At 54.0% G+C, this 50,284-nt stretch carries 40 protein-coding genes and 1 pseudogene (1 of these 41 running past the window's edge); 21 read left to right on the forward strand and 20 right to left on the reverse strand.

Annotation, left to right across the window (positions count from 1 at the left end):
• From gyrB to LGT44_RS00275, 3 genes are all read left to right on the forward strand, one after another.
• On the forward strand, positions 1-296 hold the final stretch of the coding sequence (gene gyrB / locus LGT44_RS00265) for a DNA topoisomerase (ATP-hydrolyzing) subunit B (protein ID WP_230331740.1). It extends 2,122 nt beyond the left edge of the window; the window shows 296 of its 2,418 coding nt (coding positions 2,123-2,418); its start codon lies off the left edge, out of view; its stop codon occupies positions 294-296.
• 129 nt (positions 297-425) lie between these two features.
• Positions 426-1,928 (forward strand): KAP family P-loop NTPase fold protein, encoded by a 1,503-nt coding sequence (locus LGT44_RS00270; RefSeq protein WP_230331739.1) that lies wholly within the window; start codon positions 426-428, stop codon positions 1,926-1,928.
• 289 nt (positions 1,929-2,217) lie between these two features.
• On the forward strand, positions 2,218-3,540 hold the full coding sequence (locus tag LGT44_RS00275; protein WP_230331738.1) for a Na+/H+ antiporter family protein: 1,323 nt from the start codon (positions 2,218-2,220) through the stop codon (positions 3,538-3,540).
• An 82-nt stretch (positions 3,541-3,622) separates the two neighbouring features.
• Here the strand turns inward: LGT44_RS00275 and LGT44_RS00280 are convergent, their stop codons facing one another.
• The gene (locus LGT44_RS00280; RefSeq protein WP_230331737.1) at positions 3,623-4,453 is read right to left on the reverse strand and encodes a lysophospholipid acyltransferase family protein; all 831 of its coding nucleotides are present in this window, start codon (positions 4,451-4,453) and stop codon (positions 3,623-3,625) included.
• A gap of 254 nt (positions 4,454-4,707) precedes the next feature.
• Between LGT44_RS00280 and LGT44_RS00285 the strand changes: the two genes are divergently transcribed.
• Positions 4,708-5,760: a hypothetical protein gene (locus LGT44_RS00285; protein WP_230331736.1), complete on the forward strand. Its 1,053-nt coding sequence runs from the start codon at positions 4,708-4,710 to the stop codon at positions 5,758-5,760.
• A 40-nt stretch (positions 5,761-5,800) separates the two neighbouring features.
• Here LGT44_RS00285 and gmhB read toward each other — a convergent pair whose 3' ends face one another.
• Complete coding sequence (gmhB, locus tag LGT44_RS00290; RefSeq protein ID WP_225691285.1) at positions 5,801-6,346, reverse strand: D-glycero-beta-D-manno-heptose 1,7-bisphosphate 7-phosphatase; 546 nt, start codon at positions 6,344-6,346, stop codon at positions 5,801-5,803.
• Positions 6,347-6,588: 242 nt separating this feature from the next.
• Here gmhB and LGT44_RS00295 point away from each other — a divergent pair, with 242 nt between their 5' ends.
• Together LGT44_RS00295 and LGT44_RS00300 are read left to right on the forward strand one after the other, a co-directional pair.
• Positions 6,589-8,265, forward strand: a complete 1,677-nt coding sequence (locus LGT44_RS00295) for a hypothetical protein (protein WP_230331735.1) — start codon at positions 6,589-6,591, stop codon at positions 8,263-8,265.
• A 215-nt stretch (positions 8,266-8,480) separates the two neighbouring features.
• Positions 8,481-9,971 carry a hypothetical protein gene (locus LGT44_RS00300; protein WP_230331734.1) on the forward strand — a complete coding sequence of 497 codons (1,491 nt, stop codon included), beginning with the start codon at positions 8,481-8,483 and terminating at the stop codon, positions 9,969-9,971.
• A gap of 251 nt (positions 9,972-10,222) precedes the next feature.
• On the opposite strand, the gene glyS is transcribed toward LGT44_RS00300, so the two are convergent.
• Positions 10,223-12,283 (reverse strand): glycine--tRNA ligase subunit beta, encoded by a 2,061-nt coding sequence (gene glyS / locus LGT44_RS00305; protein ID WP_230331733.1) that lies wholly within the window; start codon positions 12,281-12,283, stop codon positions 10,223-10,225.
• The gene (gene glyQ / locus LGT44_RS00310; RefSeq protein WP_225691289.1) at positions 12,283-13,260 is read right to left on the reverse strand and encodes a glycine--tRNA ligase subunit alpha; all 978 of its coding nucleotides are present in this window, start codon (positions 13,258-13,260) and stop codon (positions 12,283-12,285) included. The genes glyS and glyQ overlap by 1 nt, the downstream gene beginning before the upstream one ends.
• Before the next feature lie 288 nt (positions 13,261-13,548).
• Here glyQ and LGT44_RS00315 point away from each other — a divergent pair, with 288 nt between their 5' ends.
• Entirely contained in the window at positions 13,549-15,618 is a 2,070-nt protein-coding gene (locus LGT44_RS00315) for a BCCT family transporter (RefSeq protein WP_230331732.1), read from the forward strand.
• Here LGT44_RS00315 and LGT44_RS00320 read toward each other — a convergent pair.
• Positions 15,610-16,242: a sensor histidine kinase gene (locus LGT44_RS00320; protein WP_145467303.1), complete on the reverse strand. Its 633-nt coding sequence runs from the start codon at positions 16,240-16,242 to the stop codon at positions 15,610-15,612. The genes LGT44_RS00315 and LGT44_RS00320 overlap by 9 nt on opposite strands.
• A gap of 16 nt (positions 16,243-16,258) precedes the next feature.
• Positions 16,259-17,899: a tetratricopeptide repeat-containing response regulator gene (locus tag LGT44_RS00325; RefSeq protein ID WP_225691291.1), complete on the reverse strand. Its 1,641-nt coding sequence runs from the start codon at positions 17,897-17,899 to the stop codon at positions 16,259-16,261.
• Positions 17,900-18,050: 151 nt separating this feature from the next.
• Here LGT44_RS00325 and LGT44_RS00330 point away from each other — a divergent pair, with 151 nt between their 5' ends.
• A complete protein-coding gene (locus LGT44_RS00330; RefSeq protein ID WP_230331731.1) occupies positions 18,051-18,959 on the forward strand; it encodes a lysophospholipid acyltransferase family protein in 909 nt (302 codons plus the stop codon).
• A gap of 128 nt (positions 18,960-19,087) precedes the next feature.
• Positions 19,088-19,993: a lysophospholipid acyltransferase family protein gene (locus LGT44_RS00335; RefSeq protein ID WP_186435815.1), complete on the forward strand. Its 906-nt coding sequence runs from the start codon at positions 19,088-19,090 to the stop codon at positions 19,991-19,993.
• Positions 19,994-20,038: 45 nt separating this feature from the next.
• Here LGT44_RS00335 and LGT44_RS00340 read toward each other — a convergent pair whose 3' ends face one another.
• From LGT44_RS00340 to def, 7 genes are all read right to left on the reverse strand, one after another.
• The gene (locus tag LGT44_RS00340; RefSeq protein ID WP_186435814.1) at positions 20,039-20,233 is read right to left on the reverse strand and encodes a zf-HC2 domain-containing protein; all 195 of its coding nucleotides are present in this window, start codon (positions 20,231-20,233) and stop codon (positions 20,039-20,041) included.
• Positions 20,230-20,820 carry a sigma-70 family RNA polymerase sigma factor gene (locus tag LGT44_RS00345; RefSeq protein WP_230331730.1) on the reverse strand — a complete coding sequence of 197 codons (591 nt, stop codon included), beginning with the start codon at positions 20,818-20,820 and terminating at the stop codon, positions 20,230-20,232. The genes LGT44_RS00340 and LGT44_RS00345 overlap by 4 nt, the downstream gene beginning before the upstream one ends.
• A 2-nt stretch (positions 20,821-20,822) precedes the next feature.
• Positions 20,823-22,271, reverse strand: coding sequence for a TrkH family potassium uptake protein (locus LGT44_RS00350; protein WP_230331729.1), 1,449 nt, complete (start codon positions 22,269-22,271; stop codon positions 20,823-20,825).
• Positions 22,272-22,283: 12 nt separating this feature from the next.
• Positions 22,284-23,657 carry a Trk system potassium transporter TrkA gene (trkA, locus tag LGT44_RS00355; protein WP_230331728.1) on the reverse strand — a complete coding sequence of 458 codons (1,374 nt, stop codon included), beginning with the start codon at positions 23,655-23,657 and terminating at the stop codon, positions 22,284-22,286.
• A gap of 62 nt (positions 23,658-23,719) precedes the next feature.
• The gene (gene rsmB, locus LGT44_RS00360) at positions 23,720-25,054 is read right to left on the reverse strand and encodes a 16S rRNA (cytosine(967)-C(5))-methyltransferase RsmB (protein ID WP_230331727.1); all 1,335 of its coding nucleotides are present in this window, start codon (positions 25,052-25,054) and stop codon (positions 23,720-23,722) included.
• Positions 25,051-26,001, reverse strand: coding sequence for a methionyl-tRNA formyltransferase (fmt, locus tag LGT44_RS00365; RefSeq protein WP_230331726.1), 951 nt, complete (start codon positions 25,999-26,001; stop codon positions 25,051-25,053). The genes rsmB and fmt overlap by 4 nt, the downstream gene beginning before the upstream one ends.
• Positions 26,001-26,525 (reverse strand): peptide deformylase, encoded by a 525-nt coding sequence (gene def / locus LGT44_RS00370; protein ID WP_225691297.1) that lies wholly within the window; start codon positions 26,523-26,525, stop codon positions 26,001-26,003. The genes fmt and def overlap by 1 nt, the downstream gene beginning before the upstream one ends.
• A 111-nt stretch (positions 26,526-26,636) precedes the next feature.
• On the opposite strand from def, the gene LGT44_RS00375 reads away from it, so the two are divergent.
• Together LGT44_RS00375 and dprA are read left to right on the forward strand one after the other, a co-directional pair.
• The gene (locus tag LGT44_RS00375) at positions 26,637-27,695 is read left to right on the forward strand and encodes a LysM peptidoglycan-binding domain-containing protein (RefSeq protein ID WP_230331725.1); all 1,059 of its coding nucleotides are present in this window, start codon (positions 26,637-26,639) and stop codon (positions 27,693-27,695) included.
• A gap of 12 nt (positions 27,696-27,707) precedes the next feature.
• Positions 27,708-28,796, forward strand: coding sequence for a DNA-processing protein DprA (gene dprA / locus LGT44_RS00380; protein WP_145467283.1), 1,089 nt, complete (start codon positions 27,708-27,710; stop codon positions 28,794-28,796).
• 15 nt (positions 28,797-28,811) lie between these two features.
• Here the strand turns inward: dprA and LGT44_RS00385 are convergent, their stop codons facing one another.
• From LGT44_RS00385 to LGT44_RS00405, 5 genes are all read right to left on the reverse strand, one after another.
• The gene (locus LGT44_RS00385) at positions 28,812-29,030 is read right to left on the reverse strand and encodes a hypothetical protein (protein WP_230331724.1); all 219 of its coding nucleotides are present in this window, start codon (positions 29,028-29,030) and stop codon (positions 28,812-28,814) included.
• Positions 29,031-29,209: 179 nt separating this feature from the next.
• Positions 29,210-29,695: a hypothetical protein gene (locus LGT44_RS00390; protein ID WP_230331723.1), complete on the reverse strand. Its 486-nt coding sequence runs from the start codon at positions 29,693-29,695 to the stop codon at positions 29,210-29,212.
• Complete coding sequence (locus LGT44_RS00395) at positions 29,692-32,733, reverse strand: transglutaminase-like domain-containing protein (RefSeq protein WP_230331722.1); 3,042 nt, start codon at positions 32,731-32,733, stop codon at positions 29,692-29,694. Before LGT44_RS00395 ends, LGT44_RS00390 begins: the two co-directional genes overlap by 4 nt.
• Positions 32,734-32,753: 20 nt before the next feature.
• Complete coding sequence (locus LGT44_RS00400) at positions 32,754-36,881, reverse strand: hypothetical protein (protein ID WP_230331721.1); 4,128 nt, start codon at positions 36,879-36,881, stop codon at positions 32,754-32,756.
• Entirely contained in the window at positions 36,878-39,628 is a 2,751-nt protein-coding gene (locus tag LGT44_RS00405) for a carboxypeptidase regulatory-like domain-containing protein (RefSeq protein WP_230331720.1), read from the reverse strand. Before LGT44_RS00405 ends, LGT44_RS00400 begins: the two co-directional genes overlap by 4 nt.
• Positions 39,629-39,873: 245 nt before the next feature.
• Between LGT44_RS00405 and LGT44_RS00410 the strand changes: the two genes are divergently transcribed.
• From LGT44_RS00410 to LGT44_RS00425, 4 genes are read left to right on the forward strand one after another with little or no spacing between them, the layout of a single operon-like run.
• The gene (locus tag LGT44_RS00410) at positions 39,874-40,419 is read left to right on the forward strand and encodes an L-threonylcarbamoyladenylate synthase (RefSeq protein ID WP_145467267.1); all 546 of its coding nucleotides are present in this window, start codon (positions 39,874-39,876) and stop codon (positions 40,417-40,419) included.
• A gap of 31 nt (positions 40,420-40,450) precedes the next feature.
• Complete coding sequence (gene hemF / locus LGT44_RS00415; RefSeq protein ID WP_230331719.1) at positions 40,451-41,404, forward strand: oxygen-dependent coproporphyrinogen oxidase; 954 nt, start codon at positions 40,451-40,453, stop codon at positions 41,402-41,404.
• A 10-nt stretch (positions 41,405-41,414) separates the two neighbouring features.
• Positions 41,415-42,245, forward strand: coding sequence for a shikimate dehydrogenase (gene aroE / locus LGT44_RS00420; RefSeq protein ID WP_230331718.1), 831 nt, complete (start codon positions 41,415-41,417; stop codon positions 42,243-42,245).
• A gap of 50 nt (positions 42,246-42,295) precedes the next feature.
• A complete protein-coding gene (locus LGT44_RS00425; protein ID WP_230331717.1) occupies positions 42,296-42,994 on the forward strand; it encodes a VC0807 family protein in 699 nt (232 codons plus the stop codon).
• A gap of 69 nt (positions 42,995-43,063) precedes the next feature.
• Here LGT44_RS00425 and LGT44_RS00430 read toward each other — a convergent pair whose 3' ends face one another.
• Positions 43,064-44,926, reverse strand: a complete 1,863-nt coding sequence (locus LGT44_RS00430; RefSeq protein ID WP_230331716.1) for a choice-of-anchor I family protein — start codon at positions 44,924-44,926, stop codon at positions 43,064-43,066.
• A gap of 220 nt (positions 44,927-45,146) precedes the next feature.
• On the opposite strand from LGT44_RS00430, the gene LGT44_RS00435 reads away from it, so the two are divergent.
• Genes LGT44_RS00435 through LGT44_RS00445 form a run of 3 tightly spaced genes read left to right on the forward strand, consistent with a single transcriptional unit; the run spans position 45,147 to position 47,164 of the window.
• Positions 45,147-45,611, forward strand: coding sequence for a hypothetical protein (locus tag LGT44_RS00435; protein ID WP_230331715.1), 465 nt, complete (start codon positions 45,147-45,149; stop codon positions 45,609-45,611).
• Positions 45,612-45,620: 9 nt separating this feature from the next.
• Positions 45,621-46,679, forward strand: coding sequence for a hypothetical protein (locus LGT44_RS00440; protein WP_230331714.1), 1,059 nt, complete (start codon positions 45,621-45,623; stop codon positions 46,677-46,679).
• Between the two features lie 2 nt (positions 46,680-46,681).
• Positions 46,682-47,164, forward strand: coding sequence for a hypothetical protein (locus tag LGT44_RS00445; RefSeq protein WP_230331713.1), 483 nt, complete (start codon positions 46,682-46,684; stop codon positions 47,162-47,164).
• A gap of 352 nt (positions 47,165-47,516) precedes the next feature.
• Here the strand turns inward: LGT44_RS00445 and LGT44_RS00450 are convergent, their stop codons facing one another.
• Complete coding sequence (locus LGT44_RS00450) at positions 47,517-48,239, reverse strand: YebC/PmpR family DNA-binding transcriptional regulator (RefSeq protein ID WP_145467257.1); 723 nt, start codon at positions 48,237-48,239, stop codon at positions 47,517-47,519.
• Between the two features lie 579 nt (positions 48,240-48,818).
• On the opposite strand from LGT44_RS00450, the gene LGT44_RS00455 reads away from it, so the two are divergent.
• From LGT44_RS00455 to LGT44_RS00465, 3 genes and pseudogenes are all read left to right on the forward strand, one after another.
• Positions 48,819-49,151, forward strand: coding sequence for a hypothetical protein (locus tag LGT44_RS00455; protein WP_230331712.1), 333 nt, complete (start codon positions 48,819-48,821; stop codon positions 49,149-49,151).
• 136 nt (positions 49,152-49,287) lie between these two features.
• Complete coding sequence (locus LGT44_RS00460) at positions 49,288-49,959, forward strand: hypothetical protein (protein ID WP_230331711.1); 672 nt, start codon at positions 49,288-49,290, stop codon at positions 49,957-49,959.
• A 122-nt stretch (positions 49,960-50,081) separates the two neighbouring features.
• Positions 50,082-50,189 (forward strand): annotated as a pseudogene (locus LGT44_RS00465) (helix-turn-helix domain-containing protein); the annotation flags it as partial.
• Positions 50,190-50,284: the final 95 nt, after the last annotated feature.

The following is a 50,284-nucleotide window of genomic DNA, read 5'->3' on the forward strand; positions in this document are numbered from 1 at the left end:
TCCAGCGTGGCGAGCGCGTGCATCTGATCGAAGACTTCTGGGATTCTGTGCAATGGCTGCTGGCCGAAGCGAAAAAAGGCTTCAATATCCAGCGCTATAAAGGTCTGGGCGAGATGAACCCGGAACAGCTGTGGGAAACCACCATGGACCCGAATACCCGCCGCATGCTGCGGGTGACCATCGAAGACGCCATCGGCGCCGACAAGATGTTCACCACCCTGATGGGCGACGACGTAGAACCGCGCCGCGCCTTTATCGAAGCCAACGCGCTGAACGTAGCGAACCTGGATTTCTGATCCGGGTTTGCCATAAAGCGCGTTAGCATCAGCGTTAAATAAAAAGCCCCGGCTGTGCAGACAGCCGGGGCTTTTTCATTCTGGCATTAGTGGTATCTTCATCAGTAATTATATGAAAGGGAATTGAGCATGACGGTGGAGCTGGACTTTGATTGGACGAAGCCTGATGAGGAAAATCAGGTTGATCGTCTGGATCGTGGTAGATATGCAAAGTTTCTGACCAATTATCTCAGCGGCTACGCCGAAAGCAGCTATGTGATGAATCTGAATGCCGAATGGGGCGCCGGTAAAACATGGTTTCTTAAGCGCTGGCAGCAAACGATTCAGAGCCATCATCCCACCGCCTATATCGATGCCTGGCAGAATGATTTTTCTGATGACCCGTTGCTGACGGTTATTTCCGGTGTATTTGATGCGTTGGAAGGACTTTGCGTAAATGCTAAAGCTACTGAATATAAAAAGAATGCTTTACGGAAATCAGGGCAATTTTTCAAAGCCTTTGCCAAGGGGGTTGTTCAGCACCAGATGGACAAGCATCTGGGCGATAGTGCCGATCTTATCCGCAACGGTGTGGATGCTGTCAGTGATTCCGCTGTGACTCTGGTATTGCAGGATCACAAACAAAAACTGAAACTAATTGAAGAATTTAAAGAAGAAATTCAGAGCTGGCTTAATCTGGTTAGTGATGAAAGCGATCATAAAAAACCGATGTTTGTCTTTATCGACGAACTGGATCGCTGTCGTCCCACCTATGCAATCGAACTATTGGAAACGGTAAAGCATCTGTTCGATATCCCCGGCTTAGTGTTTGTGATTGCCACGAATACCGATCAGCTACAGCACTCCATCAAAGCCGTTTATGGGCAGGAGTTTGATGCGCAGCGGTATTTGTATCGGTTTTTTAATCGTAGCTTTACGCTGAAAAAGCCTGACCTGTTGGAATTTATTCAGGTTCAGCCAGTGTTTGATGATTACTTCTCACAAGCACTTTTAAGCACTTGTGATGGCAATGTGACGGTAGAAAACAGAGATATATTGGCCAGTAACTTTGCGGCGATTTCCGAAAGCTTCGACTTTGATTTAAGAACGACTCTGCAATGGATGGATCAACTGCACGCCTGCTATTCCGACGAAAAAAATCTGAACAAGTACTTTTGGCTTGCCACTGCAATTCTGCTGGCAATGAAAATCAGCTCACCTGATCTTTTCACCCAATTCACCTCCAAAAACAGTAGATTTGAATACCACAAAAGACCTGATTTAATAGATTTTGACCATCAGTTTTTTGATAAACAGCCTAGTTCGAGAGAGATTCTATTAAAAGTGAAGCCAATCCATCTGCATGGTGTCCGTGTCACAGGAAGGGATATGCAACAGAAATTTTTCAGAGATCAGGTGAATGCAGGGGCATATACCGCCAGATCTGCGGCAACGATTTTCGAAGAGCTTCATGGTGCTTTCAGACATCGATCAGATGAGGATTTAGCCATATATCGAACCCGCTTGGCGCAGCGTGCTTACGATGGGAATCCGGCTGCTCTGGAGATTGCGATTCATTATTGCGAACAGACTCATGATGCAAGATACCAAGGTTATATCGACTTAGTTGAGTTGGCTTCGGATCTGACCTGATTAGTGGCAACTCTCAATCCCCTTTACCAGCAAATTCGCCAGATAGAGTCTCTGAACCACCTGATAACTCTATTCGGCTCATCATTGTAAAAAATATGAGCCGAATACCAGACCTTATTCGGCTCACTTCAGATTCCACTGTTGAAAGAAACCGTAAAAAGACGCAGCGCCAGCCTGCCATTCCTGCGCTCTGTCACCCTCAACCGGCCACTTTGTGGTACTTTGCGCGCCTTCTTTGAGTATCTGACTGCCCGGTCAGTTTTATACCGGGCCTGAATGAGGAAAAACCATGAATGCGGTGGTGATTGCGGTGGTACTGATGCTGGTGCTCAGTCTGGCGCGTATGCACGTAATGCTGGCGATGATTGTTGCGGCCTTTGTTGGCGGCTGGGTTGGCGGCCTGGATCTGAAGACCACGCTGGACGCCTTCAATGCCGGTATCGGCGGTGGCGCGGGTATTGCGCTCAGCTACGCCTTGCTGGGCGGTTTTGCGGTGGCGATTTCGCTGTCGGGTCTGCCGCATCTGCTGGCCGATGCGATCCTGCGTAAGCTGGGTGCGGAAACCGGTGGTCGCGAGTCACGCTGGCTGAAGAACGGCCTGCTCGGTCTGCTGCTGCTGGTCGCGGTGTCGTCGCAGAACCTGATTCCGATCCATATCGCCTTTATCCCGATTCTGATCCCGCCGCTACTGTTAGTGATTGCCCGCTTACGTCTCGACCGCCGTCTTGTAGCCTGTGTGCTGACCTTTGGTCTGGTAACGCCTTATATGTTCCTGCCGGTGGGCTTCGGCAATATCTATCTGAATGAGATTCTGCTCGGACGTGTGGCTGAGGCCGGCCTGAACGTGGAAGGGGTGTCGGTGGTGCAGGCGATGGTGATTCCGGCGCTGGGGATGCTGACCGGCCTGATCATTGCGGCGCTGTTTACCTACCGCAAGCCGCGTGAATATAACCTCACCCGCATTGCGATTGCTGAACATACCGAACGCCGTTATGAGCCGAAGGCGCTGATGGTTGCAGCGCTGGCGATTGTGCTGGCCTTTGTGGTGCAGCTGTATACCGATTCGATGGTACTGGGGGCGATGGCGGGTTTTATGCTGTTTTCGGTTACCGGGGTGGTGCGCTGGAATGAGTCCGAAGGCGTGCTGGTCGACGGCATCAAGATGATGGCCTCTATCGGCTTTATTATGATCGCCGCTTCGGGCTTCTCGGAGGTGCTGGAGCGTACCGGCCATATTGCTGAGCTGGTGAATGGCTCGGCAGCCTGGCTGGATCATAACAAGGCGCTGGCAGCATTGTTGCTGCTGGTTGTCGGCCTGTTGCTGACCATGGGTATCGGCTCGTCGTTCTCGACCATTCCGATCATCGCCGCGATCTATGTGCCGTTATGTCTGCAGATGGGCTTCAGCCCGCTGGCTATTGTGGCGCTGGTCGGTACCGCCGGGGCGCTGGGGGATGCGGGTTCACCGGCGTCGGATTCGACGCTAGGGCCGACCGCGGGTCTGAATGCCGATGGCCAGCACCATCATATGCGCGACACCGTGGTGCCGACCTTTCTGCATTTTAACCTGCCGCTGTTAGTGGCTGGCTGGGTTGCAGCGATGGTGCTGTAAGCTGCTGATGAGAAGGTAAATGGCAGGCTGATTGTGAGTGTTTACTACGGCGGGTACTTACAGCCAGTCTGCCTTTTATTGTTCAGAAACGTTTACCACTGCTGTCGGCATCGACCATTTCACCGTCAAACGGCCGGGCTGAAATTTCATCCACCCGGTTGTTAATCCAGCTTTCACTCAGCTCGCTCAGTTGCGCAGTACTGAGATCGGTCGTTTCCATCACCGGGCTGATCACCACATTAATGGTGCCCGGGCGTTTTACCCAGTTGTCATTTGGCCAGTGTTCGCCGGAGTTGTGGGCAATGGCAATTACGGGTGCCTGGCTCTTGGTGGCGAGCATGGCACCGCCTTTGGAAAAGGCTTTGCGCTTACCCGGCGACACCCTTGTGCCTTCGGGGAAAACCAATACATGAATGCCGCTGTTCAGACGGTCGGCCCCCTGGTTCAGTACCTGCTTCAGCGCATTGGTTTTATGAGTACGGTCGATAAATATCGGATGAATCATCTTCAGCGCCCAGCCAAAAAACGGCAGATAGAGCAGCTCGCGTTTGACCACCTGTACATGAGGGGCGATCAGGGTTGGGATAAAAAACGTTTCCCAGGTGCTTTGGTGTTTGCTCAGCAGCACATAGCCGCGGCCATCGATGGGAATATTTTCCCGTCCTTCCACCCGCCATTTAACCCCGCAGATCAGCCGTGCCGACCAGACCACAATGTGGCAGTAAAACACCATGATGAAATAGTTACGCGCCTTCAGCGGCAGGAAGATGCCAATGACAAAACTGGGAATAAACCAGGCCAGGGTCAGCAGTGCCAGCCAGCAGTAAAAAATGATGCTGCGCAGCTGTGCCAACCACAGGCGATAGGGCGTTACGCTGGCATCCGTGCCAGTTACGTCAGGATGTGCTGCCATAGAGATACCGTGCTCTGCGCTTATTATAGTGGGCGTTATTTATACCACTTTAGCCGGGGATCTCTTGTTACCTGAATTCCTCGGACTTTTTCCCGGCTGTAATTTAGCTCAGCTCTGTTGCGCGGACTCAGACTTTCTCATTAACGGGGTCAGATTACTGTTTGGTACGACCGTATTGTATTGTTAATCTGCCGGAACCTGTTTACTAACAGTGCTCGTAATAACAATAAAAACACGGCAACAAAGGACGTCGTATGCATTCTTCCCCGTTTAAGTCTCTGGTGCTTGCCTGCGCCATTGCCACTCTGACCGCCTGTGGTGGTGCAGAAAATACTTCTCAGCAAACCTCTGACTCCACCAACCCCGCACCGGAAAATCCGCAGCTGGCCACGAAAGATGTGTCTTTCCGCCTGGATGTGAGCAAAGCCCTGAATGCCGGGGTCAGTGCTACCCGTGCAGAGGTACGGGTGTTTAATGATTCACTGGAGCGCTCATCATCGGCGGATATCGCAGATCAGGCAGCGAGTATCAGTTTTACGGCTTTGCCATTGGGTAGCTACAGCATTGAGGTTAAGGTTTTTGATGGTACGACCCTGATAGCCACTGGCACAGGGTCTGCTCAGGTGAACGCCAATGACACCACAGCCGTTAACCTGCTCGTAAATCCGGTAACGGGTAATCTGGATGTTGCCATCTGCATGCCCGATATTGCCACGCAGTATTTTACCGGTGCCGGTGATACTGCGATAACAGAGCTGAGCAGCGCAAACCGGCATGATACAGAACAGCCTGCATATTTGGCCTATCAGGCCGCGATGGCAGGAGTTACAGATTTCAGTTTTGAGTATCGTGTAGGGGATACGAATCTGGTTATTCCTGAGGAAGGCAGTCTGAGTCCGGTATTTGTAACGGATCATGGCGCTTCTCTGACAATCAATGTTGATGGCCAGCAACGTCTGAATATTTCTGGCTGTAATACTCAAATTGCTGCTTATCGTTCAGGTAATACGCTTGCTCTTTGGTACAGCATGGCAGAGGCCTATAGCGGAATTCATGAAATCGCCACTGGTGCTGTGGCTCTGGGCACTGTTGAATCACAGGCTTTAGCGCTGGTTATGGTCTTTTCGGATAGTGACGGTGATGCATTCCCTGTTGGCACTACGTCTTTATCTGATATCAATTTCGGTAATTTTGAGCAGAGGACATTTATATTGGGTGTACCCGTGGTCACCAATGTAACAGGACTTGTTGAATTACTGCTCTCCGACCCGGACAGTGTACTGGCGAATTATTGGCTGGCACGTTGAGACAGGTGTAAGTAAAAAGCCGGCATTTGCCGGCTTTTTATTACGGGTTTGCCAATACAAAATCGGCAAAAGCGGCGAGGTTATCAAACACCTGCGCCTGGCTTAGTCCGGAGTCGGCGAGTCTGGCGATGCTTTTCTCACCTTTACCGGTGCGTACCAATGCCGGACGGCAACCGGCGGCAACACCGGCTTCTAAATCGCGGATAGAGTCGCCAACCATCCAGCAACCTTCGGCCGATGTGTCTAACGCTTTTTCAATCTGATGAATCAGGCCGGGCAAGGGTTTGCGGCAATCACAATGGTCATCCGGGCCATGCGGACAGAAGGCAATATGGGCAAACCGGCCATTATGTTCTGCGGCCAGCGCGTTCATTTTGGCGTGCATCGCTTCCAGGTCGGCAAGGCTGAAATGCCCCCGTGCCAGGCCACTTTGATTGGTCGCAACGGCGATGGTGTAACCGGCGTTGCACAAACGGCCAACCGCTTCAGCACTGCCAGTAATTGGTAGCCATTCGTCGACGGACTTTACAAAGTCGTCGGAGTCTTCGTTCAGTACGCCGTCGCGATCAAGAATGATGAGTTTCATTGGGCAGTCTCTTCTGTAAAGCCGGTTTGTGCCGGAGGGGTGCGGGCGGGATAACCGTCCACGGGCTTAACCAGGTGCAGCGATGAATTAAAAATATGTCAGTCAGTGCCAAGTCATGCATCTGGGCTGATACCTCTGCCTGAGTCTGGCGGGCAATGATGCCTGCCGTTAATCACAAATGATACGCTCGGTTGGCCTGATCCCTCAGCAAAAACTGACTTCTCAGCAAAAGGAATATCACTATGGAAAGTTCTCTTTGCCGGCGCATCGCCGGAACCTCACTGCTTAGTTTCGGATTGTTGCTCAGCGCCTGCGGTGAAAAAGCACAAAATGATATGGTTGCGGCGCAAGCTCCTGAGACCACATCCAGCAGCACCTGCAGCGGCACTTATCCCAGCTACTGGCAGGACCCGGCAGCTAAATTCAGCAATATGTGGAAAGGTCAGGAAATCAGCAACGTGCCGCCTGCTGACTGGCAGGGCCCGGTGTTCCGCATATCTGATAAGTATCCGCGTCAGCCGGTGGATGACCGTGCGGCACAGCCGTGGCGTGATGCACGTTTTGATGCCCTGTTCAGAACAGACACTCCGGCAGCGCAGAAAAAACAGCTGGCATATGACTACAGCTGGCTGGTGATGAAGTACATTCAGGACGGCAACGTTAACCGTCCCGGAGTCGAAGACTGGGATGTGTGTAACAACAACGTGCGTCCGTGGTACAGCATTCCTTTCCAGACTTACGATGCCATGAGCGGGCGTGAGTTTACCCACGGTCTGACCCGCGAAGCACCGGTCACATTCTCTACACCTCAGGGTGCGATCAACACTACCATGTGGGCGGTAGGCTTCTTTAATGCAACGGCCGCTTACACTCTGGGAACGGTTTGGCAGGCAGACGGCACGGCGAAAATTCCGGCTAAAGATGTGAGCTTTGATGAGGGCGCCGTTGTTGGTAAGCCGCTGTTTAATACCTCAACTCCGGAACAGCTGCCGGTGCTGGCGAATCAGCCCGCCTGGAATGCCAATATCTCCGATCCGTCATTCTGTAAATGCACACCTGCGAAGGGCAATGAGTGCACGCTGATTGAAGAAAGCCAGCAGTGTCCGCGCAGCACGACAGAGTGGAACGACGTGCGCCTGCTGCAGTTTGATTTTGCGGTAAAAGACAGCCGTGCGCCGGGAACTCAATGGGTATTCGGTACCTTTGTTGCTGATGGTCAGCGCAAAGCTAAAGAAGCCGATCCGTGGCTGCGTATCAGTCTGCTGGGTGTGATGTGGGGCAACGACACTCCACCGGATGGCAAACTTGCGCACAACTATCCGCTGGATGTGAAAAAGAACGGTTTTATGGAAGAAGTTATTTTCTGGGATACCGTGAACGAACTGAATAAATACGGCGGCGCCAACCCGATGCAGCATATGGGACATTTAGGCTGTAATTATCGCCTGAACGGCCCGGCCGATAATGCCAACAGCTCGTGCATGTCCTGCCATGGCACGGCTTCGGTACCGGACAGCAATTTTGATACGCCGCCGCTGCTGTCACAGTTTTCAGGTATCACCAAAGAATGCGTAACCCCTGATCCTGAAAATCCGTTAGTCGGCGTCGATCGCAGTGGCAGCAAAGCAACGGTGAATAATGGTGTCAGCTTTGCCAATATCGACAGTATTTATTTTGCCAATGTCCCGGCAGCGGCGCCCTTTAATATGACCGTTGAAACCGATAATGGGCCGGTTAACGTGATGGGCAATGGTGTACCGGATTATGCCAGCGGCCGTAAGAGCTGGATTTCGCTCGATTATTCTTTGCAGCTGTCTATTTCATTAACCCAATGGATGCAGTGGCAGGAAAACAGTGATGATCCGGCGCTGGAGCGTATTAACTTTAAAGAACTGCGCCGTGGAGTGAAGGAAAATTAAACTGAATTAATTTCAGTAAATGACAATAAAAAGCCCGGCTGATTGAGCCGGGCTTTTTATTTATCTTGGACGGTTGCTTTCCTATCATGGGCTGCCTGATGTATCTCATAAAATCACCGAAGTGTTAGTCTAGGCAGTGTTTGTCCTGCTTATATTGGGGGTTTCACTTTTCGGGTGTTAGAATTCCCGCGTTAATAAACATGTAAGGATTACATATGTATAAAATGAGTGTAATTGTCTTAATTGCCACGCAGCTGATAGCGTGTGGGGGCGGAGGCGGCGGCAGTGGAAGTACTCCAGAGCCAAGAAAGCTAACAGAAAGTGAGCGATGGGGATGCGTTGACCCTATTGCAGATGTATCAGAGCAGGACCAATATGGAATTGCAGTTAAAAATGAAGAACTCTGGAATTATTCGGCAAAACTTACATCACCTGTGAAGCTTGTCGATGCTGTTAATGGTGAGCAATTAAGACAACGTGCAAGCACTGATAATGTTTTATCTCATAATACTTTTGACTTCCAGGGTTATACTTACTTTACAGCAAGTCAATATGGTATCGCTAGTGGCGGTGATCTTCTATATGTATTCAATGAAACAAGCGAAAAAGCTCACAGGGTTGCTACTATAAAAAACAGCAGCTTTAATTCAGATGAATACGAATCACAAATCACTATTCAAAGGTTTCCTATAATCTATAACAATGAACTTTATGCTGTTTCAGGTGGTGAGGAGCTTTATAAAATACAAGGCTGCAATGCTGAATTGATGGGCTCTTTCGAAGGCAATGGAAATGTCTCCGTATCGCTTACAAATGATGGTTTTTATTTAGACAAAGGAATAGATGAAGATAGTCGCGTAAGTTTTTTCTCTGATGGTGTGTTGAAAAAAGTAGGCTTTAACACTGATCTGAACCAAACTGGTCTGGAAATTTCGGGAAACATGGTTGCATTATATGAATATCTCGGATCAGAAATTGAAGTGTATCGAATCAATAATACAGTGGCAGAGTTAATATCCAGATTCAGTGTTGAGGGAGAAATTATTCGGGTTTCGGATATTGGAGTTTCAGATGCTTTCTCTGTCGTGATTTTAGTTGATGTTGAAGGACTTGGTTATGATTACTACGGATATAATAGCTTAAGTGGCCAGTTTGAAAAATTAGATGCGAAGCCTGTTGGCTATAAAAATCCTTATAATGAGACAGCAAATAGTTTCTTTGATGGTATGGACTACTATAGTTCAGAAATTCATTCTGAAGGCGGACTGTACTATCATTATTCGGGGCAAGACTCCAATAAATTCTTTGAGATAAAAGAGAATGAACTAGTTGATTTGACTTCTACTGAGTTGGAGTCTGCTTTAAATACAGGGTATAAAACTTTAACAATTAATAAAAACTATCTTGTTATATTTGATACAATCTCAGAGAAGAAGGGGGATGATCATTTCAATACCCCGGTTCAGTTACTGATAAAAAAATATCATATTAATTCTAAGGAATTATCTGAAGCAATCGAAGTAAATCTGGATCTGCCAGGTGGAACAGATTACCCTACATATAGCTACTCATCTTTTTTCCTTTCAGATAGTGAGATATATTTTACTATTAATACGAATTCTTGGAGAGAAAGCAAACCAGAAAACATAAATGCTTTTAAGATTAACTTGGATACTGGTATTTCCACCATTTGGAAAGAGGACTGAGATAGAGATTGAAATGTAGAGAGGGAGCTTTGGCTCCCTTTCTATTATTTCAAATTAACTCTGCTGCAACAGCAAAATATCGGTGATCTGACAGTTGTTAAGGTAACTGCTGAAGACTGGATTTAGGCATCGGGCTTTTTATTCTTGGGTTACTTCGCTTACAGCGCTGTTCAGCACCAGGGCAGTGAATAAAAAGGCAGCCTGAATCAGGCTGCCTTTTAATACCGTTACGCAGGTCAATTAATAATTAATTATCCCTGCAGCAATGAAATATCGGCGATACCGATAAACAATCCCTGCAGCTGCTTGAGCAGTGCGAGGCGGTTGTTTTTCACAGCTTCGTCGTCGGCCATTACCATCACGTTGTCGAAGAAGGCATCAACCGCCGCACGCAGACCGGCAAGTTCGGTCAGTGCGGCGCTGTAATCGCCCTGTGCCATCAATGGCTCAACGGCCTGCTGTTTGGCGGCAACCTGTTCGGCCAGTGTTTTTTCTTCGGCCTGGGCGAGCAGGGCAGAATCCACTTTGGCTTGCACTTTGTCGCCACCGTTTTTCGCCAGAATATTCGACACACGCTTGTTGGCAGCAGCCAGAGCTTCAGCAGCGTCCAGTTTATTGAACGCGTGAACGGCCTGTACGCGGCGGTTAATATCCAGCGCGTTGGTGATACCCAGCGCACGGACTGACTGGAATACGCCCGCCGGAATACCTTCGTCGGCATACCAGGCGCTGAAGCGATCAAGCAGGTATTCGGTCAGAGTGGCTTTGGTTTCGGCTTTCGGTGCTGTTGCCCAATCCGAGCCAATGGCCCAGTCGATCAGGTCACCCAGATCGATATTGATTTCTTTTTCAACCAGCAGACGCAACACACCCAGCGAGGCACGACGCAGGGCGAACGGATCTTTGGAACCGGTCGGAATCTGGCCGATACCAAACAGACCCACCAGGCTGTCGAGACGATCAGCCAGCGCAATCAGCGTACCGGTTTGGCTGGCCGGCAGTGCGTCACCGGCGAAGGCCGGCATATATTGCTCAACCATGGCGGCGGCAACATCGGCGTGTTCGCCATCGTGCTCGGCGTAGTACTTACCGGCCAGACCCTGCAGGTCGGTGAATTCGTACACCATGCTGGAAACCAGATCGTTTTTGCACAGCTGCGCGGCACGCTCCACCAGAGCACTGTCGGCACCGGTTACTGCGGCGATACGGCTGGCCAGCTTACCGATACGGCGGGCTTTATCGGCGATGGAACCCAGACCATTCACCCACACCACGTTTTCCAGTTTGGCGAAACGGCTTTCCAGTTTCTGTTTACGGTCGGTGTCCCAGAAGAAGGCCGCATCCGACAGACGCGGACGGATCACTTTTTCGTTACCGGAAATCACCTGCGCCGGATCTTTCGATTCGATATTGGCGATAGTGATGAAGTTGGGCATCAGCTTGCCGTCTTTCATCACGTGGAAATATTTCTGGTGTTCTTTCATCGAGGACACCAGCGCTTCCGGCGGTACGCGCAGGAAGTCTTCGTCAAACGAACCGGCAAGTGCCACCGGCCATTCGTTCAGCGCGGTCACTTCGTCGAGCAGGTCGGCGTCGATAACTGCTTCGCCACCCAGTTCTTTGCCTTTGGCGGCAACCTGTTCGTTGATCAGCGCAGCGCGCTCAGCAAAGTCGGCCATCACATAAGCGGCACGCAGCTTGTCCTGATATTCCGCCGGATTAGCGATGGTGATTTCACCCGGCGCGTGGAAGCGGTGACCACGGGACGTGTTGCCAGCCTTCAGGCCCAGCACTTCGCCGTCAACCACGTCAGAGCCGAACAGCATCACCAGCCACTGCACCGGACGCACGAACTCAACGCGCGAAGCACCCCAGCGCATACGCTTGGGAATCGGCAGTTTGTCGAGGCTGTTCTGCACGATAGCAGGCAGCAGCTCAACGGTGTTTTTGCCCTTAATGGTGCGCTGAATCATCAGCTTGCCATTGTCACCGGTCTGCAGATCGGCTGCGGTTGCACCGGCACGGGCAGCAAAGCCTTCGGCGGCTTTGGTTGGCTTACCATCGGCGTCAAAGGCGATATTGGCTGGCGGGCCGTAGAGGATTTCTTCCTGGTCTGCCTGCTGGGCTTCGAGTGCTTCGATACGCACCGCCAGACGGCGTGGTGCGGCGAAAGAGACAACGGCACCAAAATTCAGACCGGCCTCTTTCAGGCCTTGTTCGATGCCGGAGGTGAATGCGGCAGACAGGTTTTTCAGCGCCTTCGGTGGCAGCTCTTCGGTACCCAGTTCAACCAGAAAATCTTGCTTACTCATTACTTCTTCTCCTGGGCAGCGGCTTTTTCTTTATCGGCCAGATAGCGTGCGAGCACGTCGGCGCGGTTGGCTTCGTCCGCCAGCGGGAAGCCTTTTTCGGCGCGGCTGTTGAAGTACGCCTGAGCCACGGAACGGGCCAGGGTACGTACGCGCAGGATGTAACCCTGACGCTCGGTGACCGAGATAGCGCCACGGGCATCCAGCAGGTTAAAGGTGTGGGAGGCTTTCAGTACCTGCTCGTAGGCGGGCAGTGGCAGACCGGCTTCGATCAGGCGCGCACAGGTTTTTTCGTACTGGTCAAAGGCGATGAACAGGAAATCGACATCGGCGTGTTCAAAGTTGTAAGCCGACTGTTCCACTTCATTCTGGTGGAATACGTCGCCATAGGTCACGGCTTTGCCGTCTGGGCCGTAGGTCCACACCAGGTCGTAAACGGAGTCTACTTCCTGCAGGTACATGGCAATACGCTCCAGACCGTAGGTGATTTCACCGGTCACCGGGAAACACTCAAGGCCGCCGACCTGCTGGAAGTAGGTGAACTGAGTCACTTCCATACCGTTCAGCCACACTTCCCAGCCCAGACCCCAGGCGCCCAGGGTTGGCGATTCCCAGTTGTCTTCGACAAAACGGATATCATGCACCAGGGTGTCGATGCCCATGGCTTTCAGGGATTCGAGGTATTTTTCCTGAATATCCACCGGGTTTGGCTTCATCACTACCTGAAACTGGTAGTAGTGCTGCAGGCGGTTAGGGTTTTCGCCGTAACGGCCGTCGGTCGGACGGCGGCTTGGCTGCACGTAAGCAGAGCTCCAGTTCTCCGGGCCGATGGCGCGCAGGAAGGTCGCGGTGTGAAAGGTACCGGCGCCCACTTCCATATCCAGAGGTTGGTTAATCACACAGCCCTGTTCGGACCAGTATTCCTGCAGGGCGGCAATCAGGCCCTGGAAGGTTTTGACGTTGTGGCGACTCTGACTCACGGTGGAATTCCTGTGTTGGCAAGGCCAGAGCCTGTTCAGACTAAGTGAATCAGGCCCTGAATGCTGTTCGCAAAATAAAAAGACGCCGGATTATAGCAGCGATGCGCCCTGAGAACAGGGGCAGCGTGCCGGCCGAACCCTGCAGGGGTTGTAATCGCCGGAGGGGTTTGTCAGGGTTAAAAAGCATTGTCCTGCCACAGGCAGGGTGGATTTCCGGAGTTGCCCGGCGCGAATTTCGTGCGCTGGCGGGCAAAGAGCCTGAGCGCTCTGGCATAACACGGAGGCTTTATGACCACTTCAACGGACTCTGTCCGCAAGCAATCAACATCGCCGCTGGCCGAACATAAGGCCGTTCAGTCGACCGTGCTGCTGCCGGTATTTATTCCTACGGTACTTATCGCAGCGCTGCTGATCATCGGGACTATCGCCAATCCGGCACTTGCCGGTGAGGTATTCAGCAGTGCACTGAGCTGGATCACCAGCACCTTTGGCTGGTTTTATATGCTGGCGGTGGCCATTTTTCTGCTGTTTATCGTCGGGGTGGCGATGTCGGGCTGGGGCAATATCCGCCTCGGGCCTGACCATGCCGAACCCGAATACAGTTTTCCGGCCTGGTTTGCGATGCTGTTTTCGGCAGGCTACGGCATTGCCCTGTTGTTTTTCGGTGTGGCTGAACCTGTGCTGCATTATTCACAACCGCCGGCGGGCGCAGCCGAAACCATTCCGGCGGCGCGCCAGGCGATGCAGATTGCGTATTTCCACTGGGGCGTTCATATCTGGGGGATCTACGGTCTGGTCGGGCTGGTGCTGGCCTATTTTGCTTACCGTCATGGGCTGCCGTTGTCGATCCGCTCGGCGCTGTATCCGTTAATTGGCGAGCGCATTTACGGGCCGCTGGGGCATGCGGTGGATGTGTTTGCCATTCTTGGTACTTTGTTTGGTCTGGCGACCACGCTTGGCTTGTCGGTGGCGCAGATTAATGCCGGTATACATTACCTCTGGCCGGCGATACCGGTCAGTACCACGGTGCAGGTGATTGCGATCTTCACTATCACGCTGGCGGCGACAGCCTCGGTGGTGGCGGGGATGGATAAAGGCATTAAAAACCTGTCGATGCTGAATATGGCGCTGGCCATCTTCCTGCTGGTGGTGGTGTTTTTTATTGGCCCGAGCATCCACATTCTGGAAACCTTCCTGCAGAACACCGGCGATTATCTTAGCGGTCTGGTGGCGCGTACCTTTAATCTGCAGGCTTATTCGCGCAGTGACTGGATCGGTAACTGGACGCTGTTTATTTTTGGCTGGACCATCGCCTGGGCGCCGTTCGTTGGTTTGTTTATTGCCAAAATCAGCCGTGGCCGCACCATCCGTCAGTTTGTTTTTGGCGTACTGGCGGTGCCGACCCTGTTTACCTTCCTGTGGTTTTCGGTGTTCGGCGATACCGCGCTCTATCTGATTATGAATGAAGGCCTCAATACCCTGATTGCCGATGTGCAGGCCGATCATGCGGTGGCGCTGTTTCAGCTCTACGATCAGCTGCCCTGGTCGTCGTTTTTATCGCTGCTTACGGTGTGCCTGATCATTACCTTCTTTGTTACCTCATCGGACTCCGGCTCACTGGTGGTTGATTCTCTTGCCTCCGGCGGGGCGCTGGAAACTCCTCTGTGGCAGCGCATCTTCTGGGCTTTTCTGGAAGGCACCATCGCGGCTGTTCTGTTGCTGGCCGGTGGCCTGAGTGCGTTGCAAACCATGACCATCGCCAGTGCTCTGCCGTTTGCGGCCATTATGTTGGTGGCGGTTGCCGGGTTGTGGCGGGCGCTGGTGATTGAAGGGCACCGGACTTCGAGTCTGAACTCAGCCGCGTCGACCCGCCCGCATCAGCAGCAGGGACAGTGGCGCCGGCGTCTGGCGGGCCTGGTGGATTTTCCGGATGCCGCACGCGTTGATGGTTTTATTGCCACCACCGCAGTACCTGCGCTGGAGCAGGTTTGCAAAGAGCTGGTACAGCACGGCTGGCAGGCGCAGGTTGGGCACGATGCCGCGCAGGCCAGAGTCTGGTTGCAGGTGCAGGGTGGTGACGAAGTGGACTTTATTTACGATATCCGCCGCACATTACAGCCTTTACCGGCGTACAAAGAGCCGGCAGATGGTGAGCAGTTTGCCCGTGCTGAGGTGTATCTGCGCCGCGGCAGTCAGGGCTATGACCTGTATGGCTGTGATCAGCAGGAGGTTATCCGTGATCTGCTTGATCAGTTTGAGAATTATCTTAATTTCCTGCACATCACCCCTGGCCATCTGCCCTGGGAAACCGCCGGTTACGATGAACTCAGTACCCCAGCAGAAGGCCGCTCAGGGTAAGTGAACGCTGACTGATGCACCGCCTTCCTTACGGTTGGCGATGTGTACACTGCCGCGCTCCTCGCCCTGTTTGTGATGGCCGGCAATCAGCTCAACAAAGAACAGGCCCAGACCAGAGCCTTCGTTTTTGGTGGTGTCTTTTTCACCGGCGAGCACGGCCTCGTCGAAGCCGTGGCCGTTATCTTCAACGCAGACAGAGAGGCCATTGCTGTCATCGGCGGTCAGGCGGATTTGCGTAGCACCGGCCTGAGCGCTGTTGGTGATTAAGGTGATAAGAGCCAGATGAATCAGGGTTTCGTTGTAGAAGCCCTGACAGTCTTCACTGATGTCGTTGGAGAAACGGATACCCGGATATTGCAGGCTGGTGGCTTCAATCGCATCGGCGGCGGTGTCGCGTGGCCAGGCATCGTCCATCGGGAAGTGTGATTTCTGTTCGAGGCGGAACAGAGTCACCATTTGCATGGTGTCGTTTTTCAGCCGGTTGGTGCGCTGCAAAATGGGTTCAAGGTGTGTGTGATAACGTTTGGGAATGCGTGCCAGTGCTTCCTGTTCGTAGTCGAGCAGTGCCTGCAGCTGATTTTTCAGGTCGTGCACTACGGCGCCGACCAGATGTTCAAATTTCATGGAAACTTCCCGTGTCCTAAAGACCTGCGGCCCGCTTCAGGCGCATAAATGTGCCCTTCAGACGCTCGTATCGTTCATAACGTTCATCGTTATTGCCAATTTTGCCAATACGTTGAAAGTAGCGGTAGCAATCTTTTAACTGGCCGATGTCGATCTGGGTATTTTCGATCAGGCTGATTTTCGCCTGAATAGCATTCAGCAGTACGCTGACACCGGCCTCATCATAAGAGGCGGCCTCGTCAAAGGCGGTGATGGCGTCGGCAAATTCACCTTTTTCGTAGTGGCCCACACCACGGGCATTCAGGGCGGCGGTATGGTCACGGATGACCATCTGATTCAGGTTTTCTTCCAGCGATTGCAGCTGGGCCAGTTCGGCGGCGGCCAGTCCCTGTTTTTCCAGTGTGCGCATTAATTTTTTGGCTTTTACGTGTTGTCCGGTGTCGATATAGGCTTCCGTCATCTGCAGCTGCTGCTCGTGGCTGGGGTCTTTCATGCGCTGCAGAATTTCTTCAGCACGCTGGGCCGATGCACGGGCTTTATCTTCATCATTAAGGGATGTATGAGTCTTGCCTTCAACGATGCTGGTTTCAAACATTATGCTGTCCTGACCAGCGTAGTCCTGACGCAGCTCATCAATGGCTTTAAAAGCTTTTTCGACGCGGGTGCGTTGCTCGCGGCTCTGCTCGCCGGCTTTTAATTCGTGGTGCACGGTGCGGGCAAATTTCAGATAGTTGCCGGAATTTTTGTAGCAGGAATGGCGGCCAAGTTTGATGGCCTGTTCGAAGGCGGCTTCGGCGACCGGGAAATCGCCATTATTGTATGCCAGTTGTCCCAGCTCCATCTGCCGCAGTACGGCTTTGGGGGATATTTCCACCGCTTTTTCCAGCTGCTTCTGCGCGCCTTTGGCATCGCCCAGACTGCGCAGAATGGTGGCAGTCCAGTCGTAACACTGCACATACATCGGATGAACAATTAATGTCTGCTTGAGCAGGGCCAGTGCACTGCGTGAGTCGCCGAGAAAGTGCATACAGATAGCCTGACCAAGACGGGCCCAGGATACCGAGCGCTTGTTCAGCAGTTCTGAATAAATTTTGATGGCGTCGTTGTAACGCTTCTGGCGGATATAAAGTTTGCCGAGGATACGGGTCACCGGAATCATCAGTTTCGGATTGTTTTCCAGTACGGCTGCCGCCAGTTCTATAGCGCGGTCGGTATCGCCCTGATCAATGGCGCTATCGACTTCCGCTAATTCCAGTTTGGTGGTCAGGATGCGGGTCAGGCGTTCACGCAGCATGTTCAGGGTAAAGGGCTTGGTGATGTAGTTATCGGGTTCGTATTCGAGTGCCCCCATCACCATTTCGACGGCGTTCTCCCCGGTAACCAGAATAAACAGGGCGGTGGCGCGCAGGCGGTTGCAGTAACGCGCCTCTTCCAGAATCTGCTGGCCGTCTTTGCCTTTGCCGAGGTTGTAATCGGACAGCACGATGTCGTATTCACGCTCCATGATAAAGTCCATGGCTTCGCGGCCATCGGTAGCCGTATCTATCTGCGTGGCACCAAGGATGGTGATCATCTTTTTCAGTGCGCTGCGGGCTTCTACCAGATCATCAACGACAAGGATGCGTTTTTCTTTGAGGGCGAGTTCAAGATTAATCATATTCGCGGTCATCTACGTGGTGTTCTGAGTCTAGCAGAGCAACAGATGGATGCTGTTGCCGGGCTTATGTTTGTTGTCTCTGCGTCGTCTCAGTTGTGCCTGTTGCATAAGACAGGCTGCAGGTACACTTCAGGCTCTGCAGAGGAGTTGCATGTTGAAATCTCTTTTAGGCTACATACTGATCGGACTGATTAAGTTAGTAGGACTGACACCGTTAAAGACGGCGCAAAAACTGGGGCGGAGCATTGGCTGGCTTCTCTGGTCTTTCCGCAGTCGTGCCAGAGAGGTGGCGCGGGTAAACCTCGGACTTTGTTATCCGGATATGGCACCTGAGCAGTGTGATCGGCTGTTGCGTGACGCTTTGCTGCACAGTGGTATGACAGCGGCAGAGATGGGGCCTTTCTGGGGTTACAGTCAGCAGGAAGGCCTGAAACTGCTGAACAAGGTTCACGGTGGTGAGCTGCTGGACAGGGCGCTTGCGGATGAACGGGGTGTGTTGCTGCTGATTCCACACCAGGGGAATTGGGAGCTGACGAACAACTTCATCTCGGGCCAGAGCCCGGTAACCTTTATGTACCGGCCGCTGAAGAATCAGGTATTTAATGACTGGATGGTGAAGCGGCGGGAGATGCTGGGCTGCAATCTGGTTCCGACTACCGGTGCCGGAGTTAAAAGACTTTTTGAGGTATTGCAGTCTGGTGGGGTCGTGGGCTTTTTACCCGATCAGGAACCCAAACGCCGCAGCGGCGTGTTTGTGCCTTTTATGTCAGTGCCAGCACTGACGCCCAAATTACCCGGGGAGCTACTGAGAAAAACCGGCGCGATTGCCCTGATGGTATGCGTCGTCCGTCTGCCCGATGCGCAAGGCTTTGATATCCATATTTCTGAGCCCCCTTCAGATATTTACGCGGATGATCCCGAAGTCTCGGCAGCGGCCATGAACCTTGCAATTGAGCGCTGTATCGCGCTTTGCCCTGAGCAGTATCAGTGGGAATACAAGCGCTTTAAACATCGGCCCGAACATGCGCTGAGCCCTTACGCCAAAGCCGGGGTGCCCTGATTCCGCGGTGGTGGCCTGGCCTCAGCAAGCCATATTATTAATATTTAAGAACAGTTCTGATCCTGTGCCGGTCTGTTGCATGATATGTGGTAACCGGTACACTGCGACTCCCGCACAGGAGTCGTATTGTGAAATCGATCATTGGTTATCTGGCGATAGGGCTGATTAAGCTGCTGTCCCTTACTTCTCTCTCTCTGGCACAAAAAGTTGGTCGTGGTCTGGGCTGGCTGTTATTGCAACGCCGCACCCGCGCCCGTGAAGTGGCCCGTCTCAATCTGTCCCTCTGTTATCCACACCTGAGCGAAGCAGAGCGCGAAGATCTGCTGGCTGAAACACTGGCAGAAAACGGCATGATTCTCGCTGAAATGGGGCCGATGTGGGGCTACGCTCCCGAGCGGGCGGCGGGTCTGATCCGCAATGTTATCGGCGAAGATGTGCTTGATGAAGCGATCGCTGATCCCCGTGGCCTGATTCTGCTGGCGCCGCATCTGGGCAACTGGGAAATCATCAACAACTACATCTCCACTAAATGCCCGATCACCATCATGTATCGTCCGGCCAAAATACCGGTATTCAATAACTGGATGGTTGCCCGCCGTGAAGCGGTGGGTTGTAAGCTGGTGCCGACCACCCGGGCCGGTGTAAAAGGGTTATTTGATGTGCTCAATGACGGTGGAATGATCGGCTTTCTGCCGGATCAGGAGCCGCAAAAGAAAAGCGGCGTGTTCGCGCCTTTTATGGGCATAGAAACCCTGACGCCGAAATTACCGCATGACATGCTGAAAAAAACCGGTGCCATAGCCATTTACGGTTTTGCCAAGCGCCTGCCCAATGCCGAAGGTTTTGATATTTATTTCATCCGTGCCGATGACGATCTGTACGCTGACGATGTGCGTGTGTCGGCTACGTCAATGAACCGCAGTATCGAAGAGTGTGTTTCGCACTGTCCGGCACAATACCAGTGGACCTATAAGCGTTTTAACCGCTTCCCTGAAGGCGGGCCGACGCGCTACCGGATTGCGAATATCCCATAAGGTGTCTGAATTATGTGGCGGGCTCTGGTCTGAAGCGTACAGGCGCTATTGATTGCTGTCGTCTTTATCCTGTGGACGGGATGCTTTGGTGAATCGTCGCAGCAGATGCATCTGTTCACCAAAACGGCGGCAGCCAGAGCAGATAAGGGTGTGAACTTTCAGTTCGGCCTGCTCTTTAAGACTGAGCGGGCGCTCCTGAGCCTCAGACATCAGGCGTGTGGCCTGCTGACAATTCATCATGTGTTTTCTCCCGCCCCGAACCAGTGATCTTCCAGACATTCGCGCAGCCGCAGCCGCGCGCGGTACAGCAGAACATGCAGGTTACTGGTTGTCAGTTCCAGAGCCGCACAGATTTCCTGGCTGTCCAGTTCGATAAATTCCCGCATCATAAATACCCGTGCCTGTTCTGCCGGTAAGGCATCCAGGCAACGGTCAAACACGCGCCAGAAATGTTCATCGTGCACCAGTTGCTCCGGGGCGTCCCAGCGTTGCGGGCGATCGTCTTTGTGCCAGTGACCACGCTCATTAAACAATTGGTCGTCGGCCAGACTGCAATCCTTACAGTCATCGATATCTGTCATCTGCGGTTGGCGGTAACGGCCGCGCAGGGCGTCTGCAATTTTGTTCTTCAGAATGGCAAACATCCAGGTCTTAAGGCTGGCAGCGCGGTTAAAGGCCGCGGCATTTTTCAGTGCTCCGGCCAGTGCTTCCTGTACCACATCTTCGGCTTGTTGTTCGTCACTGAGTTGCAGCCGGGCGAAGCTGAGCATCTGCTGACGCAGTTCGTTCAGTTGTCCGTTATCAGCAAAAGGCCGGGAATCATTCATGTTCAGCTGCGCCAGAAGTTAGGGCTTAACAGCACCAGCAGAGTGAAAATCTCCAGACGGCCAAGCAGCATGGTCAGTGCCAGCAGCCATTTGGCGGTATCGGAAATATTGCCGTAATGGGCGGCAACATCACCCAGACCCGGACCGAGGTTATTGAGGCAGGAACCAACAGCAGAAAAGGCCGTAACCTGATCCAGCCCGGTGGCCATCAGCGCCAGCATCATCACCATAAAGGTAACGATGTAGACGGCGAAAAATCCCCATACGGCATCCAGAATGCGATCAGGTACGGCCCGGCGGCCGAGCTTGACCGGCATGACGGCATTGGGGTGAATCAGGCGGCGGATTTCACGCACACCCTGCTTGTAGATCAGCAGTACACGGATGACCTTCATACCACCACCGGTAGAGCCGGTGCAGCCACCGATAAAGGCCATCATAAACAGCAACACCGGCAGGAAAACCGGCCAGCCGGCAAAGTCGGCGGTGCCGAAGCCTGCGGTGGTGGCGACCGATACCAGTTCAAAAACTCCGAAGCGGATGGCTTCTGGCAGAGGGTAAGTATCGGTCAGCCAGAGTGCGGAAATGGTCAGCAGAATACCGCCGGCCATGACCAGCAGAAAGAAGCGTATTTCTGAATCCTGCAGATAGTGGCTCAGTGTACGGTTACGCCAGGCGAAGAAATGCAGCGAATAATTCATCGCCGCAATCAGCATAAAAAAGACGCAGATGCCTTCGATCAGAGCGCTGTTAAAGTGGCCGATGGAGGCATCATAGGTTGAGAAACCACCAATACCCACGGTCGCGAAGCTGTGGGTGACCGCATCAAAGCCGCTCATGCCGGCAAACCAGTAAGCCAGGGCGCAGCTGATGGTTAAGAAGGCGTACACATACCACAGGGCTTTGGCGGTTTCCGCGATGCGTGGCGTGAGTTTGGAGTCTTTCAGCGGGCCCGGCATTTCCGCGCGGTAAAGCTGCATACCACCAATGCCCAGCATCGGCAGAATGGCGACCGCCAGAACGATAATCCCCATGCCGCCGAGCCATTGCAGCTGCTGGCGATACCAGAGGATTGATTTCGGCAGGTACTCAAGGCCGGTCATTACCGTCGCGCCGGTGGTGGTCCAGCCGGACAACGATTCAAAGAAAGCATCGGCAAAACTCAGGCCGGGATGCTCGGCAATCATAAAGGGCAGTGTGCCGGCGAGACCGAGGGTCAGCCAGAACAGTGCGGCAATCAGGAAGCCGTCGCGGGTACGCAGCTCGTTATGGGCATTTTTTACCGGTAACCAGGACACAAAACCCAGGCCAAAGGTCAGTACCAGAGCAATAACAAAGGCTTCGGTGGCGCCATCGTTAAACCACATCGACACCAGAATCGGTGGCAGCATGGTCATGCTGAACAGCATGAGAAAGATACCAAGAATGCGCGCAATAACCGCAAAGTGCATGGACAGCTCCGCTCAGAAGAAACCGAGACCGACCTGGAACAGGCGCTCGACGTCCGGAATATGGCGTTTTTTCATCACGAACAGAATGACGTGATCGTTGGATTCCACCACCACATCAGAACTGGCCATAATCACATCTTCACCACGCACAATGGCACCGATGGTGGTACCTGGTGGCAGTTTGATTTCGCGGATTTTGCGCCCCACCACTTTTGATGAGTTTCTGTCGCCATGGGCAATGGCTTCGATGGCCTCTGCTGCGCCACGGCGCAGAGAGTGAACATTCACTACGTCACCACGACGCACGTGGGTCAGCAGGCTGCCGATGGTGGCCTGTTGCGGAGACAGCGCCACGTCGATCATACCGCCCTGCACCAGATCGACATACGCCGCTTTGTTAATCAGCGTCATGACCTTACGTGCACCAAGACGCTTGGCCAGCAGCGACGACATGATGTTCACCTCGTCATCGTTGGTCAGGGCACAGAATACATCGGTGTTTTCGATGTTTTCTTCTTCCAGCAGTGCTTTGTCGGTGGCACTGCCCAGCAGCACCACGGTTTTGCTCAGATTTTCACTGAGGAACTGAGCGCGTTGTTCGCCGTGTTCAATCAGTTTTATGCGGTAATCACGCTCCAGCGCTTTCGCCAGACGGTAACCAATGTTACCGCCGCCAACGATCATCACCCGCTTGTAAGAATCTTCTTCGCGGCGCAGTTCACTCATTACCTTGCGGATATGCTCTTTGGCAGCAACGAAGAACACTTCGTCGTCGGCCTCAATAATGGTATCACCGGTGGGTTCGATGGCTTTGTTGCGGCGGAATACCGCCGCCACGCGGGCATCAATATTGGGCAGGTGATCTTTCAGATGGTGAATCGCCTGACCGACCAGAGGGCCGCCGTAATAGGCGCGCACCGCAACCAGCTGTACGCGCTGATCGGCAAAATCCAGCACCTGTAACGCGCCGGGATACTGCAGCAGGCGGCTGATGTAGTTGGTCACCACCTGCTCAGGGGAAATCAGAACGTCGATCGGGAAAGCATCGTTGCGGAACAGCTCAGCCTGCTTCAGATACTGGCCGGAGCGGATACGGCTGATCTTGGTTGGCGTACGGAACAGGGTGTAAGCCACCTGACAGGCCACCATATTGGTTTCGTCAGAGTTGGTTACCGCAACCAGCATATCGGCATCATCGGCCCCGGCATCACGCAGGATGCTGGGGTATGAACCGCGGCCAAGAACCGTTTTGATATCGATACGGTCCTGCAGTTCGCGCAGGCGGTCGGCATCGGTGTCGACCACGGTAATGTCATTCTGCTCATTGGCCAGGTTTTCAGCCAGTGTGCCGCCGACCTGACCGGCGCCCAGGATAATAATCTTCATAGGCTCTCAATATTGGTTCTCAGTAGCCTGCGGACACACGGTTGGCGTGTCCCCCGTCGCGCTTACTGCGTTTTGTGCAGCAGGGCGTAGTAAAAACCGTCGTGGCCGTCGCGTTGTGGCAGCAGCTGACGCCCGGCATTACAGGCGCTTCCCCAGCAAAAGTCCAGTGTCTGCAGCTGTGCATCACTGTTGGCATCAACAAAGCGGCGGATTTGTTCGCTGTTTTCCTGCGGTAAGACCGAACAGGTGGCGTACAGCAAACGGCCGCCCGGCTTCAGCAGAGACCAGGCGGTATCCAGCAATTGCGCCTGAACCTGTGCCAGTTGCCCGATGTCTTCGCGGCGGCGCAGCAGCTTGATATCCGGGTGGCGACGAATCACACCGGTGGCCGAGCAGGGTGCGTCGAGCAGAATGGCATCAAATAATTCACCATCCCACCAGGCGTCCGGGGTGGCCATATCGGCACACACAACCTCGGCGCTGAGCTGCAGGCGGGCGAGGTTTTCATGCACCCGTGGCAGGCGGTTTTCTTCAATATCCAGCGCTACGACACGGGCGTCTGCGCTTTCCAGCAGATGACAGGTTTTACCACCGGGAGCGGCACAGGCATCGAGAATGCGTTCGCCGTCCTGCGGCGCCAGCAGCATGGCCGCCAGCTGCGCGGCTTCGTCCTGCACGCTGAAATCGCCATCGGCAAAACCGGGCAGCGCGGTGATATCACAGGATTCGGCCAGATAAATACCAACGGCGCTGTGTTCGGCAGGGCGGGCTTCGATACCGGCCTGCTGCAGGCGTTCGAGGTATTGCTCACGGTTGCCGTGGCGCTGGTTCACGCGCAGGCACAGCGGTGGGCGCTGGTTATTCTGTTCGAGAATGTCCTGAAACTGTTCCGGCCAGGCTTTGCTCAGCATTTTGACCAGCCATTTCGGGTGGCTACTGGCGGTTACCGGGTTTTCGTCCAGTGGTGGGGTCAGGCTTTCGTATTCGCGCGCGTAACGGCGCAGGCAGGCATTAATAACGGATTTTGCGTAACCCTTGCCCAGCTCTTCGCAGACTTCGACGGTGGCGTGCACGGCGGCATGCGGCGCTTTCTTCTGAATCTCCAGCTGGTACAGACCGATGATCAGCAGGGCAAATAAGTCCTGATCTTCTTCGCCAAAAGGCCGGCTAAGCAGCATCTTGGCCAGTGCGTTCAGGCGCTGAAAATGACGGCAGCTGCCCAGTGCCAGGTCGCGCAGAAAGCCGCGGTCAGCCAGGTCGACGCGCAGTTCCAGCGGTGGCAGGCATTGGTTAAGGGATTGTCCGGCGAGGACGGCACTGAGTGCCATGGCCGCCGCACGGCGGGCACTCAGGGTGGTGTCTTTGGCTTTACCCCAGGGCGAGGTCGCGGCGCTCAAGGTTGCGACGCCAGCATGTGGTGCGGCTGAAATAACTGTGGCTGACCATTAATCACATCGGCCACGTTCATGGCTTTTTTGCCGGCTAACTGTACCTGAGTGATACGTAATACTCCTTCGCCACAGGCGATTTCCAGACCATCGGCGCTGACTTTGGCGATAGTGCCTGGCAGCAGCTGGCTCGGTTGTTCAAGGGCTTCGGCCATGAGTACGCGGATGCGCTCATCGCCAAGCAGGGTGTAAGCCATCGGGAACGGGTTAAAGGCGCGCACGCGCAGCGCAATCTCTTCTGCCGGTTGTTGCCAGTTGATGAGAGCTTCTTCTTTCAGCAGCTTATGGGCGTAGTTGGCCTGTGCATCGTTTTGCTTTTCCGGATTCAGGGTTCCGGCTTCAAGCTGTGCCAGGGTATTCAGCAGCGCCGCCGGGCCCATCTCTGCCAGACGGTCATGCAGGGTGCCGCCGGTATCGTCAGCCAGAATACCGGTGGTGACTTTGCTCAGCATGTCGCCGGTATCCAGACCCTTATCCATCTGCATGATGGTGATGCCGGTCATTTTGTCACCGGCTTCAATGCAGCGCTGAATCGGCGCTGCACCGCGCCAGCGTGGCAGCAGTGAGGCGTGTACGTTCAGACAGCCGTGCTTTGGCGCGTCGAGTACGCTTTGCGGCAGGATCAGGCCATAGGCGACCACCACCATAACGTCGGCATTCAGGCTTTTCAGCTGTTCAACATCGGCCGGATCTTTGAAATTCAGTGGCTGAAAAACCGCCAGATTATGTTCGAGTGCAACCTGCTTTACCGGGCTTGGCTGCAGCTTCTTACCGCGTCCGGCGGGACGGTCGGGTTGGGTATAAACACCGATCATCTCATGCCCGCTGTTGATCAGCGCCTGCAGATGAATGGCAGCAAACTCCGGCGTACCGGCAAAAACGACGCGTAAGGCCATTACTTCTTACCCTGATTGCGGGCTTCGAGTTTGTGCTTCTTCTCGAGTTTGTCTTTGATGCGGTTACGCTTCAGTGGCGAGATATAGTCGACCATCAGTTTGCCTTCGAGGTGGTCAGCTTCGTGCTGAATACAGACCGCCAGCAGGCCGCGGCATTCCATTTCAAAGGGTTTGCCATCGCGGTCGAGGGCTTTGACCAGACAGTGCTCAATGCGGGTAACGTCTTCGTAGAAGCCGGGAACCGACAAGCAACCTTCCTGCATGGTTTCCATTTCGCCGTCGAGTACGGTGATTTCCGGATTGATAAATACCAGGGGCTCGTTTTTATCTTCCGACACGTCGATGGTCACGATGCGCTCGTGTACATTGACCTGAGTGGCCGCCAGACCAATGCCCGGTGCCTGATACATGGTTTCGAACATGTCATCGACGATGGCACGCACCCGGTCGTCCACCTCAGCCACAGGTGCGGCTTTGGTACGTAAACGGGGATCCGGGTATTCTAAAATTTCGAGTATGGACATAGAGTTGCTGTGCTTTTATAGAACTAAGTGGTCGTGACTTGCTAAGATGGCTGCCGAACAGTGATTTTCAATGCGCGATCGCAGATCCGCTAATAATAAAGGGAATACAGGATGAGCAAAACCATCAAGCGCATTCTCGTTGCTGGTTTGATGTGTCTTTCAACCGGTGCCATGGCGCTGGATCTGAAATCCGATGCGCCACAACGCTATGTGGTTAAAAAGGGCGATACCCTCTGGGATATCTCCGAACGCTTTACCAATGACCCCTGGCAGTGGCCGGAAATCTGGTATCAGAACGGTCAGATTAAAGATCCTCACCTGATTTTTCCGGGTGACGAGATCGGCCTGATCAGCATTGATGGTGAAACCCGCGTTACCGTCACCAAGCGTGGTGAAGGCAGCCGTACCGTGAAGTTATCTCCGGGTACGGTAAAAATGCAGCCAACCGCCCGTGTTGAACCGATTGAGTCTGCAATTCCTGCGATTCCACAGGATGCCATTCGTGGTTTCCTGCGTGAGCACCGTGTAGTGGCTCCGGAAGTGCTGGAAAAAGCACCACGTGTTTTGTCGGGCGCCGATGCCCGCATTCTGATGGGCGCTGGCGGTAAAGTGTATGCCCGCGGTGATTTTGGCCCTCAGGTTTCCAGTGCCTACGGCGTGTTCCGCAAAGGTCAGGTTTACCGTGATCCGGAAAGCGGCGAAGTGCTGGGGCTGGAAGCGCTGGATATCGGTATGGGCCGTGTACTGGCTCATGATGATGATATTGTGACGCTGGAACTGGAGCGTACCAATCAGCAGGTATCCGTTGGTGACATGCTGCTGCCGACCGAAGACCGCGATCTTATTGCCAACTTCTACCCGAAATCTCCGGAGCGTGCGGTTCAAGGCCAGATTCTGGCGGTATCCGGTGGCGTGACTCAGGTGGGTCAGTATGACGTGGTGGTACTTAACCGTGGCGAGCGCGATGGTCTGGTGCCCGGCTCTGTACTGCTGATCAAAAAAGCGGGTGCTGTGGTGTATGACCGCGTTGCTGCTGAACGGGTACGCTTACCGGAAGAACGTGCCGGCAGCCTGATGGTGTTCCGTACGTTCGAAAAACTGTCCTATGCACTGATTATGCGGGCGACCAAGCCGCTGCGTGTCGGCGACAAGGTGGAATCCCCGAACTAATAAGGACTGTTTATGCTCAGGGACGAGCTGTTACTCGCCTGGTGGCGTCTGGCAAAACTGCCGGGCGTCGGCAGCGTTACTCTTGGTGATATCCGCCAGAACCTTTCCCGTCCGCACGATCTCTTATCCTGCACCGTCGCGCAGCTGGAATCTTTTGGCCTGAAGGCCGATGCCGCTGCGCGCTGGCTGGATGATCCTTCCCTGAGTGATGGTTTTGATGTGTTGCAACGCTGGCGCAATCAAAGCCGTTGCGGTGTGTTGCTGGCGGGTGTGGCTCCGTATCCTGAAACGCTTGCCAGCCTGCGCGATGCCCCCACTTTTCTTTATTACCATGGTGATCTGGCCTGTTTCAGTCAGCCGATGATCGCCATGGTCGGCAGTCGTAACCCAACCCCTTATGGCGCGGAATGGGCGCAGCAAACAGCCAGTCAGCTGGCGGCGGCTGGTCTGACGGTCGTCAGTGGCATGGCGATTGGCATTGATGGCGCCGTGCATCAGGGAGCGCTTAGTTGTGGACGCACCATTGCGGTACTCGGCAGTGGCCCGGATGTGATTTATCCGCAGCGCCATCTGGGGCTGGCGCAGATGGTGATGCAAAAAGGACTGTTGTTGTCGGAATTTGCCCCGGGAACAGAGCCCCAGGCCAAACATTTTCCTTCCCGTAACCGCATTATCAGCGGCCTGAGCCTCGGTACTGTGGTGGTGGAAGCGGCGATTAAAAGTGGCTCGCTGATTACCGCGCGCCAGGCCGCAGAACAGGGGCGCGAAGTTTTTGCCTTACCCGGTGCGGTGACCAACCCGCTTAGCCATGGTTGCCATCAGCTGATCCGCGAAGGTGCCTGTCTGGTACAGAATGCGCAGGATATTCTGCAGGAGCTGAACCTGTTGCCGGAACAGGCTCAGACTCAACTGGAATTAACCGAACCGGTATCTGCCGCGGTGCCGGTATTGGTTACTCAGGTGGATTACAGTGCGACCAGCACCGATGTGATTGCCCTGCGCAGTGCCTTACCCATCTCGCAATTATTACCGCAACTCCTCGACCTTGAATTGCAGGGCTGGCTGGCACAGGTGCCAGGTGGTTATATGCGGCTGAAGTAACAGCCGCAATTGCCCCTACAAACTCTTTAGCAGCAGAAAAATAAACAGCGCAATCAGCAGCAGATAGCCGATCACGATCTGTACATACTGCGACTTGTTTCCCCCGGCTTTATACCAACGGCCAAAAGCAAAAATACGCTTATTCTTCAGGCCACTGATCAGTACACCGATCACAGCAACTAATGCGATGCTGATGAAATAAGGCAGCCATGCAGTATCGGCAGATGTTGGCATTGCTGTCTCCGGTATAAAAGATAAAGCTGTTGGTTACTGGCCTCTGTTCAATGGTCAGGAATTTTGACTGGCAATAACAATCAACAGACCAATAAACAGCCAGAGCAGAATTTCCAATACCAGAATGTTCTTTTTGCGCATAAAACCCTAGGGTCTGAATTTCGCTTATGGCGTGATGATCAGCGCTGCCACAGCAACGAAGCAACAAAATACAAAGGTAACGGCATAAATATCCAGCCCAGTGCCAGGTTGCGGATACGGCTGAGCTGACTCCGGCTGACCTGGCCTGAATCCGGAAAGCTTTTCAGATCGCCGAAGCGCTGCTGCCAGAACCAGCGCAGCTGGCCGGATGGCAGAAAAACAGCGCCGGTTGCCAATGACAGCAGCACAATCTCTGCACGGATATATTCAGCGCCACCGATAAAAATCAGCGGCGTGATAATGGCAATAACCGGTGCCAGCAGATGATTAATCAATGGCCGCCGGCGGCCATTGGTTTGCTCTTCCAGATAGCACCACCACTTAACCGACATCAGCGGCAGAATAGCAAGCAGAGTACTGCCTGCCACCATTCCCATTTTCTGCACAAATGAATCACTGATGCTGCTGATATTCAGCCAGTAAATCAGAGTGGTCAGAGCAAGCCAGAAGAGGGTTCTGCTCATATAAAGCCCAGCATAAAAATCCACGCGTCGACAAAAAGAATCATGGCTGCCACATCAAAAGTTACTCGGGGAAGAAACCCAAGAGAAAGCGCTAATGCTGCCATCGCATTATTAGTATTAAACTGCTGATGATTTTGCGCGTTCTCAATCCCTCTGACCCAAAAGTAGAAGTTAATAGCAATCCACGAGAGCGCAAGCAAAGCGAGAAAACCCGGAGCTGCAAGAAAGCTTAAGACAGCAACCGATGCAAAAAACATAAATAAGCCCAGTACGAGAGAAAAACCAAGAAGTTCGCCGCCATTATCCCCACCACCAATCAGGTAAGCGCCGGCTCCTGTTTCCGGATCAAGCACTGTGTAACCGATAGAGGATTTACCAAAAAAGCTGACCGGCTTTTCATGGGCTGTCACTTCTTTACCGGCGTATACCGAATTGCGGATATCCGTTTCAACAGATGCCGGCAACTGCAGACCATTTAATGCGATGTCGAGGTTAGTTCGTGTGATGGTCCAGATTTTCTGGCCTTCAGCCGCTGCCAGCTGTAAGGCTTTGACCGCGCTGATACCATTCGCTGGATGATCAGGCGTCCCGAACATTTGTTCCGGAACAAGATGTTCCATCGCACTCAGGCGCGCACCGGTTGTACGGTTGTAATTAATCCATTGCTGGGTGTCGTTATTTTTATGCGCCAGCAGATGCGTGATGTGATCAACGTCCATTACCAGGCCGTCCACCTTCACGTTACGTGGAATACCAAACCAGTACAGCGGCGTCACATTGGTTTTGAATAAACCGTAGCTGGGTGCTTTATAGCTCACCATATTGGCCTGACGGGCAGCGATATCATCCTGCACATTATTCAGGGCAAAGTAGCTGAGGATGGTGGCGTAGAGTAAATCACCAACCAGTTGTTGTTTGCCAAGGTCGGTGTAATCTTCGGCAGTGATTTTCTGTTGGGTGTTTTCCAGATCATTTTTCAGTGCATCGGCCTGTGCCGGGCTGACGCCATGCAGGTCGAGCGCCAGTGCCCGGTATTCGCCGGCAATCGGTTTGTTCTGCGATGTACGCCAGCCACGGCCGGGCTGCCAATAACCCATTTCTGATAACAGCTCAGTACCCATGGTCACGCTGCTGCTTGTTGCCGCTGCAATTTCACTGCCAATGGTAAATTCGCCGTTCAGATGAATCAGGTAGCCGGGCAGGGTGTCGGGTACAGCCGCCGGGTCGATGTCGCCATTGGCATCCGGCTCCGGCAAATAGCTGGTGAGGGTTTGCTCATCGGCTTCAGAAGCCGGGGCAAATGACAGCGCCAGTTTTTTACCGGCTAACAAGGCGGTTGGCTGATTAACGCTGAGCAGAATATTGCCCATCTGCCCGTACTGACTGCTGCCCAGCGTGTATTTGAATTTCCAGCGCTGGTTGTCGGTCAGGGCCGAAGCCACCAGTTTGCGGGTGCGCAGTTCGTACGGCAGCGAGGCCGCCAGTGATTCACGCACGACGGTCTTGATGGCAGCCGTACCCAGTACGTCGCCGACGGTGGCGTCCGGAGTCTGACTGTTGATATGTTCTTTCAATCGTGCCTGATAGTCGTCCAATGCCTGAGCAATATCCTGCTGTGGAATGCCTTGTGCCCAGCCCTCAGCTTCGTTGATTGTTGTTTGCTGGAGGATTGTGTCCGCAAGCGCCTGGGCATCAAAAGGTATGGCCTGATCAAGGCCCATACCGTCCTGATATTCATATTGCTTGTAGCTGGCATCCATCGGAATCCAGCTGTCACCGACGCTGTGCTTTGCCCCGCGGCTGGGTAAATAATCGATCCAGGCTTCAACCCAGACATGCTCCAGTTCGAAGTGCGTCACCTGACCACCGCTGACCAGCATCTTGCTGGGCACGCCGCCCTGGCCGAGCAGATTGCCGGCGGCTTCCGGTACCTGCACATTACCAACCCAGTTCATCACGCTGGCGGCGGGCATACGCACGGTACCAAAGGCGTAACGGGCCGGAACATTGGCGGCACGCAGCAGGGCAACCAGCAGGCTGGCGGTATCGAAGGCGTTACCTTTCTGATAAGTCAGGGTGTATTCAGCGCCCTGCACCGAACCGTAGCTGGGAATATATTCAACGTTATTACGAACCCACTGATAGATCGCGACCGGATCGTTATTCAGCTCACCGGCTTTGGCAATAATGGCCGGACTGAGCGGTGCGTCGAGGGTGGCATCCAGATCGGCCTGAACCGGGCCGCCGGGATTGCCCAGCATGTCCGGGGTGATGACGTTACTGGCCAGTTGTACGCCCTGCTCAAATAACGGCAGGTCGTAACGCTGACTCAGCAGTTTGGCATCCTGTGCCGGTTCCGGGGTCAGTTTCGGATCTGGTGTACCCCACGGCAGTTGTTCCGGATCGAACGGATCACGCGGGTTACCGATACTGAAACTGTTCAGCAGGTCGTTCAGGGCGTTGAGCTGTTGCTCCTGATCATCCAGCGATTGCTCTTGTGTGGCTGCCGTCAGTTGTTCCTGCAGTTGTTGGTAGCGGGCCAGAATCTGCGCCTGGAGCTGCTGCTGTCGCTCCAGCACAACGGCCGGCAGGCCATGCTCCTGCAGACGGGCGGCTTCCTGCGCGAGGGAATTTTCGGTGTCCTGGCGCAGCTCATTCAGACGCTGCTGAAACCGCTGGCTGGGATTATCCGGCAAGGCATCCTCGCCAAAGCCAACAAAACTCAGCGCACGGCTGACAAAGCCCTGCTCAGCATTCTGTTTGTTCAGCACCTGTTGCCGCTGCTGGCTGATATGGTCGCGCAGATTGGCCAGCACCTGATCAAGCTGCTGATTGTCCTGCAGCCAGCGTTGCTGTTCTTCCAGCTGCTGTTGCTGGTCAATTTCCACCGCAACCGCCCAGGACGGCCAGATCACCGCATTCAGAAAAACAACCAGCACCGCGCGCGCAATAAGACGCAGCGGGCGGGATGAGCGTGGAGCGCTGTCCAGCAGCAGCTCCTGTTGCAGCAGAGGCATAGAAGGGGTTCCTGAAGTCATAACTGAATTCCGTTTCATGATCATTGCGCCAGCTTCTCGCCGACAAACTGAATATGACGCTGTACCTGCTGACGGGCACTGGCGACATCGTCTTCATGGCCAACCAGCAACAGGTCGGCGGCCAGCAGCAACAGCGTCTGCGCCTGATACCAGTGCTCTTTGTTGATGGCTTCGCGGGCCAGCTTGAACTTCAGCCAGGCATGGCGGTAGTTCAGGCGATACCAGTAGTCCCAGGCCAGGCTGTCGAGCAGTGCCTGGGTTGCCGCGAGTTCCGGGGTGGCGCTGGCGCCGAATGCAAAGCTGGCCTGCGCCTGTTGCAGTTGCTGATTGCCGTCGACGGTGGTGGTCAGCAGGCCGATGCTCTGCTCACCGTCGCGGTCGGCCAGTTTGATGTACAGACGTGATGCCAGAGTCTGCTGCTCTGCCAGCGTCAGGGTTGCCAGCCAGTGTTCATCCTGCTGAGCAAAGATGCCGGGAACCAGCAGCTCAGCACCTTCCGGCAGCAGCAGTTCGCTGACTAAGCTGACGGCACCGCGGTTGTTCTGCCACTGTACGTTCAGCGGCAGTACGGCAGAGCCCAGGGCCGGCAGTTCATCCGGCTGGATCTGTTGCAGTGCCTGCAGAATCAGTTCGGCATAGCTGCTGTCAGCCCCGGCCTGAGTAGCCTGCAGCAACAGGTCGAAACCAAAGAACAGGCTGCGTCCTTTGCCATAGTCGTAGCCGGTAATGGCGCGGCGCTTAACGTCGAAAATGTCGTGCGCTTTATGCTCGCCTTTATCCAGCCAGTGCCAGTTATGCTGCTGGTCGTCTCCGGCCAGCGCGTATTCGGCAAGGGTTTCGGCGCCGGTCAGCCAGATACCCTGAACCTTATCGGCCAGCGGCAGCTGGGCATTCCAGGCGCTGCTCAGGTCAGAGTTGTGTACCTGTAATTCCCGCGCCCATGGATGACGGCCAATCACCGCCACACCCAGTGCCGATTCCAGCCACAGGTTACGTTTATCGAAACCACCGGCGACGATCAGGCCTTTACCGGCGAAGACCGCTTCGCGCAGCTCTTTCTGTACCTGCCAGTGCAGCTGCGGACGTTCGGCCAGCAACAGGTAGCTGCTGTAACCACCGAGACGGTGCTCGCGGGCAAAGTCATCGGCGCTGTGTACCAGCGTGTATTCCCAGCCAGCGTCCTGCAGCAGTTGTTCGATAAAGTCGTTCTGCTCATTCACATCCGGACCGTTGAGCGGGCCGAACGGATCGGCATTACGCAGATCGTCATCGCTGTGCCACGGATGCCAGGCCAGCAGGCTGACGTCTTCGTACAGTTCATTAAGTGTTAATGGGCGGTCGCAGCTGCAGTCGAAGGTCCAGGACTTCTCAACCTTACTCAGCCAGTTACGTTTAACCGACACTTCAACCCGGTACTCTTTGCCCAGTCCGGATGATGACTGCACCAGCACTTCGAACTGACCGCTGGCCTGAGCTTTCACACTGAGATCGGTGTTGGCCTTGCCGTGGCGATGGTTGATTTCGGTATCCAGCGCGCTGACGATCTCGGTATCCAACAGCTTGCCATCCGGGCCGTAGAGGCGGATTTCAATCTGCTGAGAGGTGTTCAGTTCGGCGCCGAAGTCGAAGCCAACGCGGATGTCCTCAAGAGCAGAACACTGACGCGGAGCATCGGTCAGCACCAGCACGCGGCCAGGGCCTTCACTGCTGAGGGCCGTGGATACTTCAGGCGCCTGCACTTCAAAGCTGTCACTGGCCAGAACCTGCCAGGTGCCGTTGATGTTGGCTTCCAGCACACAGGCATAACCACCGTAAGCCTGTCCTGCGGCGCTGAAGTCGGTGTGCCAGGTAAATTCATCATTGCGGCCGATATCGGCGCTGATTTCGGTGCGCTGCAGCAGGGTTTCGCTGTCCGCCTGAATCAGGCTGTAAGCCAGCTGAGTCCCCAAAGCCGCTTCCGGCGCCCGGTTGCGTACCGTGAAATCACAGCGGGTGCTGCCGGTATGATAGATACGGCTGTCTGCGGCCTGAACACTGCCCAGCAGTTCCTGCAGTGCCAGAGACTGCACGCGGAATCCGGCCTGCGAACGGCTGAGTTCCTGACCGCTGGTGGCATCCAGTGTTTTCCACACAGCCTGATACTGTCCCTGACTGGCGTCGTTCAGGGCCAGCAGGAAGCTGAAGTCTTCCATTGACGACGGTGCGAGGCTGCCCAGATCACGGCTCTGGCGGAAAACTTCTGTGCCATCCGGCGCATACACCAGCAGTTCGTTGCGGGTGGTCGTCAGCGGCGCATTGCTGGAAGTATTCTGCAGACGGGCACTGAGGTTAACGCTGTCCCAGCGGCCGTAAACCGGTTTGTCGGTATACAGGCTGGTGGCCAGACTCAGCGCGCCGCCACTGTTAGTCACAACGCTGAAGGGGGCTTCGGCCACTGCGGTTACACGGCCATCGGCGCGCAGCAGTTCGGCCCGCACGCGGTAGTTACCGGCAATCAGATTGCCGATGCTGAAGTCATAACCATTGATGGTTTTATCTTCCAGACTGGTGAAACTCAGGGTCTGTTCGTTCAGCTGGCTGACCAGTACGCCCTGTTCATCGACGATCTGCAGGCGGAAGCCGCTGCTGGTATCGCCTTCGTCCTGATTGCGGACCTGACTGCTGATAATGACCTGTTCCTGCGGCCGGTATTGAATGCGGTCGGTATTGGTCGACAGCGCCAGAACGGTTTCAGAAACCTGCACCGCGCGTGAGCCAAGGCCATCACGGATCAGGTTGCCGTTCATATCGCGGTAGGTCATTTCCAGTTCATGGATAACCAGACGTGTTTCGCCGGGTTGCAGGTTGTGCAGCTTCAGGTCGAAACGGATATCGGCAATCTGGCCGACATCAAAGGTCGGGTAGCGCCACTCCACTTCCGACACCGGAGTACCGAGGCGAACGTCGGCCGGGGTTTCACTGAAGGTGCTCTGTTCGATATCAATATCAGTGGCGGCAATGCGGTCGATAACCCGCACATCACTGATCATTGGCTGAATAACCCGGATCACCAGCGACAGCGGCAGCGCACTGGCAGCCTTCTGGTCGGTGGCGGTAAAGGTCAGCAGTTTGTCACCGAGGTCGGCCATGGACGGAGTCCAGCTGAAACGCACCGCGCTCGGGTTGCCCTGAGTCAGGCTGCTGACAGTGGCACCGGCAGGCAGGCCGAGGTTGTTGACGAACACTTCGTCGTTGAGGTCGCTGTCGCTCGCCTGAATATCCAGGGTCAGCGTCTGGCCAACTATGGCATTGATAATATCGCCGGTTGCCGGTGATGGTGGCTGATCAAATACCGGTGGCTGGTTATCGACGAAGTCGCGCAGGTTGATAATAAAATCGACCACCACGGCGCTGCGCGGCTGATCAAACTCATCCAGATCTTCGATGGTGACCGACAGGGCATAGAGTCCGAGAGGTTCGTTCTGGCTGCCGGCACTCCAGTCGACATAACCGGTGCTGGTATCCAGCGTTAAGCCGGTGGGATTACGTGAGATACCTGACTGGCCAAGTGGCGTCAGGCTCCAGCGCAGATGGTCATTGTCTTTATCAACGGCAGGGACAGAGAAACTGCAGTCACCACGGGCGCAGCTGACAATCGGTGGCAGGCTGCTGACCGGAGAGCGGTTGCCGCTGCTCAGATCAACATTGGTATGCACCCGGTAATTACTGTTGGCAGAGTTACGCAGCGAGCCGATGCGGCAACAGACCGATAACGATGCCACCCAGGGCTCGCCATTGCTGCGCACCTGTGACGGATATTCGTGGCGCACGGTGCCGGACTCCAGTCCGGCCTGACGGGCCTGACCGATAACCCAGTCTTCCTGAGTGTTAAGGGCGATGACCTCAAACTCATAGTTAGCGGATTTACCATCGCCGAAGCTGATACCTGCCGGACGGAAGACACTGCCCAGCTGCAGGTTGCCGAAATAGCTGCGGCGGAAGGCCACCACAATACGGAAGTCGACGGTTGTTTCACTGATCTCGGGACGAGGCTCCCAGCTGATATGACCATAGCGGGCATGGGAAGCCTGACTGGCAGGACTCAGCAGCACGGCGCACAGGCTCAGCAGAGCCAGGCACCAGATTTTAAAATGGGCCGGAAAAATCATTCGCCATCAACTCCTTTGATCAGAATGCGTACCTGTGAGCGGCGCTCGGCGCCCGGAATCAGTTGTTGCGGGGTGAGGTCCTGCTCCACCTGCAGGCGTACCGTTGGCGGCACGAACAGCTGTGCGGCCTCAGGGGTTCCCTGAGTGGCAGCCGTGTCGAGGGTCAGGGTCAGCGGGTAATTACCACTGCGGCTGATCTGTTGCTGCAGGTTTTCCAGCGTCAGCTGCAGATTGGTCTGCTCCGGCGTGATTTGCAGATCCTGACGACCACTGCTCAGGATCTGGTTGTCCGGGTCGGCCAGAGTCCAGCTGAGGCTGGCGTCGACCGGCACGTTGGAAGCATTACGCAGTAATGCCCCCAGCGTCAGATCGGCGTTGCTGTCGAGCAGGGCAAAGGCCGGAGTAATTTCTGCTGTCAGAGATGGCAGGGCCTGTGTCGGCTCGATCGGCAGAGGCGCTGCCGCTTCAGCCAGCACCTGGCTGGTGTCGGCGTCCAGAGCCTGAATGGTCACCCGGTATTGCCCGGGAGCCTGACGGCCGCTGTTCCAGCCCATGGCCAGCTCAACATGGCGGCTTTCATTCGGTGCCAGCACCTCAGTAGCGTCACTCAGATGCTGTTTGTAGTGTTCCCAGGCTTCGGCGTTATCGGTATCCGGTAACGCTGGCAGATCGGCCCCCGGGAAACGGTCAAGAATCTGGTTGTTGTTGTCGGTGATCAGCACATACAGCAGCAGGCGGCGCTCACGTACCGTGAGGTTGGTCAGCGTGGTGCTCAGTGCAACCCGCTGATAGGCGCCATAGGCTGGCTGGCCGGTGGTGACTTGGCTGACCTGAATGCCACCGGCGTTGGCTGGCATCAGGGCGATATCCATGGTCAGTGCGCGTGGCTGGCTGAGGCTGACCGGTGCGGAACCAAAGACGTAACCGGTGGCGTTGGCTCCGATCACAAACTCCAGACTGGTAATGCCGTCGAGCTGATAGAAGCCGTTACTGTCGGAGGTGGTGCTGCTGCCAAATACGCTGACCTGAGCACCCTCAATTGCGGCCCCGCTGTCGGCATCGGTAATTCGGCCGGTAATGCGGGTTGTGCTCACCGGCTCGCTGGCAGTCAGCAGGATATCTCCCAGTGCAGCGCGGCCGGTGGCCGGTACGACGACACTGAGCAGTACGCTGTCATAACCCGGGCGCGACAGCATAATCTGCTGCTCGCCTGCCAGCGGTGACGGGATGGTAAAGCGGCCATCGCTGCCGGACAGCACCGCTGAGGCATTACTCAGCTGCTCGGCCTGTACATCGGCCAGCGGTTGTCCGGTCGTGGCATCCAGCACCCGGCCAGACAGTTGCAGCGGCACGGTGGGTTCTGAATCCGGCTGCAGCTGCACAGAAAACTCTGCTGCGCTGCCGGCCACCAGATTGGCACTGGCGCTGACGCCATGGTAACCGCTGGCGCTGATCATCAGGCTGGCACTGCCAGCACCTGAGCTGAGCTGATAGGAACCATCGACCGCGGTCAGGGTATCGGTTGTGGTGCCAGCCAGAGTGACCTGCACCAGAGCCTGAGCGACCGGCAGGCCGGTATTGGCATCGCTGACCACACCACGCACCAGACTGGTGGTCGGCGCCAGATTCAGGCGGATATCGCCCAGATCAATCAGCTGCCCGGCTTTAACGTTCAGCGTCTGCGAGGCGGTCAGATAACCATCGGCTTCGTAGGTCAGGCGGTAGCTGCCTTCTTCCAGACCGTTAAGTACAAAGCTGCCTTGCGCATCGGATAACAGATCGGTAGCACTGAGCGGCGAGGTGGTAATACGTACATTAGCCAGCGGCTGTGCGCTGCCGGCATCGACCGTACGACCGCGAACCGTGGCCTTATCCGGTGCGGTTGGCAGGCTGATATTGGCACTCAGATACAGCGCCTGTACGGCCAGCGCGGTGGTAAAGGCATCATCCTGCCAGGAGCCATTGCCCTGCTGCTGCAGTTTCAGCCAGCTGAGGGTGTTGGCGTAGCGGGTAACATCGGTGGTCAAAGGGACAACCGCGAGCAGGAACAGCGCCGCCTGCCAGTCACTCTGCCAGCTGCCGTTGGCGGCGCTCAGGCTGTACAGATATTCCTGACCTTTATTCAGAGATTCACCGACGTTGTACACATAGAGATAAGGGGTAACAGCGCGCAGAGTCAGGGCGGTGATATAAGCGGAGGAGGCGGTGTCGCTATCGAGGGCAAAGCTGCCGTCACTGCGCTGCTGGGAGAGCAGGAAACCGATGGCTGCCGAGGTTGCCGGTGAGGCTCGGTTACCGGCATTGGCCAGTACCTGCAGAGCAAACAGGGTGTCGTAGACTGAGCTGTCGAAGCCGTTTTCGTCACCAAAGCCGCCATCACTGTTCTGCCGCAGCGCCAGTGTGGCCAGGTCGTCGGCGAACGGCTGGCTGAGGCGCAGGTTGGCGCTGATGCGCCGGCTCAGCAGCTCGGTCTCATGTGCATTGAGACCAGCCAGATAGGTTGCGAGCGTCTGGGTATTGAGATGATCCAGCTGCCCGGCACTGGCAAATGCCTGCAGAGCCTCGGTACTGGCCTGCCAGTCGGTGGCCGCCATGGTATTGCTGCGGAAGGATCCGTCCGCCTGCTGCTGGCTGCTGAGCCAGGCCAGTCCGCGGGTGATATCGTCAGACGTTGCGGAAGTGTGTGCGTGAAGCATGGCTGGCAGCAGTGCCAGCACAATATAGAAAACTCTGAACCAGACGTTCATCGGTTGCCCCTGAGTTGTTGAAGCAGGCCTGAAAACAGGCATGCATCGTCCCTGAAAAGTCGGCGAGGCTACTGACCTGAAATGACAGGTTCAATCTTGTCTTACGATAATCATTCTTAAGTCTTAGGCCTGAATTGTCCTAATACAGCAATGATGACGAAACAGCGTCAGCCGGGCCTCTACTTGCCGCTCCCGGCACCTTGTTGTAGGGTGCCGCCTTTCCCTTCATCTGCGGGTTTTCGTCCGTGAATAAATGGCATCTTGAACTGGCTGCTCACAGCATCCGCTCCGGCGGTGTGCTGGCCTATCCGACCGAGGCGGTTTGGGGCCTGGGTTGCGATCCGCGCAACGAGGCGGCCATCAGCCGTATTCTTGAACTTAAGAGTCGTCCGGCGCACAAAGGATTAGTGCTGGTGGCATCCTCATTGCAACAGCTGGATGAGTTGTTGTTGCCGCTGAGTGACAGCGATCTGGCAACCGTTAATGCCACCTGGCCGGGCCCGGTGACCTGGGTGTTACCCTGCCGCCGTGAGGTATCACCATTATTACGTGGTCGCCATGAATCGCTGGCGGTACGTGTTACCGATCATCCGCTGGTGCGTGCACTCTGTGATGAAGTTGGCCCGCTGGTCTCGACCTCGGCCAATCCGGCGGGGCGCGAACCGGCACGTTCAGCATTGCGGGTGCGGCAATATTTTACCGACCGTTTGGATTATGTTTTGCCGGGAGCACTGGGTGGCCGTGCTCAGCCGTCGGAAATCCGCACGCTGACAGGTCAGCGTTTGCGTTAACAGGCCCTGAAGGCCTCAGAGGAGAATATTTATGAGCCAGGCTCATTCGGGCTGCGATGTGGCAGCGGTTAAAGCGTTTCTGCTGGATCTGCAGGACCGCATTTGCAGTGCACTGGAAGCACAGGACGGTAAGGCGCAATTTCAGGAAGACTCCTGGGAGCGCCCGGCGGCTGAAGGTGATCTGGCATTAACCGGTGGTGGCCGTACCCGCGTGATCGCCGATGGTGGCGTGATTGAAAAAGGCGGCGTGAATTTTTCCCATGTGCGTGGCGCTCGCTTACCGGCGTCGGCAACGGCTAATCGTCCGGAACTGGCCGGACGCAGCTTTCAGGCGCTGGGTGTGTCGCTGGTGATTCATCCGCACAATCCTTATGTGCCGACTTCTCATGCCAACGTACGTTTATTTGTCGCCGAAAAAGAAGGCGAAGAGCCGGTGTGGTGGTTTGGTGGCGGTTTCGATTTAACGCCGTTTTATCCCTATGAAGAAGACGTGGTGCACTGGCATCAGATCGGCAAAGATCTGTGCGCACCTTTTGGTGAGGAAGTATTCGCCAAATACAAAAAATGGTGTGACGACTATTTCTACCTTAAACACCGTGACGAAAGCCGTGGTGTCGGCGGTCTGTTTTTCGACGACCTGAACGAGTGGGACGGCGAACTGAATTTTGAAAAATCCTTCGCCTTTATGCAGGCGGTGGGTAACGGCTATATCGATGCCTATGTTCCCATCGTGGCGAAGCGCAAAGACACGCCTTATGGCGAGCGCGAGCGTAAATTCCAGTGTTACCGCCGTGGCCGCTATGTGGAATTTAATCTGGTGTTTGACCGCGGCACGATCTTTGGTCTGCAGACCGGTGGCCGTACCGAGTCGATTCTGATGTCGCTGCCGCCGGTGGTGCACTGGGATTACGACTGGCAGCCGGAACCGGGCTCTGCTGAAGCGAAACTTTATACTGATTTCCTGCCCCATAAAGAATGGGTGTGAGGCTGTAGTTATGACTGATCTTTATGCCGTTGTGGGCAATCCCATTGGCCACAGTAAGTCGCCGCAGATTCATTCTGCATTTGCCGCGCAGACCCGTCAGGATCTGCTTTATACCGCGCAACTGGTACCGCTCGACAGCTTCGAGCTGGCACTGGATAAATTCTTTAAACACGGCGGCTGTGGTGTCAACGTGACCGTGCCGTTTAAAGAAAATGCCTGGCGTTACGCCGATGAATTTACCCCGCGTGCACAGCGCGCGCAGGCGGTAAACACGCTGAAGAAAATGTCCGATGGCAGCATCCTGGCCGATAACACCGATGGTGTGGGTCTGGTACGCGATCTGACGGTGAATCATGGTGTGACATTAACCGGCAAACGTATTTTGTTGCTGGGTGCCGGTGGTGCGGTGCGTGGTGTGCTGCAGCCCATTCTGGAACAGCAGCCGGCGGAGCTGATTATTGCCAACCGTACGCTGAGTAAAGCGCAAACGCTGGCTGCGGACTTTGCTGATTTAGGCAATATTAAAGCGGCAGCATTTGATGCACTACATGGCAGCTTCGATGTCATCATTAACGGTACATCGGCCAGTCTGAGCGGCGATTTACCACCATTGTCTCCGGCGGTATTAACAGCGGAAACCGTTTGCTACGACATGATGTACAGCACGCAAACCACAGTGTTTAACCAGTGGGCGCTGGATAATGGCGTGGGCAAAGTGATTGATGGTTTAGGCATGCTGGTAGAACAGGCGGCTGAAGCCTTTGCTCTGTGGCGTGAAGTTCGTCCGGAAACCGCAACGGTGATTACAGTACTGCGTGGTGAGCGCCGTCAGCGCCGTTAATGCGCGCTGACGGCATTTCTGATCCGCCTGATTTTTTATGGAAACCTTTAATGACCACCACCTCAAGCAGCAAGAAGAATCATAATTTTTTCAGTAATCTGCTGTTCAATATCGTTATCCCAACACTGATTCTCACCAAAGCCAGTGGTGACGATATGCTTGGCCCTACACTGGGAGTTATCGTGGCGCTGGCATTCCCGCTGGCCTTTGGTCTGTGGGATCTGAAAACCGCCGGTAAAGTAAACGCCTTTTCGATACTGGGTATCGTCAGTGTATTACTGACCGGTGGTATCAGTTTGCTGCAGTTGCCGCCGGAATATCTTGCGGTGAAAGAAGCATTAATTCCGGGTCTGATTGGCATTGCGGTATTGCTGACCCTGAATACCCGTTATTCGTTATTGCGCATGATTATTCTGAATGACGAAGTCATCGACACAGAAAAACTGCAGCAGGCAATTGCCGAACACGGTGAGGAAGAGAATTTTCAGCGTCACCTGACGATGGCCAATAAAATTATCGCCGCCTCGTTTTTTCTGTCATCAGCGCTGAATTATGGTCTGGCGCGCTATATGGTAACCGCCATGCCAGGCACCGAAGAATATAACGAACAGCTGGGTGCGATGACGGCGATGAGCTATCCGGTGATTGTGCTGCCGAGCATGATTATTCTGGTCCTGGCGATCTGGTATTTATTCCGCAATATCCACAAAGCAACTGGTCGCGGACTGGAAGATTTTATGCGGCAGTAAGCTTGGCGCAGAGACATAAGAGATATAAAAAAACCGCGCCGGAGCGCGGTTTTTTCACCAATGCAGCCGTTACAGTGCAGCACTGCTGAAATTCAGCTGATACACACTGGTTGTTCCACTCACTTCATTACCCACAGCAATAAAATGCTTACCGGCACGGCTGAAGTAGTCGATAGACTCCGGGCCTAAATCGCCGGCGGCGCTGTTGTAGGTATCGTTATCGCATTCGCCATCAGCATTCACTTGGGTGCATACCGCAGCGGTAAAATCGCGGTTATTCAGATAGCTCTGGAATACCGGTGCCTGCGGGTTGCTGATGTCATACACCATGATGCCGCCCTGACGTTCCAGACCCACGAACGCAAAAATACGGCCGTTAATGCTGGCCACTTCGATGGCTTCCGGCTCGGTGCCTTTATCATCGCTGCGGTTGTCGGCGGTTTCTGCGGTTAAATTCACTTCGTTGTCGGCATTAAAATTATCCGGCTCAACGGCAAACACACGCTTGGCAATATCGTCGCCACTGTCATATACCAGTTCCGCATTGCTGTTCCAGATGGAAAACGAACGCGCGCCGTAAGCGTACAGGGTGTCGCCTGCGCCGATACTCTCACGGTCGTTAATCAATTTAAGACGCTTCAGCTGGTCGTTATCATTGAGGGCGGCTTTTAACGGATGGGCATCATCGACGATATCAAACAGATCGCCACCGCGGGCTTCGTCGATATGAGAAATACAGTCGTCGCTTTCGTTGGCGTATTTCTGCGCGTCTTCGTCTTTGCCACCAACTGAATAGTCTTTGCCATCCCAGCTGTGATTGGCCGCATCACAAGCCTGCTGTGTGGTTTCGTAAATATACTCGCGTCCGTCGCCTTCGTTGGCAGAGACAATATAGGTTTCGTTATTCAGTTCAAAGCTGGCAATGGTGTCCGGCATATACAGACCAGCCAGTTGCTCGTAGCTGGCAAACTGACCTGCCATACCGTCTTTATTGGAAGGGTCCAGCTGGTTTCCGGATGCTGTATTCCACGATTTTTCTCCCAGCGCTTTAATACTCTCTACACGGGCGTTGGCCACATCAATAATGGCCATGGCGTTGTTTTCCTGCAGCGCGACCCAGGCTTTGCTGCCGTCGCTGTTCAGGGTCAGATATTCCGGCTCCAGATCCTGTGCCACGCTGGTACCCGCCGGGCCGGAAATACGCACGCCGGCGGGTAATTCAGCAGCCCGGCTGCCACCGTTATTAAAATCGGTAAACAGCACTTGCTGTACCACGGCTTTATCGGCACTGAAGCCTTTATTTAAATCGACAATGGTGATCGAACCCTGTGGGTCATTTTGATAATCACCGCTTGGTTCGCCTTCGTTGGCGCTCAGAATATAACGGCCATCGGCTGACAGGGTGACCATATCCGGCAGGCTGCCCGCTGGGTACGTTGCCAGCAGGCTCAGATCGTCAGAGCGGTACAGCGCAATCAGACCGGCATCCTGTTTTACTTTGGCTTCAATGGCGACGGCAACCAAACCATTTTTGGCTGAGACGCTGTTGGCGGCACCAATTTCAATACCTGCGGCAGTGGCTGCAGAGGCCAGATTGATACTGCCTTTTTTCGTCGGTGCGCTGTTGGTTTGCGCCAGTGATAAAACATCAATGGTGGCGTCTTTGGCGTTCACCACATAAAGCTGATCAGAACAGCTGTCATAGCTGACAATTTCTGCCGAGCTGGTGGCAAAGTCATTACCAGATTCATAGCTGTCGATCAGTGTCAGTTGCAGAGTCCCGGTTGCGCTGGACGCAGCGGCTTTTTCTACGCTGGCGCACTGAATACCCAGCTCAGCCAGTGGGCTTTTATTACTGCTTTTATTGTCGTCACCACCACAGGCGGCCAGCAGAGCCGTGCTTACTGCAACAGCCAGAAACTTCGGGTTCATAGTATCTCCGCTTAAAGTTAATTCATTTTATTGGCGCAGAGGATGGGACGGATTTATTACAGACATGTGACGATTTGATCAGAGAAATACATATCCGGGTAATCTGCTGCTGACAGGCCAGCGTAAAAAAATCAGGGCATTACAAGCCACAATCGTTCTGGCGTGGCTGGATCGTCTTAAAATGAGACGGTATATTCGCGGAAAAATCCGGGGACATTTTATGAAGCCACTTATACCAGTGTTCGCATGTCTGATATTGGCAGGCTGTGCCGATACTTATCCTGACATTACCAATAACAGCAGCGGTGTTCCTGACCCTGATCCCGCATCCAATGATACGTTTTTCAATGCGGATTATATGGACGATGGTGATACCGCAACCCTGGGGCCGGATGACCGGCAGGATTATTACCGCTTGGCCGGCAGTCGTTTTGAGTCCAGCTATAACGGTACGCTGACCATCAGCCTGACCAATATGAACGGTAATGCTGATCTGGAAGTATTTGACCATAACCTGAACCTGCTCAGTTGGTCGCGCACGGAAGGAACAGCTGATGAAGTGGTGACTCTCTGGTATGACGCCAGTCGTAATACCGATCCTGACAGCCGTGGTCTGCACATGGTTAAGGTCAGCTCGGTGGATGGTAATAATATGAATTACACCCTGCGTATCAGTTTTAATTAAGGAGTCGTCATGATCAGAATTTCTCTGGCAGTGGCGGCTCTGACCGCAACCGGTGCTGTTACGGCGCAAACGCAATACGGTGATTATCGCGATTTATCCTACACCTCTTATACTCTGCGTCAGACCGCATGGTCGCCGGATCAGTACGTGGGGGATCTGAAAGATCTGGTGGAATTCGGTGATGCATTAGCCCATGTGGTGGAATTCCGCTCGCCGCGTAACAACGCATTCAGCTTTGATCTGGCAGCCGCTGTACGCACCAATGCCGATGGTGAAACCGAGCTGGAATCTTTTGTCGGTGCGGTAGAAGCCGGCGGTGTATTTTTCCGTCTGGAAAACAGCAGCGCTGAAGGTTATATCCACCCGCAAGACAGCGATACCCGGTTTAATGGCCAGTACATTATTGGTGAGCGTAAATTCGATGCCGAATATACCCAGTTAAATATCGGTACCGAGGTAGAAGGTAATATGGGCGCGCGCTGGGGGCTTGGTTATATCGAAGTCAGTCAACCGGCGCAAATCAGCCTGTATACCGCCCGTTCTGGCGGCGGCTATACCGACCGGGCCAACTATCCGGATGCATTGGTTGACCCGGAATACACCACCCGTCTGATTGGCCTGTGGTTTGATGTCGATAACCTGCAGGCAGCGATGCACGACCAAAGCGGCTTTGCCCTCAGCCTGTCTGAAAGTGGTGGCTGGCGTTACGGCCCGGGTCTGACCATGGATGTGACCGTTGGTCTTATGACCGGCCAAAGCAGTGCCAACCTTGAACGGGTTGTAAAAGATAATTACGGCCTGAATCTGGAATACGAAGAGCCGGTCGGCATGGGCTGGTCGATCAGTTATAAGCTGGAATACATCGTCGCTTACCGCATGCCGGGCAGTAATATCGGGATGTCGTTCGGCGTTGAAGGCCGTGCACTGCAACAGTTCTTCACCACCGAAGATCTTACCGGGGCCGCCAACAGCGTGGATTCCAATTACGAAGCGGTTGGCCAGTTTGGTATCGGTGATAACACCGTATTCCACTACGGCCCCTTTGTACGACTGGCGTGGGAGATTTAAGTATGGCAACTCTGAAGCCCGTTATTTTACCGTTACTGGCCCTGACACTGGCTGGATGTATTGGCGAAAATGCCTCATTTGAACAGATTAAAGCAACGGCAACTGAACCGGCTAATCACAGCCAGAGCAGTGCTAACCGTTTTATAACTCCGGCGAGTGAAAACGGTACCGCCAGCAGTGGCGTGCTCGGGACGCTGGAAGCGGGAGAAGAAGATTACTACTACGTAGACGTAGATTACTTTGACAGTGGTGACCATGAGTTCCGTTTAACCGGGCTGACCGACGATCTGGATATGACCGTGATTGACTGGGACGGGCTGGAATATAGCTCTTCAGGTTCCGGTACCGGTGACGAAGTTGTCACCTCGGTCAGTACCAACGGATTAGGATTTTTCAGCGATAAAAAACGCATTGCTGTAAAAATCAGCGGCAAGACACCAACCTCTACCAGCCGTTTCCGTCTGGAGATGCGTACTACCGACTAAAACCTGAGCTGTAGCGCAGGCATAAAAAAAACGCCGCTGTGGTTTCCCGCAGCGGCGTTTTTTATTAGGGCCTGTCGACACTTAAGTAAATCCGGCCTGCTGAGAGCCAGTTTTTCTCAGAACAAGGAGAGAGGAGTGATATTAGAGGGCTAAATGAATGACGAACGACGACGTCAATGGGGGAAACTGGCCTCAGCCCGAAGGGTTATGGCTCAAAATTCCTCATCCAGCGTTGCTGTTCGCTCGCTTAACCCGTTAGGCCACACTCTCAGCGCCTTGTTTGAGATATTTTTAGCCAATAACAGGCCTGTTTAATTAGTGTCGACAGGCCCTAGCTTATTAAAAGCCTGAATCAGCCTTCAAACACACCGTTATGGTAGATGTGCGCAACATCTTCCAGATCGTTCAGCAGGCCAGCGAAACGCTCGAACTGAGCGATGTCATCGCCGGATACCGGATGCTCGGTCTGTGGCAGATAAGTGATCTCTTCCACCTCGAAATCGATTTCCGGGTTCATCTCGGTCAGCGCGGTTTTCGCCTTGAAGTAATCGGTTGGCGGCACCAGCACGGTGATCATGCCGTCTTCGCAGTCGATATCCGACACATCCACATCGGCCATCATCAGGGCTTCCAGTGCGGCTTCTTCGTCGTCACCGGCAAACACAAACATCGCGCGGTGATCGAACATATGCGACACCGAACCCTGGCTGCCCAGCTTGGCTTTGCACTTGGAGAAGATGCCACGGATATCACCGAAGGTACGGTTGCCGTTATCGGTCAGGGCGCTGATCAGCACCATGCAGCCGCCGGGGCCGATGCCTTCGTACAATGCAGGCTGGAAGTCTTCACCGGCGCCGCCTTTGGCTTTGTCGATGGCCTTCTCGATCACGTGGCTTGGCACCTGGTCTTTCTTGGCTTTATCGATCAGTCCGCGCAACGACAGGTTGGCAGACGGGTCGACACCACCGTTTTTGGCGCACATATAAATCTCGCGGCCATAACGGGAATACACTTTGGTTTTTGCTGCGGCCGTTTTGGCCATCGATTCTTTACGGTTCTGGTACGCGCGGCCCATAGGAATTGCTTCTTGTGGCTAATGAAAAAACGCACCGATTGTAACCGCTGGGCGCGATGCTGTCTTCTGTGGGGTGAGGGGGGCTGTGGATTCCTGCTTTAGCCATAAAGTGCAGGGACTGATAGGAGTGGCCGTGATCATCCGGATATGGCGCTGTTGCGCTGAGCTGAGAGGTGGGAGCGATAGTCGTGGCGTCTGTATACTCTGCTGTCTGTAGCTCCCGCTTTAAGGGGCGCGGAGAAAGGGGTTCTAGTATTACCCTGTGTACTCTTGGGGCCTGTTGTTTTGGTGGTGAGTCTGTCAGCGACAAGTCTGCAGCTGATGGATACGGATATTGGGCACGCTCCTATGAATGAGTATGTGAGCACGCAGTTGAAATGTTCGACGGGATCTTTCAGGTGACATGGCATACTTGAGGCGCCTGACAATTCATGATCGGTTGATGGAATGTGATAGATACCGATGGTTGTGATGTCTCCGAACAGACAGGTGTGGGCGCTGAACTAAAGCATGGATGTACTGCTAGAGCGGTGACTAAATGTCGTGGAGTCAGGTGGTTTATTTAACAGGGAGTTTATAATGAAGAAACGAATGCTGGTTGCTTTGATGCTTGTGATCCTGGCTGGATGCTGGGATGCCTCGTTAACGCCTGTTTTTGAGAATACGTCAGGGCAGGACGTTGTTCTCAACGTGGTTTACGATAACCAAGAGCGGGCTTATGTTATCAAAAATTCCAGAAATTTTGTTTTCCCCAATTTGATGGAGGAGCCTGGCTTTAAGCGACTAGAGCTTTTATCTGATAAAAAAATTATCGGCACATATTCGAAGAGCCAGCTTGCTGATTATCTTGAGAAATACAGCAGGGAAAAAATTGTTATTCAACCTGGATTAGTGGTGCTGCTACCGAATTGATTTTGGCGGCGGCTGGAAGTGTTATTGACTATGAATCGTACCAATATTTTTAGTGAGTGTAGTGTCTGTCAGAGTGATCTGTATACTTGTTTTAGTTTATATCAGAGGCAACAAATAGGACGCACATCGTAGCACTATGGCAGCAGAAGGCTATGCGGAGTTTGTACCAAGCAAATGGAGCGCGGCAAAAGCCCTTGGTAACGGCCCAGTGGCTCATGCGATGGAGGCGGCGTTGATTGGCGGGACATCGCAGGTGATTATGGGCGGGGGCACTCAAGGATTTATTAATGGCGCATCAAGTGCGGCGATGTCGAGGTTGTTTAATTACTGTGGTAAACATGGAAGCAAAGATAACTCTTGCGGTAGTCGAATGCCGGAGACTGCGGATGGAACCGCAATGGATTATGATAACGCTGCAGATCTTTCTGCTGGTCTTGTAGCCAACAATATCAGTCACTCCTGTGGAAGTTTTGAAGTAAGCGTATGTACTGGTGTGAGAACACTTTTTGGGGGCAGAGAGGTAGAGGCCTTTACTCCTGGTACCAGTATGGCTTCAGTTTATGCAGATACGCGATCAGCTGTTGGTCATATTGAAACTTACGCAGATTCGATAGGCTACAAGATCAAAGGGTTTACCAGAGAAGTATTTAAAATTATCGGGTTTGGGGGGCTTACTGTCGATACGATAGTAAATGCAGGAGCTAATTATAGAGGTGCTAGAGCATGGTGTACTGCATCCTGTGGCATGGATCGGTGGCACAGAGAGCTTCTATTGGAAAATCAGTTGAAGGCTAAAGGGGATTGGTAGTGTTAAAATACGCTAATAATGTGAATTAGTTCAGACCTGATCTGACACTTCTGATTGAAAAGAAGAGAGTTTCCCGTTTTGATAATGGTGTCGAATCAATATCTCAACAAAGGAAACTCTCTATGCTTGAGTCTAACAATCCCATCATAAAACACAAAGCCGGTTTGCTGAATCTGGCTCAGGAACTCGGTAACGTATCCAAAGCCTGCAAGGTTATGGGTGTGTCGCGAGGGTGTTCAAAATTCTGTGTCAGCGAATTACAGATCAATATGAGCGTCTAACCGCCCGGCAAAATGAATCGACAGCTGAGACAGTGTCAGATTCC

The sequence above is a fragment of the Thalassolituus alkanivorans genome, assembly GCF_020447205.1.
GTDB classification, from domain to species: domain Bacteria; phylum Pseudomonadota; class Gammaproteobacteria; order Pseudomonadales; family Oceanobacteraceae; genus Venatoribacter; species Venatoribacter alkanivorans.

Bases quoted from the DNA above. Each gene is read 5' to 3' on its own strand.
- LGT44_RS00270 (WP_230331739.1), top strand. From the start codon at position 426: ATGACGGTGGAGCTGGACTTTGATTGGACGAAGCCTGATGAGGAAAAT.
- LGT44_RS00275 (WP_230331738.1), top strand. From the start codon at position 2,218: ATGAATGCGGTGGTGATTGCGGTGGTACTGATGCTGGTGCTCAGTCTG.
- LGT44_RS00280 (WP_230331737.1), bottom strand. From the start codon at position 4,453: ATGGCAGCACATCCTGACGTAACTGGCACGGATGCCAGCGTAACGCCC.
- LGT44_RS00285 (WP_230331736.1), top strand. From the start codon at position 4,708: ATGCATTCTTCCCCGTTTAAGTCTCTGGTGCTTGCCTGCGCCATTGCC.
- gmhB (WP_225691285.1), bottom strand. From the start codon at position 6,346: ATGAAACTCATCATTCTTGATCGCGACGGCGTACTGAACGAAGACTCC.
- LGT44_RS00295 (WP_230331735.1), top strand. From the start codon at position 6,589: ATGGAAAGTTCTCTTTGCCGGCGCATCGCCGGAACCTCACTGCTTAGT.
- LGT44_RS00300 (WP_230331734.1), top strand. From the start codon at position 8,481: ATGTATAAAATGAGTGTAATTGTCTTAATTGCCACGCAGCTGATAGCG.
- glyS (WP_230331733.1), bottom strand. From the start codon at position 12,283: ATGAGTAAGCAAGATTTTCTGGTTGAACTGGGTACCGAAGAGCTGCCA.
- LGT44_RS00315 (WP_230331732.1), top strand. From the start codon at position 13,549: ATGACCACTTCAACGGACTCTGTCCGCAAGCAATCAACATCGCCGCTG.
- LGT44_RS00320 (WP_145467303.1), bottom strand. From the start codon at position 16,242: ATGAAATTTGAACATCTGGTCGGCGCCGTAGTGCACGACCTGAAAAAT.
- LGT44_RS00325 (WP_225691291.1), bottom strand. From the start codon at position 17,899: ATGATTAATCTTGAACTCGCCCTCAAAGAAAAACGCATCCTTGTCGTT.
- LGT44_RS00330 (WP_230331731.1), top strand. From the start codon at position 18,051: ATGTTGAAATCTCTTTTAGGCTACATACTGATCGGACTGATTAAGTTA.
- LGT44_RS00340 (WP_186435814.1), bottom strand. From the start codon at position 20,233: ATGATGAATTGTCAGCAGGCCACACGCCTGATGTCTGAGGCTCAGGAG.
- LGT44_RS00345 (WP_230331730.1), bottom strand. From the start codon at position 20,820: ATGAATGATTCCCGGCCTTTTGCTGATAACGGACAACTGAACGAACTG.
- LGT44_RS00350 (WP_230331729.1), bottom strand. From the start codon at position 22,271: ATGCACTTTGCGGTTATTGCGCGCATTCTTGGTATCTTTCTCATGCTG.
- trkA (WP_230331728.1), bottom strand. From the start codon at position 23,657: ATGAAGATTATTATCCTGGGCGCCGGTCAGGTCGGCGGCACACTGGCT.
- fmt (WP_230331726.1), bottom strand. From the start codon at position 26,001: ATGGCCTTACGCGTCGTTTTTGCCGGTACGCCGGAGTTTGCTGCCATT.
- def (WP_225691297.1), bottom strand. From the start codon at position 26,525: ATGTCCATACTCGAAATTTTAGAATACCCGGATCCCCGTTTACGTACC.
- LGT44_RS00375 (WP_230331725.1), top strand. From the start codon at position 26,637: ATGAGCAAAACCATCAAGCGCATTCTCGTTGCTGGTTTGATGTGTCTT.
- dprA (WP_145467283.1), top strand. From the start codon at position 27,708: ATGCTCAGGGACGAGCTGTTACTCGCCTGGTGGCGTCTGGCAAAACTG.
- LGT44_RS00385 (WP_230331724.1), bottom strand. From the start codon at position 29,030: ATGCCAACATCTGCCGATACTGCATGGCTGCCTTATTTCATCAGCATC.
- LGT44_RS00390 (WP_230331723.1), bottom strand. From the start codon at position 29,695: ATGAGCAGAACCCTCTTCTGGCTTGCTCTGACCACTCTGATTTACTGG.
- LGT44_RS00395 (WP_230331722.1), bottom strand. From the start codon at position 32,733: ATGACTTCAGGAACCCCTTCTATGCCTCTGCTGCAACAGGAGCTGCTG.
- LGT44_RS00400 (WP_230331721.1), bottom strand. From the start codon at position 36,881: ATGATTTTTCCGGCCCATTTTAAAATCTGGTGCCTGGCTCTGCTGAGC.
- LGT44_RS00405 (WP_230331720.1), bottom strand. From the start codon at position 39,628: ATGAACGTCTGGTTCAGAGTTTTCTATATTGTGCTGGCACTGCTGCCA.
- hemF (WP_230331719.1), top strand. From the start codon at position 40,451: ATGAGCCAGGCTCATTCGGGCTGCGATGTGGCAGCGGTTAAAGCGTTT.
- aroE (WP_230331718.1), top strand. From the start codon at position 41,415: ATGACTGATCTTTATGCCGTTGTGGGCAATCCCATTGGCCACAGTAAG.
- LGT44_RS00425 (WP_230331717.1), top strand. From the start codon at position 42,296: ATGACCACCACCTCAAGCAGCAAGAAGAATCATAATTTTTTCAGTAAT.
- LGT44_RS00430 (WP_230331716.1), bottom strand. From the start codon at position 44,926: ATGAACCCGAAGTTTCTGGCTGTTGCAGTAAGCACGGCTCTGCTGGCC.
- LGT44_RS00435 (WP_230331715.1), top strand. From the start codon at position 45,147: ATGAAGCCACTTATACCAGTGTTCGCATGTCTGATATTGGCAGGCTGT.
- LGT44_RS00440 (WP_230331714.1), top strand. From the start codon at position 45,621: ATGATCAGAATTTCTCTGGCAGTGGCGGCTCTGACCGCAACCGGTGCT.
- LGT44_RS00445 (WP_230331713.1), top strand. From the start codon at position 46,682: ATGGCAACTCTGAAGCCCGTTATTTTACCGTTACTGGCCCTGACACTG.
- LGT44_RS00450 (WP_145467257.1), bottom strand. From the start codon at position 48,239: ATGGGCCGCGCGTACCAGAACCGTAAAGAATCGATGGCCAAAACGGCC.
- LGT44_RS00455 (WP_230331712.1), top strand. From the start codon at position 48,819: ATGAAGAAACGAATGCTGGTTGCTTTGATGCTTGTGATCCTGGCTGGA.
- LGT44_RS00460 (WP_230331711.1), top strand. From the start codon at position 49,288: ATGGCAGCAGAAGGCTATGCGGAGTTTGTACCAAGCAAATGGAGCGCG.